This window comes from Massilia orientalis, assembly GCF_030411975.2.
Taxonomy (GTDB): domain Bacteria; phylum Pseudomonadota; class Gammaproteobacteria; order Burkholderiales; family Burkholderiaceae_D; genus Telluria; species Telluria orientalis.
Map to the genome: position 1 here is coordinate 1 of NZ_JASNRB020000013.1, position 53,339 is coordinate 53,339.

General features: G+C 61.9%; 63 protein-coding genes and 1 pseudogene (1 of these 64 running past the window's edge). 39 read left to right on the forward strand and 25 right to left on the reverse strand.

Annotation, left to right across the window (positions count from 1 at the left end):
- The 8 genes from QPK29_RS20235 to QPK29_RS20270 form a co-directional block, all read left to right on the forward strand.
- Positions 1-897: hypothetical protein (locus QPK29_RS20235; RefSeq protein ID WP_400189810.1), on the forward strand; the 897-nt coding region annotated here is incomplete at its 5' end.
- An 11-nt stretch (positions 898-908) separates the two neighbouring features.
- Positions 909-2,246 carry a hypothetical protein gene (locus QPK29_RS20240; RefSeq protein ID WP_371771046.1) on the forward strand — a complete coding sequence of 446 codons (1,338 nt, stop codon included), beginning with the start codon at positions 909-911 and terminating at the stop codon, positions 2,244-2,246.
- 59 nt (positions 2,247-2,305) lie between these two features.
- Positions 2,306-2,917 (forward strand): hypothetical protein, encoded by a 612-nt coding sequence (locus QPK29_RS20245; RefSeq protein ID WP_371771047.1) that lies wholly within the window; start codon positions 2,306-2,308, stop codon positions 2,915-2,917.
- Positions 2,910-3,557, forward strand: a complete 648-nt coding sequence (locus QPK29_RS20250) for a hypothetical protein (RefSeq protein ID WP_371771048.1) — start codon at positions 2,910-2,912, stop codon at positions 3,555-3,557. Before QPK29_RS20245 ends, QPK29_RS20250 begins: the two co-directional genes overlap by 8 nt.
- 64 nt (positions 3,558-3,621) lie before the next feature.
- Positions 3,622-4,335, forward strand: coding sequence for an EAL domain-containing protein (locus QPK29_RS20255; RefSeq protein ID WP_371771049.1), 714 nt, complete (start codon positions 3,622-3,624; stop codon positions 4,333-4,335).
- A gap of 109 nt (positions 4,336-4,444) precedes the next feature.
- On the forward strand, positions 4,445-5,494 hold the full coding sequence (locus tag QPK29_RS20260) for a hypothetical protein (protein WP_371771050.1): 1,050 nt from the start codon (positions 4,445-4,447) through the stop codon (positions 5,492-5,494).
- Position 5,495: 1 nt separating this feature from the next.
- Positions 5,496-6,128: a hypothetical protein gene (locus QPK29_RS20265; RefSeq protein ID WP_371771051.1), complete on the forward strand. Its 633-nt coding sequence runs from the start codon at positions 5,496-5,498 to the stop codon at positions 6,126-6,128.
- A 106-nt stretch (positions 6,129-6,234) separates the two neighbouring features.
- Positions 6,235-8,517 (forward strand): DotA/TraY family protein, encoded by a 2,283-nt coding sequence (locus QPK29_RS20270; protein WP_371771052.1) that lies wholly within the window; start codon positions 6,235-6,237, stop codon positions 8,515-8,517.
- Between the two features lie 59 nt (positions 8,518-8,576).
- Here the strand turns inward: QPK29_RS20270 and QPK29_RS20275 are convergent, their stop codons facing one another.
- Entirely contained in the window at positions 8,577-9,002 is a 426-nt protein-coding gene (locus tag QPK29_RS20275) for a hypothetical protein (protein WP_371771053.1), read from the reverse strand.
- 121 nt (positions 9,003-9,123) lie between these two features.
- On the reverse strand, positions 9,124-9,930 hold the full coding sequence (locus QPK29_RS20280) for an exonuclease domain-containing protein (RefSeq protein ID WP_400189811.1): 807 nt from the start codon (positions 9,928-9,930) through the stop codon (positions 9,124-9,126).
- Positions 9,931-10,051: 121 nt separating this feature from the next.
- Here QPK29_RS20280 and QPK29_RS20285 point away from each other — a divergent pair, with 121 nt between their 5' ends.
- The 4 genes from QPK29_RS20285 to QPK29_RS20300 all read left to right on the forward strand — a co-directional run bounded on the left by QPK29_RS20285 (position 10,052) and on the right by QPK29_RS20300 (position 12,840).
- The gene (locus QPK29_RS20285) at positions 10,052-10,759 is read left to right on the forward strand and encodes a metallophosphoesterase family protein (protein ID WP_371771055.1); all 708 of its coding nucleotides are present in this window, start codon (positions 10,052-10,054) and stop codon (positions 10,757-10,759) included.
- Positions 10,756-11,820: a tyrosine-type recombinase/integrase gene (locus QPK29_RS20290; RefSeq protein ID WP_371771056.1), complete on the forward strand. Its 1,065-nt coding sequence runs from the start codon at positions 10,756-10,758 to the stop codon at positions 11,818-11,820. Before QPK29_RS20285 ends, QPK29_RS20290 begins: the two co-directional genes overlap by 4 nt.
- 74 nt (positions 11,821-11,894) lie before the next feature.
- On the forward strand, positions 11,895-12,218 hold the full coding sequence (locus tag QPK29_RS20295; RefSeq protein ID WP_371771057.1) for a hypothetical protein: 324 nt from the start codon (positions 11,895-11,897) through the stop codon (positions 12,216-12,218).
- A 100-nt stretch (positions 12,219-12,318) separates the two neighbouring features.
- Positions 12,319-12,840 (forward strand): SLOG family protein, encoded by a 522-nt coding sequence (locus QPK29_RS20300; RefSeq protein WP_371771058.1) that lies wholly within the window; start codon positions 12,319-12,321, stop codon positions 12,838-12,840.
- 72 nt (positions 12,841-12,912) lie between these two features.
- Here the strand turns inward: QPK29_RS20300 and QPK29_RS20305 are convergent, their stop codons facing one another.
- Positions 12,913-13,836: a toll/interleukin-1 receptor domain-containing protein gene (locus QPK29_RS20305; RefSeq protein WP_371771059.1), complete on the reverse strand. Its 924-nt coding sequence runs from the start codon at positions 13,834-13,836 to the stop codon at positions 12,913-12,915.
- Between the two features lie 275 nt (positions 13,837-14,111).
- On the opposite strand from QPK29_RS20305, the gene QPK29_RS20310 reads away from it, so the two are divergent.
- From QPK29_RS20310 to QPK29_RS20330, 5 genes are all read left to right on the forward strand, one after another.
- Positions 14,112-14,948, forward strand: coding sequence for a TRM11 family SAM-dependent methyltransferase (locus QPK29_RS20310; RefSeq protein ID WP_371771060.1), 837 nt, complete (start codon positions 14,112-14,114; stop codon positions 14,946-14,948).
- A gap of 84 nt (positions 14,949-15,032) precedes the next feature.
- Positions 15,033-15,356, forward strand: a complete 324-nt coding sequence (locus tag QPK29_RS20315) for a hypothetical protein (protein WP_371771061.1) — start codon at positions 15,033-15,035, stop codon at positions 15,354-15,356.
- Between the two features lie 62 nt (positions 15,357-15,418).
- Positions 15,419-16,567 (forward strand): hypothetical protein, encoded by a 1,149-nt coding sequence (locus tag QPK29_RS20320; protein ID WP_371771062.1) that lies wholly within the window; start codon positions 15,419-15,421, stop codon positions 16,565-16,567.
- A 742-nt stretch (positions 16,568-17,309) separates the two neighbouring features.
- On the forward strand, positions 17,310-17,519 hold the full coding sequence (locus QPK29_RS20325; RefSeq protein WP_371771063.1) for a hypothetical protein: 210 nt from the start codon (positions 17,310-17,312) through the stop codon (positions 17,517-17,519).
- 3 nt (positions 17,520-17,522) lie between these two features.
- Positions 17,523-18,317 (forward strand): GIY-YIG nuclease family protein, encoded by a 795-nt coding sequence (locus QPK29_RS20330; RefSeq protein ID WP_371771064.1) that lies wholly within the window; start codon positions 17,523-17,525, stop codon positions 18,315-18,317.
- 11 nt (positions 18,318-18,328) lie between these two features.
- On the opposite strand, the gene QPK29_RS20335 is transcribed toward QPK29_RS20330, so the two are convergent.
- Positions 18,329-19,063 carry a hypothetical protein gene (locus QPK29_RS20335; protein ID WP_371771065.1) on the reverse strand — a complete coding sequence of 245 codons (735 nt, stop codon included), beginning with the start codon at positions 19,061-19,063 and terminating at the stop codon, positions 18,329-18,331.
- A gap of 95 nt (positions 19,064-19,158) precedes the next feature.
- On the reverse strand, positions 19,159-19,842 hold the full coding sequence (locus tag QPK29_RS20340; protein WP_371771066.1) for a hypothetical protein: 684 nt from the start codon (positions 19,840-19,842) through the stop codon (positions 19,159-19,161).
- Between the two features lie 145 nt (positions 19,843-19,987).
- Between QPK29_RS20340 and QPK29_RS20345 the strand changes: the two genes are divergently transcribed.
- From QPK29_RS20345 to QPK29_RS20370, 6 genes are all read left to right on the forward strand, one after another.
- The gene (locus QPK29_RS20345) at positions 19,988-21,196 is read left to right on the forward strand and encodes a hypothetical protein (protein ID WP_371771067.1); all 1,209 of its coding nucleotides are present in this window, start codon (positions 19,988-19,990) and stop codon (positions 21,194-21,196) included.
- Between the two features lie 10 nt (positions 21,197-21,206).
- Positions 21,207-21,650, forward strand: a complete 444-nt coding sequence (locus QPK29_RS20350) for a hypothetical protein (protein WP_371771068.1) — start codon at positions 21,207-21,209, stop codon at positions 21,648-21,650.
- A 17-nt stretch (positions 21,651-21,667) separates the two neighbouring features.
- Positions 21,668-22,258 carry a hypothetical protein gene (locus tag QPK29_RS20355; RefSeq protein WP_400189812.1) on the forward strand — a complete coding sequence of 197 codons (591 nt, stop codon included), beginning with the start codon at positions 21,668-21,670 and terminating at the stop codon, positions 22,256-22,258.
- Between the two features lie 107 nt (positions 22,259-22,365).
- Positions 22,366-22,695 carry a hypothetical protein gene (locus tag QPK29_RS20360; RefSeq protein WP_371771070.1) on the forward strand — a complete coding sequence of 110 codons (330 nt, stop codon included), beginning with the start codon at positions 22,366-22,368 and terminating at the stop codon, positions 22,693-22,695.
- A 23-nt stretch (positions 22,696-22,718) separates the two neighbouring features.
- Positions 22,719-22,970 carry a hypothetical protein gene (locus QPK29_RS20365; protein ID WP_371771071.1) on the forward strand — a complete coding sequence of 84 codons (252 nt, stop codon included), beginning with the start codon at positions 22,719-22,721 and terminating at the stop codon, positions 22,968-22,970.
- Between the two features lie 140 nt (positions 22,971-23,110).
- The gene (locus QPK29_RS20370) at positions 23,111-23,374 is read left to right on the forward strand and encodes a hypothetical protein (RefSeq protein WP_371771072.1); all 264 of its coding nucleotides are present in this window, start codon (positions 23,111-23,113) and stop codon (positions 23,372-23,374) included.
- A 23-nt stretch (positions 23,375-23,397) separates the two neighbouring features.
- Here the strand turns inward: QPK29_RS20370 and QPK29_RS20375 are convergent, their stop codons facing one another.
- Genes QPK29_RS20375 through imuA form a run of 3 tightly spaced genes read right to left on the reverse strand, consistent with a single transcriptional unit; the run spans position 23,398 to position 28,695 of the window.
- Complete coding sequence (locus tag QPK29_RS20375; RefSeq protein ID WP_371771073.1) at positions 23,398-26,547, reverse strand: error-prone DNA polymerase; 3,150 nt, start codon at positions 26,545-26,547, stop codon at positions 23,398-23,400.
- Positions 26,544-28,013 (reverse strand): Y-family DNA polymerase, encoded by a 1,470-nt coding sequence (locus QPK29_RS20380; protein WP_371771074.1) that lies wholly within the window; start codon positions 28,011-28,013, stop codon positions 26,544-26,546. Before QPK29_RS20380 ends, QPK29_RS20375 begins: the two co-directional genes overlap by 4 nt.
- The gene (imuA, locus tag QPK29_RS20385) at positions 27,946-28,695 is read right to left on the reverse strand and encodes a translesion DNA synthesis-associated protein ImuA (protein WP_371771075.1); all 750 of its coding nucleotides are present in this window, start codon (positions 28,693-28,695) and stop codon (positions 27,946-27,948) included. Before imuA ends, QPK29_RS20380 begins: the two co-directional genes overlap by 68 nt.
- 293 nt (positions 28,696-28,988) lie before the next feature.
- Between imuA and QPK29_RS20390 the strand changes: the two genes are divergently transcribed.
- From QPK29_RS20390 to QPK29_RS20400, 3 genes are all read left to right on the forward strand, one after another.
- Complete coding sequence (locus QPK29_RS20390; protein ID WP_371771076.1) at positions 28,989-29,480, forward strand: Hcp family type VI secretion system effector; 492 nt, start codon at positions 28,989-28,991, stop codon at positions 29,478-29,480.
- 107 nt (positions 29,481-29,587) lie between these two features.
- Complete coding sequence (locus QPK29_RS20395; RefSeq protein WP_371771077.1) at positions 29,588-29,911, forward strand: Rap1a/Tai family immunity protein; 324 nt, start codon at positions 29,588-29,590, stop codon at positions 29,909-29,911.
- 14 nt (positions 29,912-29,925) lie between these two features.
- Positions 29,926-30,408, forward strand: coding sequence for a T6SS effector amidase Tae4 family protein (locus tag QPK29_RS20400; RefSeq protein WP_371771078.1), 483 nt, complete (start codon positions 29,926-29,928; stop codon positions 30,406-30,408).
- 18 nt (positions 30,409-30,426) lie between these two features.
- Here QPK29_RS20400 and QPK29_RS20405 read toward each other — a convergent pair whose 3' ends face one another.
- The gene (locus tag QPK29_RS20405; RefSeq protein WP_371771079.1) at positions 30,427-30,840 is read right to left on the reverse strand and encodes a hypothetical protein; all 414 of its coding nucleotides are present in this window, start codon (positions 30,838-30,840) and stop codon (positions 30,427-30,429) included.
- Between the two features lie 728 nt (positions 30,841-31,568).
- Between QPK29_RS20405 and QPK29_RS20410 the strand changes: the two genes are divergently transcribed.
- Positions 31,569-31,967: a hypothetical protein gene (locus tag QPK29_RS20410; RefSeq protein WP_371771080.1), complete on the forward strand. Its 399-nt coding sequence runs from the start codon at positions 31,569-31,571 to the stop codon at positions 31,965-31,967.
- 368 nt (positions 31,968-32,335) lie between these two features.
- Here the strand turns inward: QPK29_RS20410 and QPK29_RS20415 are convergent, their stop codons facing one another.
- The 11 genes from QPK29_RS20415 to QPK29_RS20465 all read right to left on the reverse strand — a co-directional run bounded on the left by QPK29_RS20415 (position 32,336) and on the right by QPK29_RS20465 (position 41,338).
- On the reverse strand, positions 32,336-33,691 hold the full coding sequence (locus tag QPK29_RS20415; protein WP_400189813.1) for a GIY-YIG nuclease family protein: 1,356 nt from the start codon (positions 33,689-33,691) through the stop codon (positions 32,336-32,338).
- A gap of 185 nt (positions 33,692-33,876) precedes the next feature.
- Positions 33,877-34,197 carry a hypothetical protein gene (locus tag QPK29_RS20420; RefSeq protein WP_371771082.1) on the reverse strand — a complete coding sequence of 107 codons (321 nt, stop codon included), beginning with the start codon at positions 34,195-34,197 and terminating at the stop codon, positions 33,877-33,879.
- Between the two features lie 30 nt (positions 34,198-34,227).
- Complete coding sequence (locus tag QPK29_RS20425; protein ID WP_371771083.1) at positions 34,228-34,758, reverse strand: hypothetical protein; 531 nt, start codon at positions 34,756-34,758, stop codon at positions 34,228-34,230.
- Positions 34,755-35,000 carry a hypothetical protein gene (locus tag QPK29_RS20430; RefSeq protein WP_371771084.1) on the reverse strand — a complete coding sequence of 82 codons (246 nt, stop codon included), beginning with the start codon at positions 34,998-35,000 and terminating at the stop codon, positions 34,755-34,757. The genes QPK29_RS20425 and QPK29_RS20430 overlap by 4 nt, the downstream gene beginning before the upstream one ends.
- Positions 35,001-35,025: 25 nt before the next feature.
- Positions 35,026-35,421 carry a hypothetical protein gene (locus QPK29_RS20435; RefSeq protein ID WP_371771085.1) on the reverse strand — a complete coding sequence of 132 codons (396 nt, stop codon included), beginning with the start codon at positions 35,419-35,421 and terminating at the stop codon, positions 35,026-35,028.
- Entirely contained in the window at positions 35,418-35,705 is a 288-nt protein-coding gene (locus tag QPK29_RS20440; protein ID WP_371771086.1) for a hypothetical protein, read from the reverse strand. Before QPK29_RS20440 ends, QPK29_RS20435 begins: the two co-directional genes overlap by 4 nt.
- A 21-nt stretch (positions 35,706-35,726) precedes the next feature.
- Entirely contained in the window at positions 35,727-35,996 is a 270-nt protein-coding gene (locus tag QPK29_RS20445) for a hypothetical protein (RefSeq protein WP_371771087.1), read from the reverse strand.
- An 80-nt stretch (positions 35,997-36,076) separates the two neighbouring features.
- Positions 36,077-37,651, reverse strand: a complete 1,575-nt coding sequence (locus QPK29_RS20450) for a Fic family protein (RefSeq protein ID WP_371771088.1) — start codon at positions 37,649-37,651, stop codon at positions 36,077-36,079.
- A gap of 99 nt (positions 37,652-37,750) precedes the next feature.
- Entirely contained in the window at positions 37,751-39,499 is a 1,749-nt protein-coding gene (locus QPK29_RS20455; RefSeq protein WP_371771089.1) for a sigma factor-like helix-turn-helix DNA-binding protein, read from the reverse strand.
- 580 nt (positions 39,500-40,079) lie between these two features.
- Entirely contained in the window at positions 40,080-41,009 is a 930-nt protein-coding gene (locus QPK29_RS20460; protein WP_371771090.1) for a hypothetical protein, read from the reverse strand.
- The gene (locus tag QPK29_RS20465) at positions 41,006-41,338 is read right to left on the reverse strand and encodes a hypothetical protein (protein ID WP_371771091.1); all 333 of its coding nucleotides are present in this window, start codon (positions 41,336-41,338) and stop codon (positions 41,006-41,008) included. The genes QPK29_RS20460 and QPK29_RS20465 overlap by 4 nt, the downstream gene beginning before the upstream one ends.
- A gap of 455 nt (positions 41,339-41,793) precedes the next feature.
- Here QPK29_RS20465 and QPK29_RS20470 point away from each other — a divergent pair, with 455 nt between their 5' ends.
- On the forward strand, positions 41,794-42,207 hold the full coding sequence (locus tag QPK29_RS20470; protein ID WP_371771092.1) for a hypothetical protein: 414 nt from the start codon (positions 41,794-41,796) through the stop codon (positions 42,205-42,207).
- 224 nt (positions 42,208-42,431) lie between these two features.
- Here the strand turns inward: QPK29_RS20470 and QPK29_RS20475 are convergent, their stop codons facing one another.
- Entirely contained in the window at positions 42,432-42,905 is a 474-nt protein-coding gene (locus tag QPK29_RS20475) for a recombinase family protein (protein ID WP_449820718.1), read from the reverse strand.
- A gap of 328 nt (positions 42,906-43,233) precedes the next feature.
- A complete protein-coding gene (locus QPK29_RS20480; RefSeq protein WP_094313412.1) occupies positions 43,234-44,076 on the reverse strand; it encodes a helix-turn-helix transcriptional regulator in 843 nt (280 codons plus the stop codon).
- Between the two features lie 117 nt (positions 44,077-44,193).
- On the opposite strand from QPK29_RS20480, the gene QPK29_RS20485 reads away from it, so the two are divergent.
- The 5 genes and pseudogenes from QPK29_RS20485 (at position 44,194) to QPK29_RS20505 (ending at position 47,719) form a co-directional block, all read left to right on the forward strand.
- On the forward strand, positions 44,194-44,727 hold the full coding sequence (locus QPK29_RS20485) for a carboxymuconolactone decarboxylase family protein (protein WP_003830783.1): 534 nt from the start codon (positions 44,194-44,196) through the stop codon (positions 44,725-44,727).
- Positions 44,728-44,754: 27 nt separating this feature from the next.
- Positions 44,755-45,057: a hypothetical protein gene (locus tag QPK29_RS20490; protein WP_371771093.1), complete on the forward strand. Its 303-nt coding sequence runs from the start codon at positions 44,755-44,757 to the stop codon at positions 45,055-45,057.
- Positions 45,058-45,251: 194 nt separating this feature from the next.
- Complete coding sequence (locus QPK29_RS20495; RefSeq protein WP_080982279.1) at positions 45,252-46,310, forward strand: porin; 1,059 nt, start codon at positions 45,252-45,254, stop codon at positions 46,308-46,310.
- A gap of 219 nt (positions 46,311-46,529) precedes the next feature.
- Positions 46,530-47,045 (forward strand): cytochrome P460 family protein, encoded by a 516-nt coding sequence (locus tag QPK29_RS20500; RefSeq protein ID WP_371771094.1) that lies wholly within the window; start codon positions 46,530-46,532, stop codon positions 47,043-47,045.
- Positions 47,046-47,073: 28 nt separating this feature from the next.
- A pseudogene (locus QPK29_RS20505) lies at positions 47,074-47,719 on the forward strand (uracil-DNA glycosylase family protein).
- A gap of 270 nt (positions 47,720-47,989) precedes the next feature.
- On the opposite strand, the gene merR reads toward QPK29_RS20505, so the two are convergent.
- Positions 47,990-48,424 (reverse strand): Hg(II)-responsive transcriptional regulator, encoded by a 435-nt coding sequence (gene merR, locus QPK29_RS20510; RefSeq protein ID WP_000429838.1) that lies wholly within the window; start codon positions 48,422-48,424, stop codon positions 47,990-47,992.
- A gap of 71 nt (positions 48,425-48,495) precedes the next feature.
- Here merR and merT point away from each other — a divergent pair, with 71 nt between their 5' ends.
- Genes merT through merE form a run of 6 tightly spaced genes read left to right on the forward strand, consistent with a single transcriptional unit; the run spans position 48,496 to position 51,643 of the window.
- A complete protein-coding gene (gene merT / locus QPK29_RS20515) occupies positions 48,496-48,846 on the forward strand; it encodes a mercuric ion transporter MerT (RefSeq protein WP_001294667.1) in 351 nt (116 codons plus the stop codon).
- 15 nt (positions 48,847-48,861) lie between these two features.
- Positions 48,862-49,137, forward strand: a complete 276-nt coding sequence (gene merP / locus QPK29_RS20520) for a mercury resistance system periplasmic binding protein MerP (RefSeq protein WP_000735441.1) — start codon at positions 48,862-48,864, stop codon at positions 49,135-49,137.
- 2 nt (positions 49,138-49,139) lie between these two features.
- Positions 49,140-49,385, forward strand: coding sequence for a mercury resistance system transport protein MerF (merF, locus tag QPK29_RS20525; protein ID WP_000654684.1), 246 nt, complete (start codon positions 49,140-49,142; stop codon positions 49,383-49,385).
- Entirely contained in the window at positions 49,382-51,028 is a 1,647-nt protein-coding gene (gene merA, locus QPK29_RS20530; protein WP_000136268.1) for a mercury(II) reductase, read from the forward strand. The genes merF and merA overlap by 4 nt, the downstream gene beginning before the upstream one ends.
- A 16-nt stretch (positions 51,029-51,044) precedes the next feature.
- Positions 51,045-51,410 carry a mercury resistance co-regulator MerD gene (merD, locus tag QPK29_RS20535; protein WP_003465059.1) on the forward strand — a complete coding sequence of 122 codons (366 nt, stop codon included), beginning with the start codon at positions 51,045-51,047 and terminating at the stop codon, positions 51,408-51,410.
- Positions 51,407-51,643, forward strand: coding sequence for a broad-spectrum mercury transporter MerE (gene merE / locus QPK29_RS20540; RefSeq protein ID WP_001087809.1), 237 nt, complete (start codon positions 51,407-51,409; stop codon positions 51,641-51,643). The genes merD and merE overlap by 4 nt, the downstream gene beginning before the upstream one ends.
- Positions 51,644-51,695: 52 nt before the next feature.
- Here merE and QPK29_RS20545 read toward each other — a convergent pair whose 3' ends face one another.
- Together QPK29_RS20545 and QPK29_RS20550 are read right to left on the reverse strand one after the other, a co-directional pair.
- Positions 51,696-52,310, reverse strand: a complete 615-nt coding sequence (locus QPK29_RS20545; RefSeq protein WP_000904941.1) for a recombinase family protein — start codon at positions 52,308-52,310, stop codon at positions 51,696-51,698.
- A gap of 60 nt (positions 52,311-52,370) precedes the next feature.
- Positions 52,371-53,339, reverse strand: partial view of a TniQ family protein gene (locus QPK29_RS20550; protein ID WP_003465063.1) — the 3' portion only. It continues 249 nt past the right edge of the window; only the last 969 of its 1,218 coding nucleotides appear in the window; its start codon lies off the right edge, out of view; it ends in the stop codon at positions 52,371-52,373.

Genomic DNA, 53,339 nt, shown 5'->3' on the forward strand with positions numbered 1-53,339 from the left:
CCGCCGCCAGCGCCGGCGGTTGAAGCTGCGGGCGCCGCTGGCGCGGCGCCGGTGCTTGCCTCGGAAGGCTCCGCAGGTATGTTCGGTGGCGGCGCCAGCGATGCGGCGGCCGAGGTCGCCGCCGAGCTCGATGCGATCGGTTCGATTGGCGGTGGTGGCGACGACTTTGACGCGGCAGGATTGTCCGCTGAACTGTCCGCCGAATTGGCGGGTGAGCCGGCCGCAGCTGCCGGTCCGGACGATGCGCGCAGTGAGGAGGCCTTGATCGGCTTCGATCCGTTCGACGAGGTCATGCGCGTGGCACCACCGATCGTTCGACGTCCGAAAGAAGAAGTGTTCGGCGATGAGATGGGCGTCGACTCGGGCGAGGAAGCGGCGCCGGCCATCGCGCGGGCGCAAGGCATTATCGACCCGGATCTCGAGCCAGGTGACGTACCGCTGGACGTAGGGCTGAGCGATCTGGACGATGATGCGCACCTCGTTATGGATCTCGGCCCGGAAGGCACCGGTCTCGACGAGGCTTCAGGTGCGCATGAATCGCCACTGATTGCAACCACGCCTTCTTCTACGGCTGCTGATGGTTCTACACTTTCGACCCAGGGCTCCGAGCAAATGCGCGCGGGGCTGGAAGCACTATCTCGAACGAAAGTTGAAGCTGATTTGATCGAACGTATGGGCCCCGAGGTTATCGGCCTGAAAGACGCGACCAAGGATGAATTGGTCGGTCTCGAAGTGTCCCTCGGCTCGACTCCAGAGCAGGCTGCCGACGCAGCCCAGCGGACGGAGAAGGCCGTCGCCAAAGGCTTGTCACTTTTGGATAGCAATAAGACACAAACGTCTTCAGCTGACATCGAGATCCTATTTTCTGAATTGGCCAACCTGGTCGACAACAACTAATGGAGAGCACGATGTCCACTGCCACCCACACTCGCACCGCACAGCTCCTGAGTGCGCAACAACTGCGTGAGCAGCAAGAAACCAGCGGTCGAGAAGGTCTGGCCAGCCTGTTGAAAGCTGTTCGCCGCATGCTCGACTGGCTTTTGATGCCATTTAAGATGGTGGGTCGGGTATTATTCAAGCCGAGGCTCGCAATTGCAGATAATGCTGCGGTTGTGAGCGCTGCAGCGGCCGATCGAGCGGCCGGCTCCGTAAATACTTCGCCCGGTGAGAATTCGCTGAACGCGTCGACAAATGGCCTTTCGGCCGGAGCGTCGAACGTTCAGGATCTTGACGGCCTGGTGAAGCATGTAGCGGATAACCCGGATGGTGGGCTCGACATTGAGGTGTCCGGTATGCCGGAAGACCTGGACGTGGTGTTGCCGATGCTGATGCGTCACATCGAACAGATCTTGAAGACGCATCTTCCGTCGGACGCCGAGGAGGCGCAGGTGGAGACGCATTTGGTGGCGCTGGCTGAGACGGCCGAGTGCGCGCGCTACGCGCACCGGTTGGTTTCCCGCGAAGTGGATGGCGCGCTGAAAGCCGTTCTGGCCGACCCGAAATATGTCGGGCTGAGTGCGGCGACTATCGAAGGCATGATCCGATCGGCGGCGCGATCGCCTGACGCTGCAGCGCAATTCGGCGATGGCTCGGCCGAGCAGCGCTTGCTGTCACGCCTGGGTATGCGCGACAAGATCGAAGCGGACTACGTCCTGCAAATGCGCCAGATGGCCGTCGCCCTGGCGCCGATGCTGGATGGTGCGAAGGCCGGTGACGAGATGGTCGGCCGCGGTAAGGATCTGCTGACCAGTGCACTGCACGCAGCCGAGACGACCGCGGCGAAGTTGCGGGTGCGCCATGCCGCCCACGGCGCATCGAAGGTATTGCCGGAAACTCTGCCGGCGGTGCGCGACGCCGTCGATCTGGCGATCGCAAGCGTCGCTCAGTCGCTGCAGAAGAACGTTGCGCCAGAAGCGCCGGCGATGGCCGCGCCTGCGGCGCCGATCGCCGAAACCCCGGTAGCGAAGGGCGGGGCGGAGCTGGATGGCCTCACGAAGGCCGCGCCGGAAGAGGTGGCCGTCGCGCAAGATGCAGCGCCGACGCCGACCGCAGCGACGGCCCAGGGCTCGACCGCGAAAGTCGCGGACGCGGCCAGGGCAGCTGTCGTGGCCGTGCAGGCGGTCCGCGCTGGTGGCATGTTCGGTGGTGTTGCCACGGCACAACGCAACCCTGCCGAAATCGACGAGGCAGATCTTGTCGACGACGTATTTATGGAAGCCGACGGCGAGATTCTCGTCGGAGGTTGATAAATGGCACGTTGGTTTAGTTACAATAAGCCAACTTGCCGAAAATCAATAGGAATGGAATGGCCCGAGCAGAAGGAAAATTAGAGCCAGGTACAGCACGAGCTGGAGCAAAGCATCCAGCCTTCGAGTCGCGCGCGCTTACAGGGTACGACGTAGCAACTTGGCAAATGAGAGAGCACCTGACGAATTGGGATGCTTCGTTTGCACTAGGCTTCACCTCATACCAAGCACTGCTCACGTTTTTGAGGGAGAACCAGGTGAGCCCTGTCGATGAATCGCGTGACCTTCTGGTCCGCCTTTACATGCTCGAGCCGTCCTTTCCTAGCCAATTCCGTCCTCCGAACATGCAGGACCTCGTCGATTTCCTCTTCGGCCTGTCAGTTTTCGAAGCTTCATATGCGGCCGAGAGGCGTAAGAAATGTGCGTCTCTTCTGGCGAAATTGTTAGGAAAAAACCGTGGCTCCGGTTACCGATGGCTAAGAGCGGCCGAGAATTCGGAGCAAGCGGTGGCTACTCCTACGCGCCGCCTTTCCGCCAAGGTGTTTTCGATGAATCCAGAAACGGCTCGCGCCGACTTCTGGCGTGCCGCGCAGGCTATGGCTCTGGGGAGGCAGTTCAATATGGAAGAGATCTTGGAGTCACTTCGAGACAACGGAGTGATAATTGACTAAGTCTGTTTGCCTGACAACGCCAGTTGTTGCCCCGAACGATGCCACGGTTCTAACGCCTACGGCCGAATGGATGCATTTGGCCGGGACTCACAAGGACCTCTTATATGGATTTCATGGCAGTACGTCGTCCAAGCAGCCCTTCTTATCTGCAGCCTATGATGCAGCTGACAAAAAGGGCAAGCTCACAAAGCGCGAGTTGACGTTTTATTTAATCGATCTCACGTACCGTGCGCCGGAACTTGCTGAATCGCAGAGCCTGCTATATGGACAGCTGGCACCGCAACTGCTCGACAAGACTCCTTTTATCGTGTCGCGTCGGCTCTCGACAGAAACTGCGTATGACTTGGGCCTCTTGTGGCAGGAAGAAGCTCGTGGCTTGGTTGGGCTTCGGAAATTGAAAGCGGCCAATGTTAATTGGTCGCAGCCGAGTTCCTATATGCTGGAGTTTCCCGAGGTGGCCGCGCAGATCTTTAAGCGATTGCCTTTATTGAAATGCATGTTGATGCCGATGCGCATGACAACCATGCCCACTGGCTCGGATGTCTGCCTTGTCGGTGTCGCTCCGAAGGCAGACGCAAAAGGTGTAGCGGCCGATGTTCGATATAAGCCGGATGTGAAAGTCGATCTAAGCTTTGCCTAATCAAGCCTCACATGGCGAGGGGCAAGTGTTTCGGCTCCAGCCTTTAACGAAAAGGGTCAATTCAATGGTATTCATGGGTGCTGCGGGCCAGGCATTAGCCAATAGCGAATACGCTGGGGACCGGCTTGGCGTCCGGTTCGAATTACAGGCAATCGCGAATACGGCTGACCTTTCTGTTTACGGCTACGAATTCCTTTACCGCGGAATGGTGCGCCCAACGTCCACAGCGGGATGGGTGAGGGTCGACCAGGGCGTCCTGAAGTACCTTGGTGCAGTCGCCCTAGGACTGCACCAGCCTTGCTTCATCAACCTCTCGCATGAGTCGTTTATGGCCATTCCGGATTCGGCCTTCTTCGCGGCTTTCGAGAAGAATGAACTCCGCTTTGAACTGAGCGAAGCTGTGGCAGAGGGCGAGCTCTTCGACGAGGTCTGTAATAAGGTTAATCGCCTGATCGGCTCCGGAATGCACTTTGCGATCGACGATTTCGGCGCCGGCTTAGACGGCAGCCGCCGACTTTACGCGCTCGACAAGGTAGCCGTTATCAAGGTCGATCGCGGCCTGCTGATCAGCGCCGCCGGCCGGTCCAATGCCGCAAAAATGCTGTCTGCTTCAGTTGCGAGCTGGAAGGCAGCTGGAATACAGACTGTCGCGGAAGGCGTCGAGACAGCAGAGCTGCTTGCGTTTGCGCAAGGCCTGGGATTTGACCTCGTGCAGGGGTGGCATGTCGACGGCTTGGCGCCAGGTGAACAGGCGTTTATTTCACGCTATTTTTTTTGACCGGATTTGTTCTGTTTTATGTACACAAAACGCCTTTGTGCAACCGCGTCACTTTTGGCCGGGTAAAACGAATGCTGGTCAGCAATTAATTTAGTTTTCTGGAGCGTTCATGCCCGTACCACTTTCTGCCGATCCGAATGTCCTTGGCCGCCTGGCGGTCAAGTCGGCGCCGCGGCTGGCCGCCATGCTGATGGCGTCGCACCACGGCGGCACACCATTGGTCGCGACGGCCCACCGCGTCGGCGCGTCGCCCGCAGCATCAATTCTTTTATCGCCGGCCAACCCGCTGTCCCGCTGGGCAGAGCGCGCCGTCCACGCCGTTGGTGCGGCGCGCTCTGCCAGTGCGGAGGCACGATCGCGCCATGCAGCGGCGCCAGCGCCAGCGCTTCCCGCTGCTCGCACGCCGGTCAGTGCGGTGCTCGACATCTACAAGCGCCTCTTGCGCGAAGGGCCTGCGACGTCGCGCCCGCGCTCGATCGACGAGCAGGTTGAAGCAGTCCGGCCGGCAGAGGCAGGCCGCAGTGCCCAAGTGCTGGAGCAGGTTGCCCAGGTGCAGTCGGATCGCACAAGCGAGCTGGTTGTGCTGGCGGCGGTGGTGGTCGGCGCCGGTTACGGTGATGGCGTCGACCGCGCAGCCACCGGCGGCAAGTTCGACGTGACCGTCTTCCGGAACCTGGCGCGCGCAGCGGACGTGATCGCGCCTGGCCAGTCGATCGCGTCGCTCGACCCTGTGCGCCTGCGCGCCGTGCTGACGGCCGGCCTGCAGAGCTCCAACGGGGCGTTCCTCTCGTTGCACAAGGACGGCGGGCGCGCCGCACATGCGATGGTGACTGGTGCCAAGCTGGTCCAGGATGGCGCCAAGGTGGCGAACGAATTCCTGGTGAACGGAAAGTTCAGCGAAGCAGCTTTCCTGCAGAAGATCTCCGGCGTGCTGGCGCCAGTCTCCCAGGTGGCGGCCGCGACGCCGGCCGGCGCGAAAGCGATGCTTCTGATTGCCGCGGCCGAGAAGGCAAAAGACCTGTTGCACGAGGTGGAGCGCCATGACGGGCCGCACGCCTCCCTGCGCACGGGGATCCTCCAATCGATTTCCGATCGCCTGCAGGAGATGGACTCGCTCCAAGCGCCCGCCGATCAGCCAACCGCACCAGGAGTTCGCTGAAATGAAGACCGATACCGAAGAATACGTACTCGACCTGAGCGCTCTCCAGGATTTGCTGAGCCAGCAGCTGCGTGACGACGCGGAAAGCGTGTGCAATGAAATGGTCGCCCCGACCTTGAATCGCGTGCGCGCCGAAGCGGCCGAGCCTGCCTCTTATCGTCTATTGGCGCTGCGCACGTCTCGCATGAGCGATGCGCGCCAGCACATGCAGCAGCGCATGCTGGCTGTCGCCGAGCACCGGCTGCCGCTGGAAAAGGAAAGCCAGCGCATCGCCCTGGTTTCAGAAGTAGGGCGCGCGCTCGAGTCTTGCCTGCGGGTGCTCGAGTCGACTGACCTCCGCGAGAGCACCGTCCTGGTCGCCGAGAACGTCGAGGCGATGAGCCACAACATCGGCACCATGTCTACGCTGCTGGCGCACCGCTATCCGCCGCTCAGCAACAAGCTGGCCGAGGCATCGCTGCGTGCAACGGAGATCGGGGCCAACGTCGATCGGATAGCTGCTGAGATGAAGTCCGCATACGAGCAAGTCCGCGCCGAGCTGGCGCAAACCGGGCTGAGGCTGGCGGACGTGCCAGCCCCGCCCGTAATCCGAAAAGGCGAGGAAACAACACCGATGCGCGCTCCGGTAGTGTGATCGCCAGTGAAAGAAGTACAAACATGGCAGTTCCGAGATGTCAGGAGATATCTCGGAATGTTTGTTTTATGATGTTGCCACGTAACAAGTCATGACAGGAAATTGCATGCGAAAGCCCAAGAACCCCCTCTACCTCTTTACCGCCCTGGTGGCGCTGGCGTGCCTAGTCATGCCTGAGGTCGCGTACGCCGATGAGGGCATCCTGGATAAGGTCGCCGGCCTTCTGACCTCCATCAACCGCAACACGGACGAATCGTTCGGTATGCTCCGCGCAGTTCTCGGTGACTTCGCGCTCGATCCCTTCCGGACGCAGGACGGGTCGACCGGATCGCTGATGGCTTCGATGTTCAAAGAATTCAACATGTTCATCTTCTCGGCCGCCTGCATCTGGACCGGATACAACATGATCGCCGGCCTGGCCCAGACCATGCACGAAGGCGTAGTGCTGGGTAAGCGGATGTCGACCGTGTGGGTACCCGTCCGTATTTCCTTTGGCACCGCCAGCTTGATGCCTGTTTTCGGCGGCTGGGCATTCTGCCAGGCGCTGATGGTGATCGCATGCCTGCTGGGGATCGCCGGCGCGAACCGTGTGACGAACGTCGCAGTCGATAGCACTGCAGCTTTCCAAACCACGGTGAACCCGATGGGCAATGTGAAGCAGGCAGCCCAGATCCAAAACATCGAGCTCTACATGGCCAAGGCTGCGGCGTGCCAGCGCGCCTCGTACGACATGGCGACGGCGATGCAGGCCAGTGGCCAAGCGACGCCGACGGACTTCCCGGTGACGCTCAACGCGTCGGCCGAGAGCGGCACTGCAATCGTGATGCAGTTCGCAGGTCGTCAGTCGAGCGGTCAGTATGGAAACGCAGCTTGTGGCGAGATCAAGCTCAAGTTTTCGCCGCGCTCCAACGGCTTCAAGGGCATGTTCGGCTTCCGTATCGCCGACGTCAATTACGAGGGTATCCGCACGCGCGCGATGGAGGCACATGCCACCACCCTGAGCACGACGTACTCGGCTGCCCAGGCCGTGATCCTGGGCGTTTCCCCCAGCAGCACGCCGGCTCAATTCGACGCGTCCGTGAAGGCTGTCGCTGACGGCTATTTCGGGCTCTACACCAACACCTTCCAGGCCAAGCTGGCCACGCTGGCTGCTGATGTCAACAATACAAGCAACGCGGGCGCGATTTCCGATCAGCTGACGCAGCGTATGAAGGATGGAGGCTGGGCAACCCTGGGTATCTGGTACAGCGTGTATGCCGAGGTGGGCGAGGCCATGAACGAGATGCTCGATCCGGTTGTGACCTTCCAGCCGCTGGACGACGGAATGAGCATGTCGTCGACGACTGCTGACCTCCTTGCCGGGCTGGAAGCCGCGGTCGGCGTGGCTACCTCGCAGAAGCAGGGAGCGCTGGCGACCTCTACCGGAAACACCTCGATCGGCCAGTGGATTCTTGGCGGTGCGCTCAATATGACGATGGGTGCGAGCTCGACTGGCGCCAGCAACACGGTCAATCCGATCATCGCGTTTAAAAACATCGGGGACAACGGCCTAGCCGCCGCGCAGTCGATCTATATCGCGTACAAGACGTTCAGCGCGACTACAGGAGGTACGATCGGTAGCGCTGTAATGGATGCGGCGAGCAGCAAGATCGGCAGCAGCCTAATCGGCAAGATCCCGGTCGTTGGCGGCATCGCTAATACCCTCATGTCGATCGCAAAGGACGCAGGGGCTTTGCTGCTGCCGGTGGTCGGGCTGCTGTTCGTTACCGCGGCCGTGATGGCGTTCTATATCCCGATGGTGCCTTTCATTCAATGGTTCGCCGCATTGATCCAGTGGTTCACCTCGGTGATTGAGTCGCTGATCGGTTCGTCGCTCTGGGCAATGGCGCACTTCGACTCGGATGGTGAAGGTATGGGCCAGCGCACCAGCTACGGTTACACATACATGCTGAACAACTTCGCTCGCCCGATCATCATGACGTTTTCGTTTTTCATCGCGTCTGCAGCAATCACTGTGATGGGGACCTACCTGTTTCGCTACTTCGGCGCGGCAGTGGGCTCTGCCCAGGGCAACAGCCTGACCGGCCTGATGTCGATCGTCGCGTACATGGTCATCTTCACCGTGATGGGTATGACGCTTGTGAATTCGACGTTTACCATGATGCTGCACCTGGCTGACCGCATGATTGGCTGGATCGGCCAGAACCAAAACGCCGCGATCGGTCATGAGGTCGAGAACAAGGTGGCGGGCATTTTCGTCGCCGCTGCACGCGGTGGTAGCGGTGCGGTTGCTTCGGCAATGGATCCGCGACGGGTTGCCGCAAAAAAGGGGCTGCTCGATTCAGTCGCCGGGAAAACGCTGGGAACTGCTGGAGGTAACTCGGTCTGAAATCTTCAACAGTAGGCCAAGTCAACAAAAACGAAACGCCCCGAACCGGGGCGTTTCTATTAGGGCTTGAGGGTGAACTCGTAGATCCGCTGCGCCTGGCCATCGTCCGGCGCAAACTGGTTGTAGTCCGGATTGAGCGGGCGTCCAGCCTTGCTGTAGTTCTTGACCGTTTGGGTCGCTATGTTTTGGCGCACGACTGGCGATGCAACCAGCGGGTGCTGCGGGTTCAGCTTGCCGAGCTCGCGCAAGGCCACGACCTTGACGCCGATCTGCCTACCCATGTGGTCGATCGCGACGCTCTGCTGATACTGCTCGGGCATGTTTCCGGTGCGTTTGGCCTCGTCCAAGGCTTTGGCATACCCCTCGCGATACTCCTTCTCGGCCTTGGCGTTCTCACGGCTTTCCCGCATGTGGGAGCCGATCTGCACCATGTTGTCGACCAGGCCAGCAGTGTCCATCTGTCGTTGCGAGTCCCAGAAACTCATTTGATACCTCAGTATGTGTTGCGGCCGAGAAGTCCTGGCCCATGCGTTCATTAAATCAAGCGCAGATCGAGTCTGTCAAATAACCGGCGTATGGACCGGTGGATCCGGTGAAAAGTGTGGCTCAGCAGGGTGTCAGGGCGCCCGAGCGCTCTTCTTGCTCGTCCAATTCTTCATCCGGGTCGACCGCGGCCGCCGCCGTATAGCGGTGCCAGATCGGCGCGTCTCCGGACATCCCGGCCAGATAAGAGGTGTGCGCGGCCAGCTCGTCTGCGGACGCCGGCAGCACCAGGACGGAGGGCATTTCGGCGGCACCCTCGTCCAGCGCACTGGCCGCCGCGGTATCAGCGAACAGTTCAAGGAAGGAGCGCTGCTCGCGGAACATCGCCTGCATAGCCTCAGCGCAGAGCAGCGCGTCGGTGAGAGCGCCGTGCTTTTCCCGATGCGCCGTCGACAAGCCGACGCGTGCGCACAGGGCGTCGAGCGATGCCGGCTTGCCGGGCCAGCGCTCGCGGCTTTCCTTCATGGTGTCGAACACACCGGCGATGAACTTTTCCAGGGGAGGGAAACGATGACGTGCCAATTCCGCATTGAGCATGTCCATGTCGAACTTGACATTGTGGCCGCAGACGATCGCCTCGACCATCAGTTCGATGATCTGTGCCAAGTAGCCTTTGATGGGCGGCTTGTCCGCTAGGAATTCAGCGGTGATGCCGTGAACGCGCAGCGCGTCCGGATGGATCTCGACGTCGCCGGGGTTGAAGAACCATTCGACCTTCTCGGCGACCTTTCCGTCGATGAGGCGCACGTGGCCAAACGAGATCACCCGGTCGGTGCGGACGTTGGTTCCAGTGGTTTCGGTGTCGATCACCGACGCGCGGCCAACCAGAGGGTCGACACGTTCCTGCGTTGCAACAGCTGCTGGTTCCATAGAGATATGACTTTCTGTATGATTGACGTGGGATGAGCATAAAATAGAACAAACGACGAATAAAGGCGTGATTGCAAATGGTCGTAAAGCTGCAGCGTGAAGCGGGGAGGAAGGAGTGAGCATGGCGAGTTCCAATGTCTTGTACCTCCCCAGCAACCGCGTCGGCCGCGACTTCATCGTTGGCGACGTCGGTGGTGCATTCGACCAGCTCTTCCGGGCCATGCAGGACGTCGACTTCGATCCCAACCGCGATCGGCTCATCTCCGTAGGCCACCTGCTGGCTGGACAGGCTTCCCTGACCAGCTGCATCCGCTTTCTGCGAACCCCATCCGTGTTCGCGGTGCTGAGCAACGGCGAGCAGGACCTCATCGACTTGTTCGCCGAGGGGCCGCCCGATGATGAGGCTGTAGAAGCGCTCGCCGCGCTGGACTATCACGGCATGACCTGGCTCGCCGGCGCGGGCCAGCTGCAGCGAACGCAGCTGGTCGCAGCCATGCGGCTGCTGCCGCTGGCGATCTCGATCGGCGACGTTGGGACCGCTACCGGATATGTCCACGCCGGATTGCCCCAGGGGGAGGGCTGGGAGGAGTTCACGACGGGCCTGCGCCGCGGCGAGGATCACTGTGTCTCGGCCGCCCTGCGGGAAATGACGGGCGGCCACCAGGTGTCGGGCGTTGAGCGGGTGTTCGTGTGTTACACGCCTGACTGGGACCTGACCCCCAGCCACGCGAACATCGTGCCTGTCGCGCCTGGACCGGTCCTGCGGCTGATCAGCGATATGATGGCGGCACCGAAATTAGTCGAGGGCCGCGAGGCGGCGAAAATATGAGGACGTCCGAAACCCACCTTTTTGATAAGAAGTCGCACTGGTTTACCGAACCGATGACCGCGTTCGGCGGCTTCGTCACAAGCGTCGAGTTCGTCAAAATGGGCAAGCGCCCAAAGCGGGTGGGTGCCGACGGCACGGTTCAGGAGCATCAGCCGCTCGGGCATCGTTCCGTGAAGAGCTACATGGCGATGTTCTCGAAGTTCGTGCGCTGGATGTCGAGCCAGAACCTCAAGATCGATGGCGTGGCCAAGGAGCATATCCTGCAGTTTCTGAATGCGGAGATGGAGCCTCAGAAGAAGGGCCGTGCAAAGGACCTGAATAGCGAGATCCGCCGGCGTTACGTGCGCCTGCTGGAGCGCGTGTACGATCACCTGCAGATTCGTCCAAACCCTGCGCAGCTGGCCGCATTCTCGCTCGCGTCAGCGCCGGGCGGGGCGGGGAAGGACTTGCCGAAAGAATGGTTGACGCTCGAGCAGCAGGCTGCATTCATGGAGGCGCTGCCCACGCGCGCGGCGATCCTGTCGGACGACTCGGCAAAGGCGTGGCGCCGTCGCCGCGATCGCGCAATGATGGCGCTGATGATCGGGGCCGGGTTGACGGTGGCCGAGGTGATCGAGCTGTACATCGAAAACATCGGCGAAGAGGATCTAGCCGGTTCAGTGCCGGTGACGGTCTGGCCGGCGCCGAGTAGCGAATTCGGCCGCAAGCACGTCACCATGCTTCGCCCGTTCGCCGTTCCCGAGGTTTCGCGCTGGCTGGAGGAGCGGGAGAAGATGAACGTGAGCGGCCGTCTCCTCTTTCCAGCCAAGGTGACGGGCGGGAAGGTAGCGGCCGCTACGCTTTATCGCCAGGTGCGAGCGACGTTTGCCGCGGCCGGTATCAAGCTGAATCGTGAGGGTGGCCGTACGCTCCGCAATACGTTCGCGCAGCGCGAGCTGGAGGCCGGGACAACGCTCGACGAGCTAGGCGAATACCTCGGACTGCACGAGCGCCGCTCGGTCGAGCGGTATCTTGGGGCGGCCGCGAGAGACCGGCGCGCGGCACCAAGCGCCACCACATAAATTAAACACACGGCCGACGGAAGCCGGAACTAGAGAATCACATGAAGAGATACGCAAGACCCACGACAGCACTGATGCTGGTCGCCGCATTGACCGCGTGCGGAAAGCAAGCCGTCGCACCGCAGCCGACGGCTGCGCAGGCGAGGGCAGCGCAGGTGACGGCTGCGGGAGCAGCGACGGTGCTCGGCGCGCTCAACGACGTCGACTGGTACATGATGATCAGCGCCGACGACCGTCGCGTGAAGCCTCTCATCGTCCAAATGCCGTCGAAGCCGGACTGTGACCGCGGCGTTGCCGAATTCAGCCTGAAGGCAGTCGATCCGGCGGCGCCCGATGCGGAACCTCCGAAGGCCTGGTGCCTGGCTGGGAAGGATGTGCGCACGCGCCTCGGCGTGTGAGTGCTCGCGTGCATGCGACAGTAATGCCATAGTTTTCGGGGCGCTTTTGTCCTTCAGGGGGTGACGCGTCACGATAAATCGAGCGACCACGGTGTGATCCATGACCGAACTTTTCCGAGTAGCGCAAGCTGACACGGTCCTCGCTGGTACCGGCCACCGTCCGAACAAGCTCGGGGGCTATGGCGCCGATGTTTCGACGCGTTTGGTCGACCTGGCGCGCGCCGCGCTGATGAAATACCGTCCCAGCAAGGTCGTGTCCGGCATGGCCCTGGGTTGGGATATGGCCCTGGCGCTGGCCGCCGTCGAGCTAGGCATACCGCTGACGGCCGCCGTGCCTTTCGAGGGGCAGGAGAGGAAGTGGCGGCCCGAGCAGCAGCAGCTGTTCCGCGCCATTCTTGCGCGCGCCACCGAGGTCGTCGTGGTCAGCCCAGGTGGATATGCGGTCTGGAAGATGCAGGTCCGGAACGAGTGGATGGTCGACCGCGCTACCGGTGTGCTGGCGCTCTGGAATGGTAGCGGTGGCGGCACCGGCAACTGCATCGAGTATGCGCGCGAGCGGCAGGTCGAGATCATCAACCTCTGGGCCACCTGGCAGCGGTACGCATTCACTCCCTCCCCATAGTGCTGGATGTGCGGAACTCGCGCGCCAAAGCCGGCCTGTGTCCGCGTGTGCAGGCGCCGAAATCGTTGAAGATCAGGTTGGGCGCCTTCCAAGAGGAGGCAACGGAATCTCCATGTCGTGGAGCTCCCGTACAAGTTGCTCAAGATTGTGATGCTGCTCGGGTCCGTCAGAGAGGTCCACATACTTTCGGCCGGCGAGCTCATCTGGTACCCGCCGTGGAAATACAGATTGTCGGACGATGGGAATGAACTTTCTGGTGCCGACCTCCCGCATCATTTGGGCCGTGACGAGCATTTGTTCATATCCGACACCGCCCTGCCGCTGCTGCGCCTTGTCCACGTAGGCTTCGGTGCATACCATGAGTACTCGGTCGCACTCGCGTACGCTACGTGCCATGAAGTGCGGTAAGTCCTCTCCGAAACGCGTGTGCCATTGGTCCAGCACAACTTCCACTCCCTTTTGTCGTAAGGAGATAGCCAGTTGAGTAACCCAAGCGCGGTGCTCTGGCGAATCCCACGAATACGAGATGAAGACCAAGGGCGGGCGTTGCAGCGGTCCGAGCGTGGCCACAGGGAGTAATCCGGCTTGGTGCAAGACAGCCGCGAGATCCACATTCTTCACCGCCCAGTGCGTCCGTGTCATCTCCCACTTCGAGGTAATGTCGAGAGCTGGCAGCATTTGCGTCAGCTTTTCACGGGGGATGGGCTCCACTGCATCGTCAAGATTGAAAGTGATGGCGAATTCCTGTTGCCTGCGCGCGATAGCGGTAATTCGCCCAACGCGCGCAGGGGCGTCGACGTATTGTTCATAGGCGAAAAGTGTCGGCAGTGCCATGAGCCTCTCGAGAGCTGCGTCGTCAAGCACATCGAATTGCTGCTTGATGTGTGGGTTAGTGTGTTCGAAAACCCGGTCGAACAGCATGACCCATGAAGTGCCTGTCCATGCCGTTTCATTCGACGAAACTAAGAGGTTGTACATGTGATTTTGGATGCTCATCGCTGTGATCGTGTGTGAGGCGGTTCCATAATTTTATTCGACAAGTCGGCTGTAAGGGTGGGCGGCAGCGGCCGCGTTGCGTGCACCAACGGCGTTGACCTGTGCCAGCTCGCTAGCCGCCAGACACTGGCGCCGGCCGGGCGCCGCGCCGCGAGCTCGTGCTGGCGCCGCTCATGCGCGCCGCCGACGGCTGCCGCGCTGCGCCAGCCTCCCAGCTATTGCGAGACTCGCGCGCGCATCCGTAACATAGCCCCATCACCTCTGAAAGGGCGAGCATGTCGCGCACGAAAGAACTGGGCCAGTATCCGACACATCAATGGGCTGCCGATGCAATCGTCGAGAGCTTTTTTCGCGACCTGGGCGTCGGCAGCCTGGTACTCGAGCCCAGCTGCGGACCTGGTGCGTTCTTGGCGGCCGTGCCCGCGGGCGTGGAGGCGATTGGCGTCGATATCGACCCGGTTATGGCCGAGCGTGCGCGCCTGAACACCGGATGCCGAGTGCTGGTCGGCGACTTCCGCACGATCGAGCTGGACTTCGAGCCGACCCACATCATCGGCAACCCGCCGTTCAACCTCAAGTTGATCGACGGCTTCCTCGAGCGCGCCTACGAGCTGCTGCCGCAAGGTGGCCACGCCGGCTTCATCCTGCCGGCCTATGCGTTCCAGACGGCCGCGCGCGTCGCGGGCTATGCGGACCGTTGGGCGCTCTCGCAGTCGATGATTCCGCGGAACCTGTTCCCTGGGCTGAGCCTGCCGCTCGTGTTCGCCACGTTCTCGAAGGAGCAGCGCCGCACGCTCATCGGCTTCGCCCTCTACCGGGAGACGGCTGCCGTCCAGAAGCTGCCGGCCGCCTACCGGGAGATCCTGGCCGCGGTTGGCGGATCGGTCTGGGCGCGTGTCATTCGCCTGGCCGTGGAGCGCCTCGGCGGCGAGGCGGACCTGCAGGAGATCTATCGCGAGATCGAGGGCCGCCGCCCCACGAGCACGCCGTTCTGGCGCGAGCAGATCCGCAAGGTGATCAGGACGCCGGCAGCCGGGTGCGCGCAGGTGGCGCGCGGCCGCTACGCACTGGTGCCGGCGACGAACGACGCCGCACGGGTCCTCGCGGCTTGAAGGAGGTCTTCATATGGGCGAAACTTCAGACTCGGCGCCGGCGCGGTGCCCCGATACGGCCGGTAGCCGGCAGAGGATTGAAATATGATGTTGAAAGTAATGCGAAAGAACGAGCGGACAGCGCCGCTCGTATGCTGCAACGTTTGTGGCAGCTGGATCGACGACGCTTCTCTTGGCGCAGCTGTGTTTGCGCACCTCGGTTTTGAAGACGGCGACACTCAGCAGGTGCAGCTCGTGCATAAGGGAGCGTGCCACGATACGGCTGAGGCTCAATTGCGAACGAAAGGTGCAGGGGTGAGTTGGCAAGAGCTGAAACGCTACCTCGTCGATGCGCTACACAATAGCGGCGTCACCATCGATACGCTGCGTGAAATGCAGGAAGACGAAGAAAAATTCGGTCGGCTTTAAAGCCAGCGGTGCGTCGAGTGGGAGTTGCTACCACGTCTTCAAGGGGCAGGTAGCATCGCCGCATGACTACTCCAACTCTCCCGGCTCTGGCCACCACGGATCTTCCCCTCACCTCGGCGATGGTCGGCACATCGATCGCGTTTCCGCGATTTCTGAAGGTGCTCAACGACAGTATCGCGGCCGGCGCCGTCGCCAACGTTACCCACACCGAGCTCAAGCAGCACTTCGGCCGCGCGCTTGAATCGCTCTGGGAAAAGCACGTCTCCGCTCCCTATTTTTACGGGCAGCGCGATCGGGGCGATACGCCCGACAAGCTCTACGACTTCTACTACGGCGACGTGACGGCCCTCCATCGGGTCGAGGCGACGCTCCGCAAGCTGAATGCCTGCGGCGTAGAGCACCCGGCGGTCGACGCCATGCGCCAGGTGCTGACGGAATTCGTGCCGGTGTCGCAGCGCCTGACCGTCCTGAAGGAATGCATCGTCAAGCGCCCCGTGAAATCGCAAGAGGAACGGGAGGCCGAGCGGCGCTTCGTCCCGACGCCGGCCATGCCTAGCGCGATCCTGGAGGTCTGGAAGGCCCTCACGCAGGTCACGGAGCGCAACCGGCGCCAAGTCGTCGAATACATCACTAGCGAGTATGCCAAGCGTCTCGACTTCTTCATGTCCGCCAGCCCGACGCTGCGCGTGAAGCTGCTTCGGAACTACGAGAACCGCATCGCCGTCGAGGCCGGCACCGCGGCGCGCAGCTCGCCCCAGGACGAGTACGCGCTGAAGCCGGACTTCGAGGCGGCACTCGTGGCCCTGGCTGAAAAGGATGCGGCCGAGCTGCGTGAAGCCTTTATCGCCAAGGTGGTCAGCAAGATCGCGTCGATCGTCGAGGCGAAGGGCAACTTGGCCAGTGTGAACGAGGTGAGCGACACCATCCAGGTCGGGCGATTGAGCGGCGCGCTGGCGATCGCATTCACTGACGGCTCGCGCTTCCTGGTCGACAACAACATGGTCTACTCGAGCAGCGTGCGCAATAGGGAGTTTGTGCGGTTTCCGCTAACCTTCCACGACGTAATCCTGGCCGATGGCAGCCGCATGAACCAGCCATCCGAGGAGCGAATGCATTCGATCTTCTGCGCGGCTGCCCAGCTGGCGCAAGAGGCCCGGCCGCAAGACGCCGAGGGCGAGGAAGAGGAGAATGGCCCCGCCCCAGGTGGTTGACTATCGCCGCCCAGATGGAACGCCACGGCGCGCGCCGATCGTGGTCGATATCGTCTCGCCAGTCTGGGAGAGTGCCGTCGGCCCGGCCGGCACGCTGAAGAAGCAATTCACCGCGCACGTGGGCGGCGCCCAGGTTGCCCGGTTGCTGCGCTATCGCGACGTAGACGGGGGGCTTCGACATATCGGGTATTGGCGTGCGCGACGATTATCATGGGCGACGTGTGGCCACGCAGTTGCTCGACTTCGCTTTCCAGGAGACTGGCGCCGACCACTTCACGCTCTCGACCGAGACCGCTGGAGACGGAACCCAGCTGGTGCTCGCGTACGGTGAAGGCGGGCGCGGTGGCCGGCGCGTTGTAGAGCGCCCGCCTCGGTTGACGCCCGTCGCGCGTCCGGATCTTGCTGTGTGCCCCGAAGGGCCGGATTCTCAAGATGGCGCGGCAGACCCCGACGAGGCGTGCCCGATGCGGTAGCTTCAAGGGCATGTTCGGCGCACGTCTGGGCGAGCGAGGTCGCATATGTTACCTTTCGCTTGCCCGTCCTGGGCAATACAACCTGTGGCCGACCTCATGAACAGAAAGCATATCGAGGCGCTTCTCGCAAGTGCCCCTCCCCGAAAGAAAGTCGCGCCGGTCCAGATGGACTTGTGCAGCGAGGCCGGGAGGCGCCTGGTCATGAGCGCCGCGAAGCGGGTGATCGACACGCATCACCTGGTGCTCGAAGCTTTAGCTAAGCGATGAATATGAAGCCGAAGATGCCGAATGACGCTTACGTGGCTATTGCGCGATCCGATAACACTTGGCGTGAGATCGTCGCTTCGTTCGCCATCGAAGAAATGATCATGACGGAAGAAAACGAAATTATCGCCGGCCGTATGATCGCGAAAGAGATTGACGTTACTGAGGCGCTGGCAATTATCCGAGCCAATGCGTTTAAGAGAACAAACTCCTGATATATGTACGTCTATTTCTTGCAGCATGCTCGTGAATCGAGATTCAAAATTGGTAAGGCAAATGACGTCTATAGGCGATTTCTTGCGCTAGGCGGAGAAGCAGAGTATGCGACACAGGCTAGTTATTGCATTCGTCTCGGAACATCGGAGCGGGCTAGTCGCATAGAGCGGGTGCTGCATAAACTCTTTGAACCGTGGAATATTCCTGTGGGTGAAGGACGACGGTATGAGGGAGATACGGAGCAGTTCGACAGCGACTGCTGGGCGCGAGTAGCACGATTTATTGCCGATAATTCGGACCTGACAGACGGTGCGGCGATCACGCCGTTGTTAGATGTTATGCGGCATTCAAATGTCCCCGTGCCGAGGGCGCACCAGCTCCGGGGCACCCAGTTATCCGATGCGAAAAGGAAGAAATTGGCTGCGGCGATCGCCAGGGCCAAATCCGAGTTTGATGACGGATTACGGGAAATTGAAGCAGGGGTCGATAAGCTCAACAGCGTGCAGCTACGAAGCTGTCGCATATCCAGTAATGATGGCGGCCGCACAAGAATTATTCTGATCGAGACGCTAAATCGCGGCGACTTTGAGTCCCTTGATGAGGCAGTATGTGATCGGTGGGCAGGGCTAAGCGTTCGGCGAGCCGACGGGCAATTTGGCGTCCTTAGTATCGTGCCGAGCGTTTGTTCGTGGGAGAGCAAATTCATACGAATCAATCTCGGTAGCATGGGGGATGAAATATGTGCCCCGTACCGTGATGCCTTCGAAAAAGCCATCGGGCGGCTACGACTTTATTGATAGCCCGTGATTCAGCTGTCCAGCAGAGTCAGCTGGCGTGGGTCGATGGTGTCGAGCCGATCCTGCTCGCGAGCGTCTATGCCGGCGGCGGTGACGCTCCAGGAGCGACGATCTTCCACCTGTGCAGGTGCGATGTAGCCGCGGTCCAATAGACGCCGCAAAATCCCGTTCGCCGCGCAGGCCGCGCCTTGTGGTTGCATGTCGCGGTCAGGCCAGAGGCGGTATCCCACTTCTGCGGTTCCTACGATCGGGCCTTTCTCAAGCAGCGCCACCAGGTCGTTTTCGATGGGTGAGAGGCGCGGTCGGTATCGGCCGGCGAGGGCGGCAGCTTCGGCTGCCTCTGCCGCAGCCTTCTCTTCGGCCAGCTGGCCCTCCAGCAGCTCGGCCCCGCCCGCAGCCTCGATCAACGCGCGCTCGATCGCGGCCCGCTGCTTGCCGTGGGCTCGCGCTTCTCGCTCCATGAGGATTTCCAGGGCGCGCGCTGCGACCGGGGAAAGGCGAAGGCGGCTGACGATGGTGCCGCCGGCCTCCCGCAAGGCCTCATCAGCGGCCGAGCCGCGCTCCGTCGACGTCCTCGGGACGCGTGCCTCGCCGGTGGCGGCGCTGGTCAGCCCGAGGGTGAGGGGACTGGTGGCTTCTGGAGCGTCCAGGTGCGGGTCGTCTCGTTTCATGCTGTAGGCGGGGCGGATCGGGTCGAGAAAGGCGGGATCTGCAGGTGGCAGATCCTCGTCGAACAGACTCGTCATTATATTCGGCGAAGTGTTGAGCGCAACGTCTTTCGGTACTCGGCCAGCGCGGAAATCGCGTGCGCGTGGTGCGGTGTGCGCACATGCTTCAGTGGTCACGGCGCCGGCATGGTCGGCAGATCTTGCAGATCTTCGCGCCGGATGGTGGACAGATTGTCTTGAGCATCGTCGGTCTGGAACTCGTTGTCCGCGATGACGACCTTCCCGATCACCGCAACCGTCCACTCCTCGTCCTCTCGAAGGAACTGCTCTGCCGCCTCTTCGGCAGCTGCCTGCGATGCAAAATTCCAATCGAACGGGTTCCAGAGAGTGCATTGGCCGTCGGAGACGTTGACGTTGTATTCCTCGATCCGGTATCCGGATAGGCCATGTCCGTCGTCGAGCAGCTTGGCCAACGCTACCAGATCCTCGACCGATGCCCGGTCGTCCAGGGTCTGCGGGTTGTGCTGCAGCAGACTTTTCAATTCAGCCGGCCTAGCGCCAGTATGGGTCGCGAAAGCGAACAGCCAAGCGAGCAGCTGCGTGCCACCCCTAGTCGCCGCCGTGACCGGCGTGCTCAGCCCGAGCTCGCGGCCGCGCGCTGAGAGGTGGTCCAGCACCGCACCCCAGGTAGCGCTCGATTCGCCCGAAAAGGGAAGGTACGGGCTGGATTTCTCGGCGGCCGCCGGGTCAAGGGCAAGGGCGCCCAGCACCGCGTGGATCACCGGTGTCACGCGGCCGCCGTGCGCGAAGAGAAGAGTGCCGGTCGCATGGTCCCGGTCGAAAGCTGCAGTCGTCATGATTCCTCCATTGTTATTGAGGGCCGAGTGTAGGGCGGGTACCGTGCCGTGGTTGCAAGATGCGCGGCGCCAGGGCGTAACCGTCTGCAACCACGTCGCGCCGGGCTCAATACCATCAAGCCTTCACCAATTCGATGGACCGACCATGACCCAGCAAAGCGAAGAGCACGTTTATCTGCGCTCCCAGAAAGACGGCGCCGACAAGGATTACAACCTTCACCTGGAGCAGGACGCGGCCGGCGCCGGTCTGTGGCGCCTGTTCTACGAGAACGGCAAGCATGGCGCTGCCCTCAAGAAGAAGGAGAAGATCGAGGGCGCCGTGCCGTACGACCAGGCGAAGAAGGTGTTTGACCAGACGCTGAAGGAGAAGATGTCGGCCAAGGGCGGCTACGTGTCCCAGGCCGCGGGCGTCGAATACCAGAGCCCGGTGCAGGCCGACCGCGTCTCCGGCCTGGCGCCGCAGCTGCTGAAATCCATCTCGGAGGCGCTGGTCTACCAGCGCATGGAGGATCCGTCCTACCTGTGGCAGGAGAAAAAAGACGGCGAACGCCGCATGATCCGCAAAACCACCGAGGGTTCTGGTCCTGCTGCCGTGGTGACGGTGATCGGGACGAATCGCGATGGTCTGATTGTCCCGATCCCGAAGGGCCTGGCCGACGCCGTCGCCGCGCTGCCGCTCCCGTTTGTCGTGCTCGACGGCGAGGATATGGGCCAGGGCCGCTACGCCGCGTTCGATCTGGTGGCCACGGACGACGATCCGAATGGGCACCGCGGGTGCGAGCACCGCTGGCTGGCGCTGCAGCAGCTGCTGCACGCGGCGCCGTCTTCGTCCTGGGTGTCGGTGGCGATCGCGACCACGCCCGAGGCCGCCCTCGAGCTGGACAAGGAAGTGCGCGCCCGCGGCGGCGAAGGCCTGGTCGGCAAGCTCAAGTCCGCGCCGTACACGCCGGGCGTGGGCGACGACCAGTTCAAGTTCCCCTACCTGGATCGCGTGACCGTCTATGTGGAGAGCCATGACAGCGGTAAGCGCAGCGTCAACGTCGCCGCCCTGGGCGCCGATGGCCAGCCGGTGTCGCTCAAGAAGGTCACGATCCCGGCCAATTACGACGTGCCGCCGGTGGGTGCGATCGTCGACGTCGAATACCTGTACGCTTACCCTTCCGGCGGCCTGGCCCAGCCCCGCTACAAGGGCATCCGCAACGACCGTCGCCTGGAACACTGCGTCGCGTCGCAGCTGAAGTTCAAGTCGGTCGATGCGTGCGCGCCGCTCTTGGGCCAGCAACAGGAGCAATACGATCACGCGCTCGACGACGAAAACGAAGAAGAGGCTCTCGGCATGGCGCCGGGCTGCTGAGGAGATGTCGATGAAGTCTTCTGCTTCTATCGGCGATACATCGCGTGCGCATGCCACATGCGAGGCGCAGCAACCGGCGGCCGCAGCGAAGGCGTTCGAAGTCGAGGTGCTGCGGCACCTGCAGGCGATACCAGATGCTGAATGGGCACGCCTTCGCGCGTTTGGCAACGACGCCCGTCGCTTCGTGAACCACAACGACGTTGCGCTCCCGAGCCTGACCCGCGAAGAGCTGGTAGAGCGGTTCGTCAGTGTCGATGGCTGTTCGATCGACGACGTGCGCGTGCTGGGATACAAAGAAAAGGCGATCCAGATCGCACAGATCGAGAGCCGCCCAGTTTTCTATGTGCAGCGGGAAGGCGTCTATGTGATCGAGGAGGCGCGCACGGGCTACCTGCCAATGACGCGCGCTGTGGGTGACCATGCCGGCTTACCCGCCTACTTGGTGACGCCATGAGTATCTTCAACGCGCTTTTGTCACCTGAAGCCCGCGCGCGCATCGAACAGGATCGTCGCGAGGTGCTGCGGCTGTACGGCCTCGGCAACGCCTGGCTGGCGGCGGCGCTGCTCGCGGCCGCGCGCGAAGCGCAGTCCGCGGCGCCGCAGCTGGCGCCAGGCGAATGCACGTACAACGCGCGCCTGATCTGGGGCATCGTTCCCGAGGTGGCGCGTCGGCTCGGCGTGGTCAGGCTCACGACAAACGAGATCGACTGGGAGAGCCGCGAACTCTCGGATTACGAGCTGCGCGTGCGCGCCGGGCACGCGCTGAAGAACATCGGCTACACCATCCTGCCCGGTTGGCGCATGCTGTCGCGCGACATCGGCAACGGAAACGTGGTCGTGTTCGCGCTGGACCGGCTCTGCCCTGGGCGCCTTGGCGATCGCGAAGACCCGATCGTACGCAACCTGACCGAGCTGGCCGCCTGCCGCGGCCGGCCGTACGACGGCATCTGGACGCCGGCCATGAATTTGTCCGGCGAACTGGATGACCAAGGCGAGGGCGAAGGTCTGGTGCTGGACGCCGAGGAGGAGTGCGACGTCGTCCCGCTGCGGCCGGGCGCGTAGCTGGCAGTTGGCGAGCACGCGGGCATGACCCCGCGTCGGTGCTTTTTTCTGGCCCGGCTCGAACCCGGTTCGTATAATGGCAGCCGAGCCCGAGCGATGGAGCAAGCATGAGCCAGGAGAAGACGGTTACGGTACGGCGCCGAATGAACAAGAATGACGACTGGGATTACCAGATCTGGCCGAGTGATTTGCCGGGCAATGCGCCGGCGCCGGCTTGGCTAAGTGAATCCGATTCTCCTGGCACCGTTGCTCCTGGCATCATGGCTGCGCGGCTTGATAACGCTTTCGAGCCGCTGCCGTGCGGCGAAGAAGAGGCCGTGATGTTGCAGGACGAGTGGGATAGTTATCTTGGGCCGATGCTGGAGGACGACACCTCGACGGATCTTCAGGTTGACTTGCCGCAGTATCGAGATGACGAACGATGGGGCTCGTGGTGACCAACACGAATTGAGGAGGCATAATGGCGATCATCCAGGCGGCAGTGGGCGACAACTTGAAGGAATTTGGCGACGACGTCGGCCTGGAGGCAGTATGGGAATTCATCCATCTGCACATGGCCAATGCCGAAGTGGAACGTGCCATCGTTTTGCGCGACGACAGCGGCGAGACGATTGGAGAGCTCTGGGACAGCTCGCGGTATTTTGCGCACTGGGAGAGCCCCCAGAAGATGCGTTGCTATCTGGACCTGATTGGCTTCGATCGGCCACACTAGAACGTGGCGGCACCCGGCCGGCGCCGGAACAACCTGCTGCCGATAGCCAAGCAGCGGCCGGCAGCTACGAACGACATTGGGTGACGCGAGCGGTAATTTCGATAGCTTTTGCCCAAAAGTGATCTAACTGAGGAAGCGAGATGGCCTATATTTTGGCTACGATCGATGCGAAGGTCCGATGGTACGTGGTGCCCTTGAAGACGCCAAAGGATATACTTTCTCTCGAGCCTGGGCAGTTCACGCTGCTGGATCACCTCGACTTGGAGGTCGTGCCCGGCTTCGGGGACAAGGACACTGCAAAGAAAGTCGCGATTGCCATCGGCCTGACGACGTGGCGCTATGTGAAGCTCGATGGTCCGAAGCATGTGTATGAGCTCCGCGAGATCGGAGTGGTGAAGCGGTGACGTGAGGCATTGCAGAGGATGACCTAATGGAAGTCCCTGCTGCGAGTTTCGAGCTCACCAAGGAGGTGAGACAGGTCAACGAGCCGTTTGGCGACCAGGTGCCGCACATTGTTCGTGCACTGCCACTGGCCATAAACGCCCAGCAGCGAAGCGTTCATCACTTCACGGCGCTGGGTTTCAACGAGACCGGGCCAGACGATCACGTTGACGTTGCCAGTTTCGTCTTCGAGCGTCAGGAAGACGGTTCCGTTCGCGGTCTCCGGCCGCTGTCGGACGGTGACGATGCCGCAGCCGCGAGCAAGCTGGTTGTTCTGAAAGAGACGAAGGTCCTCAGCTGTGGTGAATCTCTGGAAGTGCAGTCGCTCGCGCAGGAACGTCATCGGATGCTTGCCCAGCGTGAGGCCGAGGTGGCGATAGTCGGTCAACGTATTTTCCGCTTCGGTCGGCGCCTGCAACGGCACGTGTTCCTCCTCGATCACCGCGCACTTCAACAGCCCTTTTCCGAGAGCGCCGCCAGCGGCGCTCCATAGGGCCTCGCGCCGGTTCCCTGTCAACGTCGCGAGTGCGTCTGCGCTGGCCAGCAGCGTGAGATCGCGCTGCGCCAGATTCGCGCGCAATGCCAGGTCGTGCAAGTCCTTGAACGCGGCCACTGACCGGGCCTCCTCGATGCGCCATGCGGCGTCGCGCTCGAGGCCGCGGACCTGGTTCAGGCCCAAGCGCACGGCAGGCCTATCGCCCTGGGACGCTTCCAGGCTCGCCTCCCATCCGCTCACGGCGACGTCGACGGGCAGCACCGTGACGCCATGCCGACGTCCGTCTTGGACCAGCTGTGAAGGGCTGTAGAAGCCCATCGGTTGGCTGTTCAACAGGGCTGCGAGAAACGCTTCAGGTTCATGGCACTTCAGCCAGCTGGACGCGTACGCAAGCAAGGCGAAGCTGGCCGCGTGCGATTCCGGAAATCCGTATTCAGCGAATCCACGGATCTGGCCGACGACTGACGCGGCGAATTCCTCATCGTAGCCGCGGTCGGCCATGCCGGCCATGAGCTTTTCTTCGAACTGCTCGAGTCCGCCCTTCCTCTTCCATGCGGCCATCGCGCGACGCAGCGCGTCGGCCTGGCCGGCCGTGAAGCCCGCGGCGACCATCGCGATCTGCATCACCTGTTCCTGGAAGATGGGGATGCCCAAGGTGCGGGATAGCACGCTCTCCATTTCCTTGCTCGGGTAGACAACCGGGTCGGCGCCCTCGCGCCGGCGCAGGAAGGGATGGATCATGCCGCCCTGGATCGGGCCCGGACGAATAATCGCGACCTCGATCACCAGGTCGTAGAACGTGCGGGGCTGCAAGCGCGGTAGCATTGACATCTGGGCACGGCTCTCGATCTGAAACACACCGACCGTGTCGGCCTGGCAGATCATCTCATAGGTGGCCGGGTCCTCGTGCGGCACGTCGGCCAGCTCGAACGGGTGGCCGCGCCGATCCGCGACCAGGGCCAGCGTGCGGCGGATCGCCGACAGCATGCCCAGGGCGAGGATATCAATTTTAAGCAGCCCAACGGCATCGAGGTCGTCCTTGTCCCACTGGACGATAGTGCGGTCGTCCATCGACGCGTTCTCGACCGGAACCAGACGCGATAGTTTCGAATGCGAGATGACGAATCCGCCAGGGTGCTGGCTCATGTGGCGCGGGAAGCGCATCATGCGCTCGGCCAAGGTCGACCATTTGTCCGCGATCGACGAGTCTGGCGCTAGGCCACAACTCACCATGCGCGCGCGTAGCTCGGCGCGTGGCGCCCAACTGCTGCCGGCCTTCGCTACTGCGTCGACGATTGAAAGGTCTACGCCGAGGGCGGTGCCGACATCGCGTAAAACGCTTTTCGCGCGGTAACTGATCACCACAGCCGTCAGCGCAGCGCGTTCGCGGCCATATTTGCGGTAGATGTACTGGATCACCTCCTCACGGCGCTGATGCTCGAAGTCGATGTCGATGTCCGGTGGCTCGTTCCTTTCCTTCGAGATGAATCGCTCGAACAGCAGCGTGCCGCGTGCTGGATCGACCTCGGTGACGCCGAGGCAGTAGCACACCGCACTGTTGGCGGCAGAGCCGCGGCCTTGGCACAGGATTTTGTTGGCGCGCGCGAAGCGCACGATGTCGTACACGGTCAGAAAGTACGATTCGTACGCCATCTCGGCGATCAGGGCGAGTTCGCGCTCGAGCAAGTCCTGTACGTTGGGAGGGACGCCCTGCGGGTACCGCCAGTAGGCACCGAGATAGGCCTCGCGCCGAAGATAGGTGGTGGCGGTTTCGCCCTCCGGCACCAGCTCGTGAGGATATTCGTAGCGCAGCTCGTCAAGCGAAAACGTGCATTGACGCACCACATTCAGCGTCTCATTCAGGGCGGCGCGCGGATACAGGTTGCCGAGCCGGACACGCGATCGCAGGTGCTGCTCCGCATTGGGCGCCAACTTCCACCCGCATTTCGCAACTGGTATGCCGAGGCGGATTGCTGTCATCGTGTCCTGCAGAGGCTTGCAGGAGCGGACATGCATCACGACGTCGCCGGTTGCCACGACCGGCAGGCCGTATTGCTCGGCGATGGCGTAGACGTTGGCCTTGTGGGTATCGTCCTTCGATCGGAAGTGGAGCGTCAGCGCGATGCGCGCACGCCCAGGCGCCTGCTGCAGGAGCCAGGCCGCCGGCCTGGCCAGTACCGCGACAGGCGCCCCATACCGCGGTAGCAGGATCAGCTGGCAATCGGGCAGGCCACGCAGCGCGACCAAGTCCGCCGGCGGCGCCGCGATATCGCGCGGACGCACCAGGTACTTGCCCTTTTCGGCGCGCCGCCGCGCGACCGTGATCAGTTCGCTGAGATTGCCGTAACCGTTACGATTCATCGCCAGGATCAACAAGTCGAACGGTGCGCTGCCGTCCTCTGGCGTCACCGTCATCTGGCTGCCGATCAGCAGATGCAGGTCGGCCTCCTTTGCCGCGATATGGGCCTTCACGACGCCGGCAAGCGTGCATTCGTCGGCAATCGCCAGCGCGCGATAGCCGAGGGTAGCGGCACGCTCCACCAGCTCCTCCGGTGCGGAAGCGCCGCGCAGGAACGTGTAATGAGACACGCACTGAAGCTCCGCGTAGTCCGGCAGGTACGGGTGCGCGCCGCCGTTCATGCAAACAATCCGTGCAGGTACCACTGCATGTCGCCTGTGCGTTCCTGGTAGATCCAGAAGCACGCTGCATCGGTGCCTTGGGCGACGTAGTAATCGCGGGCAGCGGTACCGTCGTCCCACCAACCGCCCTCAATGCGTTCCGGGCCGCGGATCAAGGTCAGCGGGCTGCCGTAGAACGGGCGGTCGTTGCGCAGGATGAGCCGGATCGGCTGTTTGAACAACCAGAATGGTCGGTCCGGCGGTTCTTCAATCGCGGCTATAGCCGGCGGCTTCAGTGTCGCCGGCGTCCAGCGGTTGTAGACCTCAGGCCGATGGTCGTCCTCGAACATGGGTGCTAGCACTCGGTCAGATCCCAGGCGCGCGGTCAGTAGCTCCATCAGCCGCAGCATGTCGGACGGGCTTCCGCCGGGCTCGGGAAAGAGGGTTAGGTTTGGCGGGGCCATCGGCTGCACGTGGTTCGCTTCCAGTCGCAAGCCGATGACCGAGGCCGTCAGTTCGATTTTGGCCAGGCGCTCTTTAAGCAGGCGCAGTAGGTGCGCTTCTTCCCAGGCCGGATCCGCGAGCATGATCGTCAGCGGCGTCGGCGCAATTGCGGCGCGGCCGCGCTCGTGCAGCATCTGCACGGTAAACGCCGATACCGCTAGCTGTCGCACGGTCAGCCAGCCGACCATCTGGAGAATCAAGCGGGAGGCGCCTTCCATCAGTGCCTCCGCGTGCTCTACACGCTCGCAGGTCTCGATCGTGGCCGCAAAGGTCTCCGGGACGCTAAGCCATCGGTGTAGTTCGGGCACGTCGCCGTAAGCCCGGTCTAGCGCGTCAGCCAATTGCGTGCTCGTGCGGCGGATGAGGCCGACCCGCGGCAGACGGCGCAGCGCGCCGAGGTCGCGCGCGCCCACGCCGGACAGCCATTCGGCATGCGGCTGCGCTGCCGGGAGCAGCGTACAGGGCGCGCGATCAAGTTCACGTATCAGCGTGTTTGTCTTGAGCACGCGCGCGCGGTATTGACCATGCTTCTGGCGCCCGCGGCGCGCCAGCAGCCAAGCGCCGGCCGCCGTCGGCGCTACACCCAGTTGTACGGTCAAGCCCAGTCGGGAAAGCGCTGCCACCACCTGACGCGAGAGCGCTGGCGCGCCGTTGAAGAGCGTAAGGCTCGGGCCAACATCCAGGAGTAGTCCGAAACTGGGTTCGAGCGCAATATCAGGCGTAAATCTGTACAGGGCCAGCACGGCGGCGTCGAGCATGCTTTTCTCGCGCTGCAAGTCGCGCTCGAGCGCGATGGCTTCTGGAGCTACAGCTGCGACGCCGCCGCTGCGCATGCCTGGCCGGACGCCCAGCGTCAGCGCGTCCGGCGCGGCGACCAAGACGCGTTCGTTGTCGATCACAACGTAGGGGCCAGGCTCAGACCAGGACGGACGCAGCGCCTGTAACGGCAACAGGGGCAGGTACACGCTGAACAGAAGGTGCATGGTCGGTCTCCACGGGGTGACGACGGCGCGGCATTTCGGCCAACTCAATGAAAATTGGCTCATCGGCCGCTGGACCGCGAGGCTTCACGATCTCGACCAGCGTGCCGCCGTCTGCAGGTCGCAGCGCGAGGCGTAGCGGTGCCGGCGAAGGCTCCACGGCGCTGGCGAGCGGTCGTAGCAACCAGAGCCAGGTCTCGGTTCTTTGCGCTGCCAGATGAAGCCGGCGCAAGTGTTCGCTACGTACGTCGCGTTGCCACAGCAGTATGGCTCCGAATCCACCGTTTTTCAGAAGCTCCTCGGTGGACCAGAGAGCGTCAGCAGTGTTCTCAGGCTGGACCCAAATCAGGCGCGACACATCGAGGCCCCAAGTCATTGCAGCCAGTGCGTGGGGGATATAGGGCGGCTGCACGAGTGCAACGCGCTGCCGACAGGATAAAGCTGCCAGCACTGGCTTGAGGAGCTGTAGTTCGCCGATCCCCGGTTGTTGCAGTAGTAGCTCCGTCAGAACCGAGCGTGGCCAACCATCGTCAGGTAGTTCGCTATCCAGATCCGCGTGTCCGGTGGGAATGCTTGGGCGGCGGGACCGGGCAAGTTCGCTGGCTAGCCATACATTTGGCATCGCCGCCGGCACTACGCCGTTTGGCTGAAATACTTGCCCAGAAGGTACAGAAGCTGCGCACATGTTGTCATTTTGAGCTGTGTTTTTATACAGTATAAACGATCAGGGCGGTAAACCGAAGAGGAAAAGATTGCCGTGCGGCGATTTTTTAGACTGACTGCGGTAGCAACGCTGGCTAAGCGCGGCATGCGTACGCTGCGCGCGGGGATGCCAGCACGGGTGGTAGGCGCGAGGTGCATCAGTGTGACTTGAATCAAGCCATATGTGATGCGTCACGGAATTCGTGTCCGGCGCCAATACAACGAACTCGGCCGTGAACCACAATCGTGGCTCGTTCATTAAATCTGGAGAACTCGATGGCAATCGATGTGTATTTGCAGATCGACGGGGTCAAAGGAGAGTCAAGCGACAGCCAGCACACGGGTTGGATCGAGTGCCAGTCGGTTACCTGGAGACTGCACCAACCGAAGAGTGCGACGTCATCGACCTCCGGTGGCCACACAGCCGAGCGCGCCGAACTGTCGGACGTGTCCTTCACGAAGCTCTGCGATTTGGCCTCGCCAATCCTCGCCCAGCACTGCGCGATGGGCAAGACGATACCGAAGGCGAAATTCGAGTTCTTCCGCGCCGACGGACAGGGCGACCGCGTGAAATACTACGAGGTCGAGCTCGACAACGTAGTAATCGGCGACATAGCGCAGTCGGTGTCGACTGCAATTGGTATGGTCGATCAGATCGGTATGAAGTTTTCGAAAGTGAAGTGGAGATATACCCAGCAGAGGATCGCGGGCGGCGCCGGCGGTAACACGGCTGGCGGTTGGGATCTCGCAACGAATAGGGTAGCGTGATGGCGAGCGCATTGAGTGCCTGGCACGGCGCCGCGGTGGCCGTGGTGCTGGCAGCAGCTTCCGTCTCTGCTGCATCATCGACACAGGAGGACGAGCATCCTTTCATCATGCCTGGGACGCCGGCCAAGTCGGTCCCAGCACCGTCGCCGTGGCGCACCGGTGCGCAGCTTCTCCGCCAGCTGGAGCGGGGTGACGAGGGCGCCGTCGAGTACATCAAGGGCGTGTACGATGCGACGGAGAGCGGGCTGTGGTGCTACACCAGCCGCAAGCACGTGAAGCTGCGCAAGCAGCCACCTGAGACCATGCGCGCGGACGTCGTTGCGTACCTACGCAAGCTGCCGGCCACGCAGCAGAAGGTTCGCGCGGCGGAGCTGCTCGTCCGGATGTGGCAAATACGCTGGCCTTGCCCGCCCGATGGGTGCTGCATCTAATCCAGGAGGGCGCCATGCGCACTAACCCCCCACCCTATGCAGTGCTGCGTATGCACTTTCCCGATCCGTTCAACGTCCCTCCGGAAGAGCTCTGGCGCTGGATCGGTCATACCGACAAGGTGCTCGACTCCCAGTGGCGTAACACCTGCGCGATCCGCGTGAGCCTCGCACTCCTTGGCGCTGGCATCCGCCTGCCGGGCGGTTTCCTGCGAGTGGAGGCCGGCAAACATCGTGGCGAGTACATCGAGATCAAGCAAGAGGCCCTGGCTCAAGACCTGATCAACATCTGGGGCCAGCCCGAGAAGTTTGCAGCCGCCCTTCTACGTGAGCGAGTAAGTGACCGCCGCGGCGTGATTCGCTTTGTCAGCCTGTGGGGGCCGTTTGATCCACAGGGGCATATCGACCTGGTTTGCCACGACGAGCACCATCGCGTTGCATGTGAGGGCGGGCACGTGTACTGGCACGCGGTCGAGTGCTGGTTCTGGGAGTGTCCTTAGGCGGTTCGCCTCGCTGGCTTATTTCACGCGCCGCGGCCGTGCACGCGGGAGTTTGACCGGCGGTGCCGTCCCTGCTTGGAGGGCTGCAGCGAGCTGGTCGGGGGTAGGCGGATACTCATCGTACCAATCGTAGGTATAGACGCGTTCGCGCTCGCCGTCGAGTGCAGCGATGTCGAGAGGAATATCCTGGCCCGGCGTGCCCCGCCCCTTGCCCACCACGATCGAGGTCAGCGGCGGAAGGCCCTGCTGAATGCAGTAAAAGGCGACGTGGCCGAGGATCTTGTCCAGCACGCCAGCGGCCTTTTTCTGGTACATCTTGACCGACAAGCCTTCGTACGTCAGCGTCTGGCGATTCCTTGCGGCGCCTACGAGAATAATCCAGGCCTGCAGCGCGCGTGCAGGGTGTTTCGATGAAGGATTGAACTGGGCCATGTGGCTCCTTGCGTCGGCTCCCGGCCGATGTCGGGCGCGTCGCCGCGCTTGAGGATTGGATTTGCAATGGTACCGTAGAACTGATCGTCATCGCCGCTGTAAGCGAGCATTAACGAAGTTGACGACGTGGGCTGACGTTTAGTCGTGGGAAGTGAAATGGCGCCAGACCGCGGCATGAGTCAGGCTCGCAACAGATTGTCTTGACGTGAGCACCTGCCAGACTGTGCGATGCGGCTGCGCGCCTCCGTCACCAGCTGTCCCCTACGATGGCTATAGGTATTGGAGCGCAGCAGGTACGTGCCACAAAGTTCAAGGTGATCGGTGGAGTACGAGCGGCGCGTCAGCCGTGGACATGTCATCGCGCATTGGAATCTCCGGCAATGGCAGGGCCGCGACGGTGGCACGGCCGCAACCAGTGTCGCTAGAGCGACTGAGTGTCGAGGCCACTCGGGTGAGGCAGCGAGATGCGGCGACCCCGGCACCAGCGTGCGCCGTGCAGGCGGCTCGGCGCCCGACTGCCCCCGACTGCACGCTGTACCACCAGCAGGCTGCTCAAGCGAATATCCGGGCGATCTATATGGGAATTCAAAAAAGGTGTTTGTGTAAAAAATTACATAGATACACTGCGAACAGTTGTCTCCCAGTGTGCGCGAGCGGGACGACAGCCCCCACGTCGGGTGCCGATTAATTCAAACCGAGCTGCTGCTCGATACCGCAAGGAGATTGAAATGTCATTTCTGGATTCCTTTACCGATTCGCTTCTTTCCATCGTAGACACGGGCATGGACGCGCTCAGCGACGCGGCTAACTTCGTCGCCGAGAACCCCGGCAAGACGGCCGTGGTTGCCGTTGGCACGGCGCTCACTGGAGGGTTGGCGCTCGCGGCGGCACCGACGGTTGGCGCCCTGGCGAGCGTCGCTGGTTTCGGCGCGGCCGGCGGCACGCTCTCAGGGGCAGCGGCAAGTTCCGCAGGGCTCGCGGCGATCGGCGGAGGCAGTCTCGCTGCGGGCGGCGCCGGCATGGCGGGCGGTACCGCGATCGTCACCGCCACCGGAGCTCTCGCCGGCGGCGCGACGACCGCAGCCGCCACAAGCCTCGCCGACAAGCGTGCGAAGCGAGACTCGTAGGCGGGTCTGGTCACCTCGGTCCGGCCTCTGGATCGAGGCATGGCGGTGCGAACCATTACGTATCGGTGTACATGATGGATGCGATACCGCGCTAACCCATCGCAGCATGTGGTCCGTTTGATCGGCGATGGGCTAGCGCGCGGTGGGGGATGAGGGCTGGCAGCACTGGGCGGGTCCGGACGTTATGGTTCTGCCGCTCGCATGCGCTGTCGCGACCGACCCGCGTCGCTGTGACGGCCAGAACGAACACGGCGCGCTGGCAGCGCGATCAATGGCTCCGACTGTGTCCCAGCCGTGGCGCACAGCGCCGTCGCAGGGACGCTGGTGATCGAAGCCGCGTGGGACGTGGCATGGCCGGATTTAAGTAGTCACGCCGTGAACGATTCGAGACCGTGATGAGCCAGCACCGCTACCAACAGCCTTTCGCATTTCCCCGGTGCGATGTCGCCGTGTGCGATCTGTTTCGCGTGGCCAGAACGCAGGCCGATCACGGCGTCGAGTTCTGTCCACGCGATCTGATATTCTGCTCGCCGAGTTGATAGAGCTTTCGCAGTCGACTCAGGCATCGGTACGCTATTCACCCACTCGAATCCGAATCGCTCGATTAGGCCTAGAACTGCTTCCTGCGGCCACGTTGGTGGGTTTTTCGTGGACCACAGGGACATTGTCGTCGTTCGGGCGGCTAATATGCGGCTCAGTTCGGCGAGTGTGATCGACTGCTTGTCGAGGATACTTTTGAGCCTGTCGTAATATGTCCGCTGCGACATTGAGGGGGATGCACGCTCGTGCATTGCAGGCACCGGAGCCGTTTGTGGAGCAGGCCTTTCTGAACGTTGCCCAACACGCCGCACGCGAAATTCCGTTATGGGTATGCCTATCGGGAATCGGAATGGTCCGACCTTTCCGTGACCCGCCGCGATCGCCTTCCGGACGGCGGCTTTCGATAGACGATAGTGTCGAATTGCGGCGTGCAGGGTGAGGAAGCTATGCTCCGTAGATCCGCCGTCGCGGTCAATCACCCGTATTTGCACAGGCACCGCAATCTTGTCCGGGGCGACCGAAGAGTTTTTGTTGTAGCAGGCCTCGCGGTTGAAATACATGGCGATCAGAACCTGCTCGCGCCGCAGCATTTCTTCGCGTGTCGTGCAACGCGAGACGACGAAGAACTTGAAACTGGCCGGACCGTGGTCGCGGGCGTCGGCCAGCAGTTCCGGGTTGGTATGGGTAAGCTTCGCGATGTCGCGTCGATGGCTCGCCCAGCGCTTGTGCACGCTCTTGCTCGAGCCGAAATACATCCGACCGGTGACGATATTTTTAGTCACGTACACCACGAAGTCGCGCGACACGGCCTTTGCCTTTGAGCTCCCAATCTTCTTCAAGGGCGCGACGGCGACATCCAGGCCCAAATTCGTTTTCCAGAAATCCGGGATTTCCTTGAGTTTGTTCTTCAGCCCGGAAATTGTTGTCGGGGAGGCTGATGCACCGTGTTCGAACACCCTTCTCAAGAGCGTGCCCTTCACCGTCGCGAGGTCCGTTTCCCGGCCATCGGTCACGATAACGGTTCCTTTTATGAGAAGGTTCGCGCGAGATTCTTTCGTCAGCTCATAGGCGCGAGCATGAACTTGTCCGGCCCTCGAGCCGTGTGTGTGGACCCAATTGCGCAGCATGTCGGCGGTATCGCAATCGACTTTTGGAGGAGTGGTCGTAGGAGTGGTCGGCGCCATCGTGACGGTTGCACAGGTTGAGAAAACGATGAGCACAACGAATTGTCGTGGTGTTCTGGTGCGACTAGAGCATAGCAACACTGCATGGGAAACGGCAGAAACTCTGACGCGTCCCCGGTGAACTGCACTTACACATGGAGGATGCCGGCAGTGAGATAGCACCGCACGGAGTCGGCATGAGCGAGTCAACTCGTCGAGCGGTGCTGCTCCGCCAAGTACGAAAGCGAGGTAGCCGTGTCGAGCCCATACTTGGCGTCGATCTCACCGGCCGTCTGCAGGAAATCGGCGAAGTCGGCGATCTCGGCGGCCGTGTAGCCGCGGAGGCGAGAGAACGCCTGCCAGTCCCCGGCCTGGTAGGCAGCCCACTCGTCCTCGAACCAAGCGTCTGGGTCGCTGATCATCTCAGCGCGGGAGGTTCGGTCGTCGAGCTCGATGAAGCGCAGGACCAGTGGATCGCGTCGATGTTCTGCTGCCAACGGCAGCGCGCCGACGTCGAGCACGCGCATGCGATCACCGTATCGTGGGGCGCCCATCTGCTAGTCGAAGATCACGGTCGCGTCGGGCGCGATGTAGAACTGCTGGTGGCAGCGATCGCACGTGTCTTCGCGCCCACGTGGGTCGGCCTGCCAGCCTCCGATCTGCGTGCGGCAGTGAGGGCAATCGAACTGCACGCCGCGGGTGTGCACCTCGGTTACCTGGGCCAGGCCAGTTGGCGCTGGACGGCCAGTGTAGGTGAGCGACGAGTGCTGGCGCTGCGCGCGCTCGAGTAGATCGTTAATCTCCGAGTGCGCCTGGATCTCACTGGCGAAGCGCAGCTCGTTGCCTGCCAGCGCCTCCAGCAGGTCGGCGAAATAGGTCTTGTTGCCGGTGGTCGGCAAGGCGCGGCGGACCTGGTCGATCAGCTTGAGCCCAGCCTTGTGCTCGCCCTGCAGGTGCTGCAGGCAGCCCATCGCGAACATGTCCGCATACAGCATGAAGTTGTCCGGGTAGCGCGTCATGATTTCGCGCTGCAGGCGTCCGGCGGAGGGCTCAGCGCCTGCGGCCGCCGAGGATGTGGTTGCGTTCATGGTTGGATCCAATCAGCGCGAGGGGTGTCCGGCCCATCGGGGCTCAGGTACACCGAGAGGTCATGCCAAGCCTGGGCCTGCGTGCGGCGGAGAGGCTGTTTGGTGTCTCGTTGCTTGGCTCCGGAGACGGGGTGTTGCCAGGCGTATCCCGACTGGCCGTTATCGATTACCTCGCTGACCGTATAGCCGGCGTCGCGCAGGTCGTTGATTTCGCCGTCGCTCAGGGCGAGTTTGTGCTGCATGGCTGTGTCCGATCGCCGTGGGCAGTTATTTGACCTGGAACTTTGGCGCGCCGGCCGGGGTTCGCGTGGTGTAGGAGGCGAGGACCTTCGCTCGGTCTGGCCCTTTTACGTATGCGTCCAGCCACACGTGCATCATCGCGTCGCACTTGCCGGAGACGATTTCCTTTAACAGGCCGCCGTGGTAGCCGACACCGGGTGCGAGCCGGTCCAGCAGGTCCTCGTCCGGATTGAGCAGCACGATCGCCTCGCCGTCCTCGGCCTGACCGTCGGCCCTGCCGACCATCAGCATCGGCATGGCTGCGCCATTCAAGTAGATCGCGGTCAGGCACCGGAAGGGCGCACGGCCCTCGCCAGCGCTGGCGATCAGGGCGTCGAGCATCCTGACCGCGGCGGCGCGCACCGCATCGGTGGCGGCGCTCACTGCGGCACCGTGGATTTCGCCAGCAGCTCGTCGACGTCGGCGCCGGGGTACGAGGCCTGCAGGCGCTCGCGCAAGTCTGCCGGTTGTGGCCGCACCTCAGTCGTGTGCGTGTCGCTGTTGCATGTCCGGCAGGAGGCCTTCCTGCAACCGAAGGCCCCCGAGGTATCCCACCAGGTGGAGAAGCGGCGATAGCTTGGGTTGTCGTCGGTGATTACCTCGGCGTTTCCGCATTCGCAGAAGAGGCCCGAGATCCCTGTGTAAACGTATGTCGTGTTTTTGCTCATGTTGTCAGTCGTCTCGAGGGGTTAGCGGCTGACGGGCATGCGGTTGAGGATGTGCAGCAGATCCTCGCGCGCGAGTACCAGCTCGCATAGTTTTCGATCCTTATGGTCTTCGTTGGTGGTCATGACGCTTACGAACATCAGTTCCTGCGTGCAGCCACCCATTTCGACCTCTTGCGCGGTCGCGGGAAACTGCAACCACCGGCCGGATACTGCGCAGTCGACGCGCCCTTCCATGAGTTTGGCCAGGTGAACGCGCTCGTAGAGGGAGGGATATTTCGCTTCGTCTGCCATGTTGGGTGTCCCTCTTTAAATGTCGGCGCATCGAGTATGATATTCGACCGCGGTGGATAAGATATTTTACTCGGCAAGGCTTACTGGCCAGGGGTCTCGGGTGCTTCGCCGTCCTCATCTTGGTCGCCTTCTGCCTCAGGTTCGAATACGTCCCGCACGGCGGCGACCGCGGCGGCAGCCATTGCGGTATCGGCCAGCAGCGGGAAGGCCTTCACGAGCTTGTTGGACACCTTCCAGCCGTTTTCTCGCACCGAGCGGATGATCTGGTCGATGTCGGAGTTCGGCCCTTCCAGGATGTTCTTGACACCCTCCCTGGCCCGCTCCATGTCGCGCAGGTAACTCGCCTCCTGGCTCATCTCGACCTCGATCGTGAGCCGGATGACTTCGCCGATATATTCAGTCTGATGGGTCAGGTCGGGGTAGCGCCAAGTTGGCATCGCGTCGTCGTAGGCATCAAAGTGAAAGTTCGACCGGACGCCGTCTGCGCATACGTATTCCGCGCCGAAGTGGAAGTTATCCCGGTACTTGGCAAGCAGCGGGCGCGATAGCGTCTCAAGCGCGCGATCGTATCCCGCTTTCTCCTTCGTTTTGTTCGTGATCGTCGCCGAGATCGGTAGGATGAAGGGCGCCGGTACGGCGCCATCGGCACGCAGCACGTCGTTCACGAGGAAGCGGGAGATCCGGCCATTACCGTCTATCATCGGGTGGATGTAGACGAACCCGAAGGAAGCGAGTGACGCGCGCAGGATAGACGGTACCCCAATGGTCTTGACCATGCTGCGCCGCAGTCCGTCGAGCAACTCGCCAGCGCGCTCCCAAGGTGGGCCGATGTAGTCGACGAGATTGTCGAAGCCGTGCGTATGCCCGACGATCACTGGAGATTGCCGGACGCCGTAGCGCGTGGCCGCGCCCAGGATCTCCGTCTGCAGTTCCGTCAGCGTTTCCTCGAGCAGCGGGTCGTCGGTTTGGCCGCACCGACGTTCCATCACGGCGGCGAACCGCTTGACCCGGTCGACCTGCTTTTCCTCGTGCTCGATCGCGAAGGATGCCCTGCTTTCCTTGATCGAGAGCCAGACAGCGCTGCGCATGAGAATGTCGGCGCCGAATTCCACTTCCAGGGAGTCCAGCGCGGCCGCGCAGTTGTAGCGCTCGACGGCGCGAACGGCCTCGGTACGCCGGATCGTGGGGCAGAAGTCGCGAGTACCGGGAAGGTTGTCCCGGACGCGCCAGCGCTGGACGTTGGCTGACCGCGAGGCCACGACAAACTCCTCAGGGTCAAGCGCGTCGACATAGTTCCCTGAAGGGGTGTCTGGAACGTTGAGCTGGCGACCGGTCAGCCATTCGAACAGAAAGCCGGCGCGGCGTGCATAGGCGCCGGTGGGCTCGCTACGGATCCAGTCTTCCAGCACCTGCTGATCGATGACGGTAAAAACCCTGGCCAGAAACTCGAGGTTGACGAGTTCATGTTTTAAGCCGAAAGTGAGATGGCCAGCGATCGTCGCGTCAGGCCTTGCCGCAGGGCCGTACGTCTCTTCTCTGGTCGAATTGACAACCGTGCGGCGCGAGGTCCCTATCTTGCTTTCAACCCCGAAAGGCTGCACCGGCTCAATATTGAGGTGCTGGGCTATCCACTTAAATCCTATGTGTTCCGTCATTTTTTGTATAAAACGCTGATTTTTTAATTAAAAAGCAGTTTCGCACAAAAAAAACGAATAGAAAATTGCATCGGTGGAATTTTTTTGCTGGCCGGCTAACTATTCCTCATCGCCGCCTTGTATGGCACAGACGCGCAGTGTGCGTTCTGTCGATGAGATGCCAAAAACAAAAGGCGTGCCTGCTTCAAAGCCCTGCGCTGCGACGAGAAAACCGAAGCGCTTCAGGTAGGGATCCCCGATTGGATTCTCGACGTATCTGGTCATGCCCTCTATCCCTACAATCTTGTAGTCGCCAGGTGTGAGATGCGCGTGCGAGCCGGCGGGAGCAAACCAGTCTCCACGTTCTAAGGCACTACGAGGAAGGGCAGCTTCCATTTCATACCAACCATCGACAAGTTGCAGCTGCCGTCTTGCTTCACAAGCGGCTTGTAGCGCCTCGGGCGAAAAGCTGAAGCCGGTGATCGTCCAGATACCTCGGTCGTGGCGACGAAATACCGGCGAGCTCATCAACGCCATGTTCATGGTAATCCTCTCGATACGTCCTGTTTCCACCAGCTCTTGCGTCAAGGTCCGTCGGCTGACCACGCCACCGTGCTGCCTAAGGGCGTCACAGATTATCGATTCTGTCGGGGAGAGGAACGTTGCCGGGGCATCGTGCGGGATATCAGACGCAAGGCGGTAGTCGTTGAAGCTAGAACGTTGTACCTCCGGGAATCTGCTCAGCAGGATTTGAAGAATCGGCATGGGGGTGGACACGGCTGCGGGTCCGAGACGCTCACCCTGTTTGGAAAAGCGGGCGCGCGCCATTGCGGCGTAAAGCTCCTCGATGTCCACCTGCCGGTTTGCCGCGGACAGAACCTTGAGGGCTGTCCACTTGGCCCGGTTGTCGGTTCCAGGGCCGTACCAGAACCAGCCCTCGTCTTCGAGCAGCCATTCGAAGCCCACGAACATGCGCGCGCACAGGATGACTTGTGTTGGCGTCGCAGCTAACCCTGCCGCTACCAGCGCCCCTACAACGAAAAAGACGTGTGCTGCCCCTGCTTGACGAATCATTCCCAACGAAGTCTGTCGTACCGTTCGCACAAGATCTTCGTCCGGAGCGTCATCAGCAACAATAATTTTTTCCGGCGTCGCCGGCAGTGTGCCGCCCAGATTCCGCAGGTTGATCAGGCGATCACCCAGGACCTCTCGAAAAAAACGGTCAGCGCCTTCGATCGAAAACCGGCCGCCGAGCAGCTGCAGAACAGGTTCGGGAAGGTCGGTGAGCCGGCAGGGAAGCTGCCCGGCGAAAGCATCTCGCAGGCGATCCACCAGATCCCCTGGAGCAGGCACGCGACCGAACTGCTCGCGCGCTTTTTCCTCGATCTGCCGTACGCGCTCGCGCGTCAAACCAAGTTCATCCCCGATCGCCTGAAGAGTTGAAGCTTCCTCGCCCTCGGAGCCGTAGCGCCGAGCCATGATCGTCGCGATCCGCTGTTCTCGTGCGGACAGCTCGGCGTGGGACAAGGTCCGCTCCATATGGTTGGGCCGTGCATGCCAGATACAGTAGCCGTTGATGAATTCCTCGAATGTACGCGGCCCGCCGCCGGGAAAGTCGAATACTGGGCCGGCCTGCTCGGGAGTCTCTATCTGCGCATTTCGAAGCCAGCCTGGCGGTACTTTCAAAGTGGCTTCCCAACTGACATCGTGCCTCGTTGTCTGCGGCAGCAACTTCTCCCACTGAATCACGCTGGCTGCAGACACTCCAGCCGCTTCGCCAACTTCACGGCAGCTGATCTTCAGCGCTCGTCGCCGGCGTTTCGCTCGTTGCGCAAGGCGAGTGCGGGTCGAAACATCGAGCTTCATCATACGGGCCGTCGCAGTACGTGCTGCATCAGTTGGTGGTCGAGCAGCAAGTATATAGCTGACGCTGCATAAGAACGAGGCTTGCTGTAGTCGGCCGAATGCAACCTCGTGCATCATCTCCCGCCAACGTAGCGCTTCCGCAGGCCTGGTCGTACGCGAACCGGACCGGGGTGAGCACGAACGAGAAGTGTCTGACCCCTGAATATCAAGCGCAGCTCGAGGCGGCGTCCTTAATGCCGACGAACGTGGGCGGCAGCGGTGTGGTGCTGACCTTCGACGAGCCGGCGGGGCCGGGCTACCGGGCGTACATCTCCAACGAGGCGCACAGGGCCGTACTGGCGAACCTGGAGACGGACGAAATGCGCATCGCTGTGTTTCCGGAGGGTTCGACTGAGCCCACTGTCTACCTGGCCCTGCGCGGCTGGGAAGGGCTGCTGACCTGGCACGAGGAAAGGCCGCCCAGGATCCTGACCGTGACGCTGCTCGACTTGGTGACGTCAAACTCGATCCCACTGGCCCTGCCTGTCGGCGGGCACGTCGGGCGGACTGGCCGGCGTGGTCCGAAGCAGGGTGGCTGCGCCGATCAGTACTTGAGGCTGAACTGGACGCTTGTCTGTCCTTTGCGGCTGCGGCCCTGTAGCAGATCGTCGCCGGTAGATCGCTTGATGTCTAGGCTTGGAACGAACTTCGATCCGCCGTTGCTGGATGCGCTGAAGGGAAAGCTAAGTACAGCCGAATACAGCGCGTAATTGGATTTGATCCGGTTCCCACTTACCGAACGATCAAATTCCTTTGTGGCTTTCAGGGTCAGTACGGGGTTTAATCCCATGGCCAGGAATACGTTGTCCTGGCCGCCGAACCCGAGAGGATAGAACGAGAACTGCGCGCTTCCAAGCCATCCCGATTCACGGCCGTTTTTGGTACCGGTAGGTGAATTCGATACCATGTCGCTGTATGCGCCCAGTGCGAACCTGAAGAAGGCGTTCCAGTCCCGTGGTTGCATGTACGCCGCCCCCGTTAGGACGATCCTGCGAGAGTTGGCGTCGAAGTACGGCGCCGCGCCGGCACCGTCGGTGCTTTGCAATGTCTTGCCGAGTTGCGCCGTGAGATCGGCATCATAATCCAAGAGGACGGGTTGTCCTGCCGGGCCCCCAGGAATGCCATGCGCCGACACGCCGATCGACACGCCGCGGTCGTTAGCGGGAGTGGCGTCATCCGTATCCTTATGGAGATACGCGCCCGCACTATACGACAGGTTGACGCTTCCGGAGTCCGGCGTAGCCCCGAGCGGGTACGGCTTATTTTTTTTCAGTTTCAGCACTGCGTCCGTTTGCCATTTGCTTTTCCCGTCTGTCGTTTGATAGGCGATGTGGGCACCCTGTTGCCATTGCTTGTCGACGGAATCCGGCTCGTTGGCGGCGCGCAACGTGACGCTTGGGCCATCGTCGGCTTGCGCCGCCCCAGCCAGAATGGATAGGCAACCCGCAAAGAACAGACAGGCGGACTTCATCATGCGCCCCCCTTGTGCAGTAGCGAGTCTGGGTCGGGAGCAGGGGTAACGCCGGCTGCCTTGCAGACAGCATTCCACACATCGAGGACCGTAACGCATTTGGACTGTGCATCGTCACTGACAGGCGCGCCACCCGCGAAGCTCTTGGTGTAGGCATTAATTGTTTGCCACATGTCGGTAATGCCCTGCGTTGACATCTTGAGCTGTGGAAGAGGTGTGCTGCCGAGCTTTCCCAGCGTGTCGTGTTCGAAATCCAGTGCAGGTTTAAGGCCCGAGAAACGGTCGATCGCATAGAACACGAGTTGATGTAGCTTGAGCGTATTCACGGTCATTACGCATTCCTTTCGTATGAGATATATGACACCAAGCGCCAGACGGTGACGCAGTGCAGATAGACTTGACGTGAATTAATTGTAACTAGAATAACAGTGGCAGACTAACCAATAGGCATAATTGGCTATTTTGCAACACGCGTTAGGCGTTTGGCGATATATCAGAGACAGCTGCTGCGCCGTTCTGAACGACTCTGCCTTCCTATGCGCTGCCGCCGGCTGCACCACCCCTAAGGCGCATCATTGCCGCGGCTCGTCATTAAAATGCAATTAACGGTCAGATCATGTGGAGTAGGGTAGCGGCAGCTTCACCGGTCACCATCGTGATGCCTTCGGCTGGATGTTGAATTGCGCCGGCAGCGGCCCCACAGGTCGGGCTGCAACCACGTGGTCGTTGTCCGGTCAACATAACGCTTCCGCAGGCTTGGTCCTGCATGAAACCGACCGGAGTGTGCATGAACAAGAAGTCCCTGACCCCTGAATACCGCGCGCAGCTCGAGGCGGCAGCCTTGATGCCAACGAACGTGGGCGGTAGCGACGTGGTGCTGACCGTCGACGAGCCGGCGGCACCGGGCTATCGGGCTTACATTTCGAACGAGGCGCACAGCGCGGTGCCGGCGAACCTCGAGACGGACGAGATGCGCATCGCCGTGTTCCCCGAGGGTTCGACCGAGCCCACGGTCTACCTGGCCGTGCGCGGGCGGGAAGGCCTGCTGACCTGGCACAAGGAAAACGTGGGCATCAGCGTGGACCGGCCGGCGCCGATGCCCATTGCAAAGCTGCTCGGTCTGGTGACGTCGAACGCGATCCTGCAGGCCCTGCAGGCCGAGGTCGAGCAGGACCAGTCGGCGGCCCCGCGCGCCAGCTGACCGCCAGCGCCGGCCCACCTAGAAATGCAATTAACGGTCAGTATAGATGGAGCAGCCCGGTTATTGGCTTTGCCGCCGCTTGCTTCACCTGCCAGCTGCGATCCTGGCGCAACGGGCGGCACCGGCTCCGCCCGGCGGCACCATCCTTCGAAATATGGAAAATGCAATTAACGGTCGAATCACGTGAAATAGGGGTGACCAGGGAAAAAGGAAAAAATCGGGCGCTAAGCCTCTGGGGTCTGAGGTACAGCTTTGAGGTATTGGTACAGGGTCTCCCGACTGATGCCGAACTCTCGAGCCAGCGTGGCCTTCGGCTCGCCGGCACCGGCGCGGCGGCGCAGCTCGACAACTTGGTCATCCACCAGTGCTTTTTTGCGGCCACGGTATGCGCCGCGCTGTTTGGCCAGCGCAATCCCCTCTCGCTGCCGCTCGCGGATCAGCGCCCGCTCGAATTCGGCGAAAGCCCCCATCACCGATAGCAGCAGGTTCGCCATCGGCGAGTCCTCGCCAGTGAAGGTCAGGCACTCCTTCACGAACTCGATGCGGATGCCTCGCCTGGTGAGCTGGTGCACCAAGCGACGCAGGTCGTCCAGGTTGCGGGCCAGGCGATCCATGCTGTGCACCACCACCGTATCGCCCTCGCGCGCGAACGACAACAGGGCATCGAGCTGCGTGTCGTTTTCAGAAGACGGCTGCACTGAACGTCAGAAGCCGACTGCACTATAGCAGCGGAGGGGTTGGATCCATCAGGCAACGACGGGCTGCTGCCGGCCAATAGCCGACAATGACGACACTGGAAATCCCCGCCTGTGAGCGTCGGCTCAGGGCGGGACAGCGTCATCCAGCTACCTGCGCCACTGACTCAGCCTTGTCCAGCCGGCCGCGCCGCACGAACAGACTGACCAGCCGTTGACGGATCGCCACCTGGAGTTCCGCCAGTTGTTCCGGCGTGATGCGAATTTCACCCGCTCGACGAGCGCAACACCGGCGCCGCCTACGCCAAGAACCGGCGAATCGAACTCAAACTCACGAACCGCTGAGCGCCGCGTCACCGCGCTGCTGCGCCAGCCAGTCGCGCGGGGCGCAGCCCATGCGCACGCGGAAGGCGCGCGCCAGAGCGTTCGGGCTGCCGTAGCCGACGCGGTCGGCCACCACCGCCACCGGCCGCCCCTGCTTGAGCAGGGTGCAACTGACGTTCATCCGCCAGTCGGCCAGATAGTCGCCCGGCGTGACGCCCACCGCGTCCTTGAACGCGGCGGCGAAGCGCGCGCGTGACATGCCCGCCTTCGCCGCCAGCGCCTCGAGCGACCACGCGGTCTGCGGCGCATCGTGCATGGCGGTTATGGCGCGCGCGAGTTTCGGGTCGGCCAGGCCCGCCAGCAGTCCGGTGGCGCCAAGCCGCCCATCCATCAGATAACGCAGCAACTGGATCAGTAGCAACTCGCACAAGCGGTCGATGGCGGCCTGCCGACCGCACTGGTCGCGCTCGGCTTCGGCAAACAGCAACTCTAGCGTCGGCCCGAGGCCGGGCAAGTCCGCCAACGGAATCAGCAGCATCGACGGCAAGGCCATGGCCAACGGATTGCCCGTCGAAGCGCCCAGGTCGACCTCCGCACACAACAGCTCAGCGGTATCGCCGGGGGCGGCGACAAAACGATGCGACGCCACGCGCGGATAAAACAGCAGGCTCGGCTCGGTAACCAGCAGATCTTCATGCACGGGCGAACGCGCCGTAATCGGGCCGCGCCGCACCAGATGGATATAGCCATGCGGCGCCGCGTAATGATGCTGCTCACAGAAGGCGCCGCTGTGAAAAACGCGCGCCGAAAGCGAGTAGTGCCGGAGCAAGCCGGCCAGTCGATCCGCCATTCCACTCTCCATATAAGACGATAGGTTACGTATTTGATACTTTACGTGCCATATCGTACCAAACAAAGGGCGATCATGCCCACGTGCTCTTGCACCTCACCCACTACGGAGATAGACATGACCCAAATCGCCCCCCTGACCATCGACACCGCTGACGCCGCTACCGCTGCCACACTCAAGGCCGTCAAAGCCAAGCTTGGCATGGTGCCGAACCTGTTCGCCACGCTGGCCCACGCGCCGGCGGCGCTCAATGGCTACCTCGGCTTGTCCGAAACGCTGGGCACCGGCCGCCTGAATGCCTCCCAGCGCGAGATCGTTGCGCTCGCTGCCGCTCAAGCCAATCGCTGCCAGTATTGCCTGAGCGCACACACCCTGATCGGCAAAGGTGCCGGACTGTCGGCAGAGGCCATCGCCGCGGCCCGCACCGGCCAGGCGGCCAACGCACTTGACGATGCAATCGCCGGCTTTGCCCGCGCGCTGGTCGAGCAACGCGGCGTGGTGTCGGCCGACGCCATGGCCAACTACCGCCGCGCGGGGCTCGACGACGGCCTGATACTGGAAGTGATCGCCAACGTCGCGCTGAACACGCTCACCAACTACACCAACCACATCGCCGACCCCACGGTGGATTTCCCCGTGGTCGCCGTCTGATCTCCATAGGCATATAAGGAGAACACGATGAAAATCGCACTCACCGGCGCTCTGCTCGCCAGCGCCCTCGTCCTGCCACTGGCCGTCACGGCCGGCGACTTTTCGCCCTATGTGGACAGCCAGGGCGGCATCAGCCGCCCCACAGACTTCCGCACAAACTTCGTCCACCTGGGCTCATATGCGGTGTTGGACGAAAAATCCGCCTCTCGCGGCTTGCACGATGTGTACACCGAAAAGGCCTCGGCCGCATATCGCGCCGGGCCATGCGCCGAAAGAGAATCTAATGCGCGCTCAACGCAATTTCTCCGGCCAATTGATTGTAGGCGATGACCTAATGCAAATCGGCGTTGGGCGGAAGCGCTCCAAACGAAAGAGCGGCTAACCCGCCGCACGATAGGCGGCCCCGTCGGGACGGGATCGATAGCCGCCAAGATCCGTCCATGAGGGGTGGCAGCCCTGCCATCCCTCTGACCCTCTGAAAACACCGCCCAATCCGGGTGGCAGCCCAGAATGAAAGTTGCCCTATGAAACGGACGCTTATTGCAGCCGCAATCGCTACTGCCTGCTCGTACACCCATGCACAATCGTCCGTCACTCTCTATGGCGTGGCAGATGCGGGCGTGGAGTTTCTGAACCATGTCCCCAATGCAGCCGGCCAAGCCAATAGTCTGGTACGCATGACCTCCGGGAACACTGCCGGCAGTCGCTGGGGCCTGCGCGGAGTGGAGGATCTCGGGAACGGACTGAAAGGCGTATTCGTGCTGGAGGGCGGCATGGCTCTGGATTCTGGCATGGCCGTGCAAGGCGGACGGCTGTTCGGTCGAAAAGCATATGTTGGTATAGACAGCAGCCGATTTGGACAGATTACGCTCGGCCGCCATCACAACCTGCTCTTCGATCTGATCATCTCATTCGACCCGATGCTGTTCGCTCCAAAGTATTCGTCGTTCAATCACGACGCCTGGCTGGCGGGGCGAACCGATAACTCAGCGAAATACACCGGTACGTTCGGCGGGTTGACGGTTGCGGCACTCTACAGTTTCGGTGTCGATTCAAGCGTGGCCAATGGTTCCGAGGTTCCGGGAAACAGTCGAGTTGGACGGGATATGAGCGCTGGGTTCACGTATCAGGCCGGCAAATTCCGCGTCGGCGGTGCCTACGACCAACTCAACGGCAGTTCTGCCGTTACGGATGGTAAGACCGAGCGTCGCTATGTGGGAGCGGTGGCTCTCGATATAAATCCTGTTAGCGTGTATGTGGGTTATCGCCGGTTAGTAAGTCAACTCGTGACATCGATGCCACGAACGGACCTTCTTTGGGCAGGTGTGAACTGGAATCTGGCGCCATCCTTTGCATTAACAGGTGCAGCCTATAAGACCAATGACCGGACCTCGGCAAAAGACCCTGTCTCCTTTGTGCTGTCAGCCGACTATCGCTTTTCCAAGCGCACTGACGCCTACATCACGGCCTCCTATACAAAGAACAATGGCGGCTCAGCACTTGGCGCTAACGGCTACGACGGCTCAGTATTGCCCGGGAATAACCAGTTCGGTACAGTAATCGGGCTGCGCCATAGTTTTTGACCTGCAGTACTCCCTCTCGCAAGTCCGCGCTGTGCCATGAGCAAGTGCAATCGCATGGAAGGAATACGAACCAGGCAAGCATATCAGGGCTGAGACTTGGTCGAGCCATGTTCACCGGTTGTCCACTTTGACCGATGAAGGAACGTTCATCTCGTCAGTTGAATGGCCTCTTTTTTGGGCGAAGCCGACGTCTGACCGTCCGAGTGGCGCGACGGCCGAATGGCCCATCCTGGCCGTTCGGCGCCCTCCAACCACCCGCGTCACACGATACGTTGCGCCGCACAAGACGAATTCAACCACGAAATACGGATACCCAGATCTTCTTGCTGGCTGCGAGCCAACGTCTGCGATAGGACAAAAGTCTTAACGGGCAATATTTTCCGAATTCTGAAGCCGCCCCCGGCCGAGCACTACCGCAAGACCGGCAAGTTCTTGGACGGCGCCACGCTGGTGAAAGAGATCCGCAAGCTCGAAACCAGCGCCATGACCACTGGCAACCCTGTGGTCTGGGGTTCCGATGCGGCCGTGTGGTTCGTGATGGTCAAGGACGCCAAAGGCCGTTTCGCCAGCAACCCCTTGTGGGGCGACGGCTGGGGCTGGGCGCTGTTCAAGGCCGACGCCCCCGCCAAGAATGTCGCCGTCAGCTACGAAGCCGACTGCATGGGCTGCCATGTGCCGGCGGCCAAGACCGACCGCGTATTCATCCAGGGCTATCCGACACTGACCCAGCACTGACTTGCTGCCGGGTTACGCTTCGCGCAGGATGGCACCTCCGTCCTGCGCGAGCCACCCTTTCCGGAAGCGCGCCATGCCGACACTCGACGCCTTTCTGACCGACGTCCGCGCCTGCACGCGCTGCGCACCGCATCTGCCACACGGCGTGCAGCCGGTCTTCCAGTTTCACCCGAGTGCGCCCATCCTCATCGCCGGCCAAGCACCGGGGGCCCGGGTCCATGCCTCAGGCGTGCCCTTCGACGACGCCAGCGGCGCGCGTCTGCGCGCCTGGCTGGGCGTGGACCGCGACACCTTCTACGACCCTACCCGCATCGCCATTCTGCCCATGGGCTTCTGTTATCCGGGCACCGGCAAAAGCGGTGACCTGCCGCTACGCCCGGAGTGCGCCCCCCGCCTGGCGCGAAGCCTTCATGCAGCGTTTCGAGCGCCTGTCGCTGGTCATCGTGCTGGGCAGCTACGCCATGGACTACCACCTCGGTACTGGCAAGACGCCGCTCACCCGGGTGGTCGAAGCCTGGCGCGAGCACTGGCCGCAAGCGTTCCCCCTGCCTCACCCTAGCCCGCGCAACAATCGCTGGCTGGTGCGCAACCCCTGGTTCCAACAAGACGTGCTGCCCGCGCTGCAAGCACGCGTCCAGGCAGTCCTCACCGCCAACCCCAAGGAAACCCCATGACCGACGACACCGCCGCCATTACCGAGCTGCTGCACAAGTACTACGACACCCTGGCCTGGGCGAACGGAGACAGGCACCGGCTTTGGAGCGATGAACGACGGCTTCAGGTGCGGTAGCTGACGCCTGGGACCTCAATCACCGTATGACCGGGTTGTCACTTTCAGAAGGCGACAGCACGAAATATCAAAAGTCGACCGCACGGTCTTTTCTGACGTTGGAGTCGCCTCAGAAAACGGAAAATAAAGCACGCTAAGGCGTAGTTCCCTCGGGCTACACCGCGTCCGCACTGCGCGGTTCTTTCTTCCCTTGCAGTGACGCAATCAGCGGGCAGGAAACGTTCCCCTTCCGCGCATGGCAGGCGCACACCAAATCAGACAGCACGGCCTCCATGCGCGCCAGGTCAGCCATCCTCTCGCGCACGTCCTTGAGCTTGTGCTCGGCCAGGCTGCTGGCTTCCTCGCAATGGGTGCCATCCTCCAGCCGCAGCAGCTCGGCGATCTCATCCAGGCTGAAGCCCAACCGCTGGGCTGATTTCACGAAGCGCACCCGCGTTACATCCGTCTCGCCATAGCGGCGAATGCTGCCGTAAGGCTTGTCCGGTTCCGGGAGCAAGCCCTTGCGCTGATAGAACCGGATGGTCTCCACATTGACCCCGGCCGTCCTGGCGAAAACGCCAATGGTCAGGTTCTCCAAATTGTTTTCCATATCGCTTGACTCCGTACATAACTACGGAAGTAAGCTTAAGCTATCCAATTCAGATTCGAAAGGACAAACGTATGTCTGAACCTCAAAACGGGCGCGGCGCGCTCTTCACTGGCGGGCTGGCCGCCATCCTCGCCTCGGCTTGCTGCCTCGGGCCGCTGGTTCTGATCGCCTTGGGGTTCAGCGGCGCTTGGATCGGCAACTTGACGGTGTTGGAACCCTATCGCCCCATCTTTATCGGCGTGGCGCTGGTGGCGTTGTTCTTCGCCTGGCGGCGCATCTACCGGCCGTCAGCCGCCTGCAAACCGGGTGAGGTTTGCGCGATTCCCCAAGTGCGAGCTACTTACAAGCTCATTTTCTGGGGCGTGGCCGTGCTGGTTTTGGTCGCGCTCGGATTTCCCTACGTCGTGCCATTTTTCTATTGATCACAGGAGTTCACCATGAAAAAGCTGCTTTCCGCCCTTGCCCTCGCTGCCGTTGTTGCCCCCGTGTGGGCCGCCACCCAGACCGTTACGCTGTCCGTACCGGGCATGACCTGCTCGGCCTGTCCGATCACTGTCAAGAAGGCGATTTCCAAGGTCGATGGCGTCAGTAAAGTTGACGTGACCTTCGAGACGCGCGAAGCGGTGGTCACCTTCGATGATGCCAAGACCAGCGTGCAGAAACTGACCAAGGCTACCGAGGATGCGGGCTACCCATCATCAGTCAAGAACTGATCATGAAAGACCCGAAGACACTGCTGCGGGTCAGCATCATTGGCACAACCCTCGTGGCGCTGTGTTGCTTCACCCCTGTTCTGGTCATTTTGCTCGGTGTGGTCGGCTTGTCCGCGCTGACCGGCTATCTGGACTATGTGCTGCTGCCTGCGCTGGCGATTTTCATCGGCTTGACCATCTACGCCATCCAACGAAAACGCCAAGCCGATGCCTGCTGCACACCGAAATTCAATGGAGTAAAAAAATGACCGAAATCACCGTGAATGGCATGACCTGCACATCCTGCGCCACCCATGTCAAAGATGCTTTGGAAAAGATTCCCGGCGTGAATGCCGCTGTGGTGTCCTATCCAGAAAGCCGCGCGCAAGTCATGGCAGACACCGCCGTGAGCCACAACCAACTGCTGGCCGCCATCGCCGCATTGGGTTATCAAGGCTCGATCCGGGTTGGTGATTTCAAAGATGAACCAAAAATCCGTGATGCACTTGAGGGCGCCGGTTTGCATATCGCCATCATTGGCAGCGGCGGGGCCGCGATGGCGGCGGCGCTGAAGGCCGTCGAGCAAGGCGCGACGGTCACGCTGATCGAACGCGGCACCATCGGCGGCACCTGCGTCAATATCGGCTGTGTGCCGTCCAAGATCATGATCCGCGCTGCCCATATTGCCCATCTGCGCCGGGAAAGTCCGTTCGACGGCGGTATTGCGGCAACTGTGCCTGCGATTGACCGCAGCAAACTGCTGGCCCAGCAGCAGGCCCGTGTCGATGAACTGCGGCACGCCAAATACGAAGGCATCCTGGACGGCAATCCAGCCATCACCGTTTTGCACGGTGAAGCGCGTTTCAAGGACGACCAGAGCCTGGTCGTCCGTTTGAACGAGGGTGGCGAGCGCGAGGTAACGTTCGACCGCTGCCTGGTCGCCACCGGTGCCAGTCCGGCCGTGCCGCCGATTCCGGGCCTGAAAGAGTCACCCTACTGGACTTCCACCGAAGCGCTTGTCAGCGACACCATTCCCGCACGCCTGGCCGTGATCGGTTCGTCGGTGGTGGCGTTGGAACTGGCGCAAGCCTTTGCCCGGCTCGGCAGCCAGGTCACGATCCTGGCACGCAGCACCTTGTTCTTCCGGGAAGACCCGGCCATCGGCGAGGCCGTGACAGCCGCTTTCCGCGCCGAGGGCATCGAGGTGCTGGAGCACACGCAAGCCAGCCAGGTCGCCCATGTGAACGGCGAATTCGTGCTGACCACCGGACACGGTGAATTGCGCGCTGACAAGTTGCTGGTTGCCACCGGTCGGGCACCGAATACGCGCAGCCTCGCGCTGGACGCGGCGGGGGTCACTGTCAATGCGCAAGGGGCCATCGTTATCGACCAAGGCATGCGCACGAGCAACCCGAACATCTACGCGGCCGGCGACTGCACCGACCAGCCGCAGTTCGTCTACGTGGCAGCGGCCGCCGGCACCCGTGCCGCGATCAACATGACCGGCGGCGACGCAGCCCTCAATCTGACCGCGATGCCGGCAGTGGTGTTCACCGACCCGCAAGTCGCCACCGTGGGCTACAGCGAGGCGGAAGCGCACCACGATGGCATCGAGACCGACAGTCGCACGCTGACACTCGACAACGTTCCGCGAGCGCTTGCCAACTTCGACACACGCGGCTTCATCAAGCTGGTCATCGAGGAAGGTAGCGGACGGCTCATCGGCGTGCAGGCGGTGGCCCCGGAAGCGGGCGAACTGATCCAGACGGCGGTGCTCGCCATCCGCAACCGCATGACGGTGCAGGAACTGGCCGACCAGTTGTTCCCCTACCTGACAATGGTCGAGGGGTTGAAGCTTGCGGCGCAGACCTTCAACAAGGACGTGAAGCAGCTTTCCTGCTGCGCTGGATAAAAAAAGGAGGTTTTCAATGAGCGCCTACACCGTGTCCCGGCTGGCCCTTGATGCCGGGGTGAGCGTGCATATCGTGCGCGACTACCTGCTGCGCGGATTGCTGCGTCCGGTGGCGTGCACCCCGGGCGGCTATGGCCTGTTCGATGATGCCGCCTTGCAACGGCTGTGCTTCGTGCGGGCGGCCTTCGAGGCGGGCATCGGCCTGGACGCGCTGGCGCGGCTGTGCCGGGCGCTGGATGCTGCGGACGGCGATGAAGCGGCCGCGCAGCTTGCCGTTCTGCGCCAGTTCGTCGAGCGTCGGCGCGAAGCGTTGGCCGATCTGGAGGTGCAGTTGGCCACCATGCCGACCGAGCCGGCACAGCACGCGGAGAGTCTGCCATGAACAGCCCCGAGCGCTTGCCGTCCGAGACGCACAAACCGATCACCGGCTACCTGTGGGGCGCGCTGGCCGTGCTCACCTGTCCCTGCCATTTGCCGATTCTCGCCATTGTGCTGGCCGGCACGACGGCCGGCGCGTTCATCGGAGAGTACTGGGGTATCGCAGCCCTCACGCTGACCGGTTTGTTCGTCCTGTCTGTGACACGACTGCTGCGGGCCTTCAAAGATCGATCATGAGCGCTTCCCATTGAGACAAACCACGCTGTCGCTACGTTGCCTCATGCCGGCATCAAATTCGGCTGAGTAGCTTCTCGCCATCTGGACGTAGCTCACCCTTGGGTGAAACATGCCGATACAGGGTCTGCCGCGTGACGCCAAGTTCCTGGCACAGGTCGCCGACCTTGGTCTCTGGCTGACCCATTGCCGCCATCGCCAGCCGCAGCTTGGCGGCGGTCATCTTGAACGGCCGGCCGCCTTTCCGCCCGCGCGCGCGGGCCGAGGCTAGGCCGGCAATCGTGCGCTCCGCGATCAACTCGCGCTCGAACTCGGCCAGGGCGGCGAAGATGCCAAAGACCAGCTTGCCGGCGGCGGTCGTGGTGTCGATGGCCGCGCCGTGCCCGGTTAATACCTTCAAGCCGATGCCGCGCCCAGTCAGGTCGTGCACGGTGTTGATGAGATGTCGCAGGTCGCGTCCGAGCCGATCCAGTTTCCACACGACCAGTGTGTCGCCAGTTCGCAACGCCTTCAGGCAGCTCGTCAAGCCGGGCCGATCCTCGCGCATGCCGGATGCCTGGTCCTCGTAAAGATGTACTGGATCGACCCCGGCGGCAATCAGCGCGTCGCGCTGCAAATCGGTAGCCTGGGAGCCGTCCGCCTTCGATACCCGCATGTAGCCTATCAGCATGTCGTACCTGTCACATATACGTTCGATTATGTGACAGTGTGAGCCAGAAAGTTCTCGCCGTCAAAAACTGTCACTTAACCCGTCATTTAGTCTAAGACCTGCAAACGGCCATTCAGGCTCGTAATGTGACAAAAACTCCGGCGGGATGCCCTCCTTGGTGAACGTGGCGCGCAAACGTTCCAGGGATTCGGGGTCGCGTCGCCCGTAGGACGCCAGTGTGAACAGCAAGCGGGCCGTCTCCGGGTTGTGTCGCGCTTCAATGATGGCCTCATCGATGGCCTGGGCTGCTCGTTGCCAGTGGTTGATGGGTTCCGGCTTCGGCACCTTCGCCGGCAGGCCGTTGGTGAAACCAGTGTGCGGCTCCGTCTGAAACAGCGCGGCCTGTTCCCCGCGCGGGATCAGCGCCTTTGACTCGATCAGCGTGATGGCGGTGGCCGCCGCCTCCAGCATCTGCCACTGCACCGCCGGGGCCAGAATCTCGTAGGGACGCCACAGACTCTGCCCGGCGCGCAGCGGATGGCCGCAGCGCTCCCAGACATGGCGGATGCTCGCCGAGCAACTGCCGCAGTGCGAGAGCGGCGTGTTCAGCTCATCAAGCAGGGTGCGCAGCAGCCGGAACCACAAGCCGGCGTGGACACGCCGACGCGGCAGCTCCACAAAACCCGTCGTCAGCGCCTGCCAGGTGCGCCGGTCCATGCAGGCGATTGCGTCATCGGCAGGGCGCGGCGCAGCATCGGCGATTTCCCACTGAAGATACCGGCCGGGCATGCCCCAGTAGGACTCCAGCCAGCAGCCATGCTGCGGGCAGCTCAGCATCAAGGGGAGCTGCCAGACGAGTAGCACAGCTTGATTCGTTGGATCGTTCAGACACTGCGGACACGCCCGGCGAATCGTCTGGCTCGGTAGCCAGGCACGCCAGCGAGTGATGGACCGCACCTTGCGGGTGCGCTTGGGCAGGAGCACCGCGCATTGGAATGTATAGGTTTCCAAGGCTGCTGGTACCGAATCGTCGAGACTGTCGAGCAGCCA

What these genes read in the sequence shown, in the direction of transcription:
- QPK29_RS20240 (WP_371771046.1), top strand. Translation starts at nt 909, where the DNA reads ATGTCCACTGCCACCCACACTCGCACCGCACAGCTCCTGAGTGCGCAA.
- QPK29_RS20245 (WP_371771047.1), top strand. Translation starts at nt 2,306, where the DNA reads ATGGCCCGAGCAGAAGGAAAATTAGAGCCAGGTACAGCACGAGCTGGA.
- QPK29_RS20255 (WP_371771049.1), top strand. Translation starts at nt 3,622, where the DNA reads ATGGTATTCATGGGTGCTGCGGGCCAGGCATTAGCCAATAGCGAATAC.
- QPK29_RS20260 (WP_371771050.1), top strand. Translation starts at nt 4,445, where the DNA reads ATGCCCGTACCACTTTCTGCCGATCCGAATGTCCTTGGCCGCCTGGCG.
- QPK29_RS20265 (WP_371771051.1), top strand. Translation starts at nt 5,496, where the DNA reads ATGAAGACCGATACCGAAGAATACGTACTCGACCTGAGCGCTCTCCAG.
- QPK29_RS20270 (WP_371771052.1), top strand. Translation starts at nt 6,235, where the DNA reads ATGCGAAAGCCCAAGAACCCCCTCTACCTCTTTACCGCCCTGGTGGCG.
- QPK29_RS20275 (WP_371771053.1), bottom strand. Translation starts at nt 9,002, where the DNA reads ATGAGTTTCTGGGACTCGCAACGACAGATGGACACTGCTGGCCTGGTC.
- QPK29_RS20280 (WP_400189811.1), bottom strand. Translation starts at nt 9,930, where the DNA reads ATGGAACCAGCAGCTGTTGCAACGCAGGAACGTGTCGACCCTCTGGTT.
- QPK29_RS20285 (WP_371771055.1), top strand. Translation starts at nt 10,052, where the DNA reads ATGGCGAGTTCCAATGTCTTGTACCTCCCCAGCAACCGCGTCGGCCGC.
- QPK29_RS20290 (WP_371771056.1), top strand. Translation starts at nt 10,756, where the DNA reads ATGAGGACGTCCGAAACCCACCTTTTTGATAAGAAGTCGCACTGGTTT.
- QPK29_RS20295 (WP_371771057.1), top strand. Translation starts at nt 11,895, where the DNA reads ATGCTGGTCGCCGCATTGACCGCGTGCGGAAAGCAAGCCGTCGCACCG.
- QPK29_RS20300 (WP_371771058.1), top strand. Translation starts at nt 12,319, where the DNA reads ATGACCGAACTTTTCCGAGTAGCGCAAGCTGACACGGTCCTCGCTGGT.
- QPK29_RS20305 (WP_371771059.1), bottom strand. Translation starts at nt 13,836, where the DNA reads ATGAGCATCCAAAATCACATGTACAACCTCTTAGTTTCGTCGAATGAA.
- QPK29_RS20310 (WP_371771060.1), top strand. Translation starts at nt 14,112, where the DNA reads ATGTCGCGCACGAAAGAACTGGGCCAGTATCCGACACATCAATGGGCT.
- QPK29_RS20315 (WP_371771061.1), top strand. Translation starts at nt 15,033, where the DNA reads ATGATGTTGAAAGTAATGCGAAAGAACGAGCGGACAGCGCCGCTCGTA.
- QPK29_RS20320 (WP_371771062.1), top strand. Translation starts at nt 15,419, where the DNA reads ATGACTACTCCAACTCTCCCGGCTCTGGCCACCACGGATCTTCCCCTC.
- QPK29_RS20325 (WP_371771063.1), top strand. Translation starts at nt 17,310, where the DNA reads ATGAAGCCGAAGATGCCGAATGACGCTTACGTGGCTATTGCGCGATCC.
- QPK29_RS20330 (WP_371771064.1), top strand. Translation starts at nt 17,523, where the DNA reads ATGTACGTCTATTTCTTGCAGCATGCTCGTGAATCGAGATTCAAAATT.
- QPK29_RS20335 (WP_371771065.1), bottom strand. Translation starts at nt 19,063, where the DNA reads ATGACGAGTCTGTTCGACGAGGATCTGCCACCTGCAGATCCCGCCTTT.
- QPK29_RS20340 (WP_371771066.1), bottom strand. Translation starts at nt 19,842, where the DNA reads ATGACGACTGCAGCTTTCGACCGGGACCATGCGACCGGCACTCTTCTC.
- QPK29_RS20345 (WP_371771067.1), top strand. Translation starts at nt 19,988, where the DNA reads ATGACCCAGCAAAGCGAAGAGCACGTTTATCTGCGCTCCCAGAAAGAC.
- QPK29_RS20350 (WP_371771068.1), top strand. Translation starts at nt 21,207, where the DNA reads ATGAAGTCTTCTGCTTCTATCGGCGATACATCGCGTGCGCATGCCACA.
- QPK29_RS20360 (WP_371771070.1), top strand. Translation starts at nt 22,366, where the DNA reads ATGAGCCAGGAGAAGACGGTTACGGTACGGCGCCGAATGAACAAGAAT.
- QPK29_RS20365 (WP_371771071.1), top strand. Translation starts at nt 22,719, where the DNA reads ATGGCGATCATCCAGGCGGCAGTGGGCGACAACTTGAAGGAATTTGGC.
- QPK29_RS20370 (WP_371771072.1), top strand. Translation starts at nt 23,111, where the DNA reads ATGGCCTATATTTTGGCTACGATCGATGCGAAGGTCCGATGGTACGTG.
- QPK29_RS20375 (WP_371771073.1), bottom strand. Translation starts at nt 26,547, where the DNA reads ATGAACGGCGGCGCGCACCCGTACCTGCCGGACTACGCGGAGCTTCAG.
- QPK29_RS20380 (WP_371771074.1), bottom strand. Translation starts at nt 28,013, where the DNA reads ATGCACCTTCTGTTCAGCGTGTACCTGCCCCTGTTGCCGTTACAGGCG.
- imuA (WP_371771075.1), bottom strand. Translation starts at nt 28,695, where the DNA reads ATGTGCGCAGCTTCTGTACCTTCTGGGCAAGTATTTCAGCCAAACGGC.
- QPK29_RS20390 (WP_371771076.1), top strand. Translation starts at nt 28,989, where the DNA reads ATGGCAATCGATGTGTATTTGCAGATCGACGGGGTCAAAGGAGAGTCA.
- QPK29_RS20395 (WP_371771077.1), top strand. Translation starts at nt 29,588, where the DNA reads ATGCCTGGGACGCCGGCCAAGTCGGTCCCAGCACCGTCGCCGTGGCGC.
- QPK29_RS20400 (WP_371771078.1), top strand. Translation starts at nt 29,926, where the DNA reads ATGCGCACTAACCCCCCACCCTATGCAGTGCTGCGTATGCACTTTCCC.
- QPK29_RS20405 (WP_371771079.1), bottom strand. Translation starts at nt 30,840, where the DNA reads ATGGCCCAGTTCAATCCTTCATCGAAACACCCTGCACGCGCGCTGCAG.
- QPK29_RS20410 (WP_371771080.1), top strand. Translation starts at nt 31,569, where the DNA reads ATGTCATTTCTGGATTCCTTTACCGATTCGCTTCTTTCCATCGTAGAC.
- QPK29_RS20415 (WP_400189813.1), bottom strand. Translation starts at nt 33,691, where the DNA reads ATGGCGCCGACCACTCCTACGACCACTCCTCCAAAAGTCGATTGCGAT.
- QPK29_RS20420 (WP_371771082.1), bottom strand. Translation starts at nt 34,197, where the DNA reads ATGCGCGTGCTCGACGTCGGCGCGCTGCCGTTGGCAGCAGAACATCGA.
- QPK29_RS20425 (WP_371771083.1), bottom strand. Translation starts at nt 34,758, where the DNA reads ATGAACGCAACCACATCCTCGGCGGCCGCAGGCGCTGAGCCCTCCGCC.
- QPK29_RS20430 (WP_371771084.1), bottom strand. Translation starts at nt 35,000, where the DNA reads ATGCAGCACAAACTCGCCCTGAGCGACGGCGAAATCAACGACCTGCGC.
- QPK29_RS20440 (WP_371771086.1), bottom strand. Translation starts at nt 35,705, where the DNA reads ATGAGCAAAAACACGACATACGTTTACACAGGGATCTCGGGCCTCTTC.
- QPK29_RS20445 (WP_371771087.1), bottom strand. Translation starts at nt 35,996, where the DNA reads ATGGCAGACGAAGCGAAATATCCCTCCCTCTACGAGCGCGTTCACCTG.
- QPK29_RS20450 (WP_371771088.1), bottom strand. Translation starts at nt 37,651, where the DNA reads ATGACGGAACACATAGGATTTAAGTGGATAGCCCAGCACCTCAATATT.
- QPK29_RS20455 (WP_371771089.1), bottom strand. Translation starts at nt 39,499, where the DNA reads ATGATGAAGCTCGATGTTTCGACCCGCACTCGCCTTGCGCAACGAGCG.
- QPK29_RS20460 (WP_371771090.1), bottom strand. Translation starts at nt 41,009, where the DNA reads ATGATGAAGTCCGCCTGTCTGTTCTTTGCGGGTTGCCTATCCATTCTG.
- QPK29_RS20465 (WP_371771091.1), bottom strand. Translation starts at nt 41,338, where the DNA reads ATGACCGTGAATACGCTCAAGCTACATCAACTCGTGTTCTATGCGATC.
- QPK29_RS20470 (WP_371771092.1), top strand. Translation starts at nt 41,794, where the DNA reads ATGAACAAGAAGTCCCTGACCCCTGAATACCGCGCGCAGCTCGAGGCG.
- QPK29_RS20480 (WP_094313412.1), bottom strand. Translation starts at nt 44,076, where the DNA reads ATGGCGGATCGACTGGCCGGCTTGCTCCGGCACTACTCGCTTTCGGCG.
- QPK29_RS20485 (WP_003830783.1), top strand. Translation starts at nt 44,194, where the DNA reads ATGACCCAAATCGCCCCCCTGACCATCGACACCGCTGACGCCGCTACC.
- QPK29_RS20490 (WP_371771093.1), top strand. Translation starts at nt 44,755, where the DNA reads ATGAAAATCGCACTCACCGGCGCTCTGCTCGCCAGCGCCCTCGTCCTG.
- QPK29_RS20495 (WP_080982279.1), top strand. Translation starts at nt 45,252, where the DNA reads ATGAAACGGACGCTTATTGCAGCCGCAATCGCTACTGCCTGCTCGTAC.
- QPK29_RS20500 (WP_371771094.1), top strand. Translation starts at nt 46,530, where the DNA reads ATGGCCCATCCTGGCCGTTCGGCGCCCTCCAACCACCCGCGTCACACG.
- merR (WP_000429838.1), bottom strand. Translation starts at nt 48,424, where the DNA reads ATGGAAAACAATTTGGAGAACCTGACCATTGGCGTTTTCGCCAGGACG.
- merT (WP_001294667.1), top strand. Translation starts at nt 48,496, where the DNA reads ATGTCTGAACCTCAAAACGGGCGCGGCGCGCTCTTCACTGGCGGGCTG.
- merP (WP_000735441.1), top strand. Translation starts at nt 48,862, where the DNA reads ATGAAAAAGCTGCTTTCCGCCCTTGCCCTCGCTGCCGTTGTTGCCCCC.
- merF (WP_000654684.1), top strand. Translation starts at nt 49,140, where the DNA reads ATGAAAGACCCGAAGACACTGCTGCGGGTCAGCATCATTGGCACAACC.
- merA (WP_000136268.1), top strand. Translation starts at nt 49,382, where the DNA reads ATGACCGAAATCACCGTGAATGGCATGACCTGCACATCCTGCGCCACC.
- merD (WP_003465059.1), top strand. Translation starts at nt 51,045, where the DNA reads ATGAGCGCCTACACCGTGTCCCGGCTGGCCCTTGATGCCGGGGTGAGC.
- merE (WP_001087809.1), top strand. Translation starts at nt 51,407, where the DNA reads ATGAACAGCCCCGAGCGCTTGCCGTCCGAGACGCACAAACCGATCACC.
- QPK29_RS20545 (WP_000904941.1), bottom strand. Translation starts at nt 52,310, where the DNA reads ATGCTGATAGGCTACATGCGGGTATCGAAGGCGGACGGCTCCCAGGCT.